At 44.4% G+C, this 57,671-nt stretch carries 58 protein-coding genes, 1 tRNA gene and 1 pseudogene (1 of these 60 running past the window's edge); 26 read left to right on the top strand and 34 right to left on the bottom strand.

What is annotated here, in order from left to right:
- Together dapE and prmB are read left to right on the top strand one after the other, a co-directional pair.
- Positions 1-244, top strand: the 3' portion of a protein-coding gene (dapE, locus tag ICN42_RS11000; protein WP_216254701.1) for a succinyl-diaminopimelate desuccinylase. Its footprint begins 908 nt before the window's first position; 244 of the gene's 1,152 nt are visible here — the last part of the coding sequence; its start codon lies off the left edge, out of view; the stop codon is at positions 242-244.
- Positions 245-282: 38 nt separating this feature from the next.
- Positions 283-1,179: a 50S ribosomal protein L3 N(5)-glutamine methyltransferase gene (gene prmB, locus ICN42_RS10995; protein WP_216254698.1), complete on the top strand. Its 897-nt coding sequence runs from the start codon at positions 283-285 to the stop codon at positions 1,177-1,179.
- Between the two features lie 13 nt (positions 1,180-1,192).
- On the opposite strand, the gene radA is transcribed toward prmB, so the two are convergent.
- From radA to ICN42_RS10980, 3 genes are read right to left on the bottom strand one after another with little or no spacing between them, the layout of a single operon-like run.
- Positions 1,193-2,557, bottom strand: a complete 1,365-nt coding sequence (gene radA / locus ICN42_RS10990) for a DNA repair protein RadA (RefSeq protein ID WP_216254694.1) — start codon at positions 2,555-2,557, stop codon at positions 1,193-1,195.
- Positions 2,558-2,615: 58 nt separating this feature from the next.
- The gene (locus tag ICN42_RS10985) at positions 2,616-3,125 is read right to left on the bottom strand and encodes a hypothetical protein (protein WP_216254691.1); all 510 of its coding nucleotides are present in this window, start codon (positions 3,123-3,125) and stop codon (positions 2,616-2,618) included.
- A complete protein-coding gene (locus tag ICN42_RS10980; RefSeq protein WP_255539376.1) occupies positions 3,122-4,963 on the bottom strand; it encodes a potassium transporter Kup in 1,842 nt (613 codons plus the stop codon). Before ICN42_RS10980 ends, ICN42_RS10985 begins: the two co-directional genes overlap by 4 nt.
- A gap of 258 nt (positions 4,964-5,221) precedes the next feature.
- Here ICN42_RS10980 and ICN42_RS10975 point away from each other — a divergent pair.
- Positions 5,222-5,298 (top strand) — tRNA-Met (locus ICN42_RS10975).
- A 278-nt stretch (positions 5,299-5,576) separates the two neighbouring features.
- The gene (locus ICN42_RS10970; protein WP_216254686.1) at positions 5,577-6,389 is read left to right on the top strand and encodes an NYN domain-containing protein; all 813 of its coding nucleotides are present in this window, start codon (positions 5,577-5,579) and stop codon (positions 6,387-6,389) included.
- Positions 6,390-6,559: 170 nt separating this feature from the next.
- Here ICN42_RS10970 and ICN42_RS10965 read toward each other — a convergent pair whose 3' ends face one another.
- The 5 genes from ICN42_RS10965 to ICN42_RS10945 form a co-directional block, all read right to left on the bottom strand.
- The gene (locus tag ICN42_RS10965; protein WP_216254683.1) at positions 6,560-8,692 is read right to left on the bottom strand and encodes a DUF262 domain-containing protein; all 2,133 of its coding nucleotides are present in this window, start codon (positions 8,690-8,692) and stop codon (positions 6,560-6,562) included.
- 100 nt (positions 8,693-8,792) lie between these two features.
- Positions 8,793-11,537 (bottom strand): phospholipase D-like domain-containing anti-phage protein, encoded by a 2,745-nt coding sequence (locus ICN42_RS10960; protein ID WP_216254681.1) that lies wholly within the window; start codon positions 11,535-11,537, stop codon positions 8,793-8,795.
- A 2-nt stretch (positions 11,538-11,539) separates the two neighbouring features.
- The gene (locus ICN42_RS10955; protein WP_216254678.1) at positions 11,540-14,347 is read right to left on the bottom strand and encodes an anti-phage-associated DUF1156 domain-containing protein; all 2,808 of its coding nucleotides are present in this window, start codon (positions 14,345-14,347) and stop codon (positions 11,540-11,542) included.
- Between the two features lie 10 nt (positions 14,348-14,357).
- The gene (locus ICN42_RS10950; RefSeq protein WP_216254674.1) at positions 14,358-14,954 is read right to left on the bottom strand and encodes an anti-phage-associated DUF3780 domain-containing protein; all 597 of its coding nucleotides are present in this window, start codon (positions 14,952-14,954) and stop codon (positions 14,358-14,360) included.
- Entirely contained in the window at positions 14,954-18,070 is a 3,117-nt protein-coding gene (locus ICN42_RS10945; protein WP_216254672.1) for an anti-phage-associated DUF499 domain-containing protein, read from the bottom strand. The genes ICN42_RS10950 and ICN42_RS10945 overlap by 1 nt, the downstream gene beginning before the upstream one ends.
- Positions 18,071-18,413: 343 nt before the next feature.
- Here ICN42_RS10945 and ICN42_RS10940 point away from each other — a divergent pair, with 343 nt between their 5' ends.
- Both ICN42_RS10940 and ICN42_RS10935 read left to right on the top strand, forming a co-directional pair.
- Positions 18,414-18,818, top strand: coding sequence for a helix-turn-helix domain-containing protein (locus ICN42_RS10940; protein ID WP_216254670.1), 405 nt, complete (start codon positions 18,414-18,416; stop codon positions 18,816-18,818).
- Positions 18,818-21,142, top strand: a complete 2,325-nt coding sequence (locus ICN42_RS10935; RefSeq protein ID WP_216254668.1) for a VIT domain-containing protein — start codon at positions 18,818-18,820, stop codon at positions 21,140-21,142. The genes ICN42_RS10940 and ICN42_RS10935 overlap by 1 nt, the downstream gene beginning before the upstream one ends.
- A gap of 275 nt (positions 21,143-21,417) precedes the next feature.
- Here ICN42_RS10935 and ICN42_RS10930 read toward each other — a convergent pair whose 3' ends face one another.
- Positions 21,418-21,918, bottom strand: coding sequence for a hypothetical protein (locus tag ICN42_RS10930; RefSeq protein WP_041484899.1), 501 nt, complete (start codon positions 21,916-21,918; stop codon positions 21,418-21,420).
- Between the two features lie 362 nt (positions 21,919-22,280).
- Positions 22,281-22,658 (bottom strand): hypothetical protein, encoded by a 378-nt coding sequence (locus ICN42_RS10925; protein WP_051040256.1) that lies wholly within the window; start codon positions 22,656-22,658, stop codon positions 22,281-22,283.
- A 144-nt stretch (positions 22,659-22,802) separates the two neighbouring features.
- On the opposite strand from ICN42_RS10925, the gene ICN42_RS10920 reads away from it, so the two are divergent.
- From ICN42_RS10920 to ICN42_RS10910, 3 genes are all read left to right on the top strand, one after another.
- The gene (locus ICN42_RS10920) at positions 22,803-22,973 is read left to right on the top strand and encodes a hypothetical protein (protein ID WP_015421452.1); all 171 of its coding nucleotides are present in this window, start codon (positions 22,803-22,805) and stop codon (positions 22,971-22,973) included.
- Positions 22,974-23,096: 123 nt separating this feature from the next.
- Entirely contained in the window at positions 23,097-24,065 is a 969-nt protein-coding gene (locus ICN42_RS10915; protein ID WP_216254666.1) for a YafY family protein, read from the top strand.
- Between the two features lie 248 nt (positions 24,066-24,313).
- Positions 24,314-24,622, top strand: coding sequence for a hypothetical protein (locus ICN42_RS10910; RefSeq protein WP_216254664.1), 309 nt, complete (start codon positions 24,314-24,316; stop codon positions 24,620-24,622).
- A 78-nt stretch (positions 24,623-24,700) separates the two neighbouring features.
- Here the strand turns inward: ICN42_RS10910 and ICN42_RS10905 are convergent, their stop codons facing one another.
- Positions 24,701-24,907 carry a hypothetical protein gene (locus ICN42_RS10905; protein ID WP_216254662.1) on the bottom strand — a complete coding sequence of 69 codons (207 nt, stop codon included), beginning with the start codon at positions 24,905-24,907 and terminating at the stop codon, positions 24,701-24,703.
- Positions 24,908-24,956: 49 nt separating this feature from the next.
- On the opposite strand from ICN42_RS10905, the gene ICN42_RS11980 reads away from it, so the two are divergent.
- Positions 24,957-25,091: a hypothetical protein gene (locus ICN42_RS11980; protein ID WP_255539367.1), complete on the top strand. Its 135-nt coding sequence runs from the start codon at positions 24,957-24,959 to the stop codon at positions 25,089-25,091.
- A gap of 43 nt (positions 25,092-25,134) precedes the next feature.
- Here the strand turns inward: ICN42_RS11980 and ICN42_RS10900 are convergent, their stop codons facing one another.
- Together ICN42_RS10900 and ICN42_RS10895 are read right to left on the bottom strand one after the other, a co-directional pair.
- The gene (locus tag ICN42_RS10900; protein ID WP_216254660.1) at positions 25,135-25,620 is read right to left on the bottom strand and encodes a DUF3293 domain-containing protein; all 486 of its coding nucleotides are present in this window, start codon (positions 25,618-25,620) and stop codon (positions 25,135-25,137) included.
- A 297-nt stretch (positions 25,621-25,917) separates the two neighbouring features.
- Entirely contained in the window at positions 25,918-26,898 is a 981-nt protein-coding gene (locus ICN42_RS10895; protein WP_216254657.1) for a YafY family protein, read from the bottom strand.
- Positions 26,899-27,024: 126 nt separating this feature from the next.
- Here ICN42_RS10895 and ICN42_RS10890 point away from each other — a divergent pair, with 126 nt between their 5' ends.
- The 10 genes from ICN42_RS10890 (at position 27,025) to ICN42_RS10845 (ending at position 32,031) form a co-directional block, all read left to right on the top strand.
- On the top strand, positions 27,025-27,714 hold the full coding sequence (locus tag ICN42_RS10890; RefSeq protein WP_015421457.1) for an outer membrane beta-barrel protein: 690 nt from the start codon (positions 27,025-27,027) through the stop codon (positions 27,712-27,714).
- A 60-nt stretch (positions 27,715-27,774) separates the two neighbouring features.
- Positions 27,775-28,197, top strand: coding sequence for an outer membrane protein assembly factor BamE (gene bamE / locus ICN42_RS10885; protein ID WP_216254654.1), 423 nt, complete (start codon positions 27,775-27,777; stop codon positions 28,195-28,197).
- A 12-nt stretch (positions 28,198-28,209) separates the two neighbouring features.
- Entirely contained in the window at positions 28,210-28,812 is a 603-nt protein-coding gene (locus tag ICN42_RS10880; RefSeq protein ID WP_015421459.1) for a hypothetical protein, read from the top strand.
- The gene (locus tag ICN42_RS10875; protein ID WP_255539366.1) at positions 28,802-29,251 is read left to right on the top strand and encodes a hypothetical protein; all 450 of its coding nucleotides are present in this window, start codon (positions 28,802-28,804) and stop codon (positions 29,249-29,251) included. The genes ICN42_RS10880 and ICN42_RS10875 overlap by 11 nt, the downstream gene beginning before the upstream one ends.
- Positions 29,252-29,381: 130 nt before the next feature.
- Entirely contained in the window at positions 29,382-29,585 is a 204-nt protein-coding gene (locus ICN42_RS10870; RefSeq protein WP_015421461.1) for a sigma factor-like helix-turn-helix DNA-binding protein, read from the top strand.
- Between the two features lie 58 nt (positions 29,586-29,643).
- Positions 29,644-29,916 carry a hypothetical protein gene (locus tag ICN42_RS10865; RefSeq protein WP_083893714.1) on the top strand — a complete coding sequence of 91 codons (273 nt, stop codon included), beginning with the start codon at positions 29,644-29,646 and terminating at the stop codon, positions 29,914-29,916.
- 18 nt (positions 29,917-29,934) lie between these two features.
- Positions 29,935-30,183: a hypothetical protein gene (locus ICN42_RS10860; RefSeq protein WP_216254651.1), complete on the top strand. Its 249-nt coding sequence runs from the start codon at positions 29,935-29,937 to the stop codon at positions 30,181-30,183.
- 43 nt (positions 30,184-30,226) lie between these two features.
- The gene (locus ICN42_RS10855) at positions 30,227-30,685 is read left to right on the top strand and encodes a DUF1810 domain-containing protein (protein ID WP_216254649.1); all 459 of its coding nucleotides are present in this window, start codon (positions 30,227-30,229) and stop codon (positions 30,683-30,685) included.
- Positions 30,686-30,894: 209 nt separating this feature from the next.
- On the top strand, positions 30,895-31,476 hold the full coding sequence (locus ICN42_RS10850; protein WP_216254646.1) for a hypothetical protein: 582 nt from the start codon (positions 30,895-30,897) through the stop codon (positions 31,474-31,476).
- 12 nt (positions 31,477-31,488) lie between these two features.
- A complete protein-coding gene (locus tag ICN42_RS10845; protein WP_216254643.1) occupies positions 31,489-32,031 on the top strand; it encodes a hypothetical protein in 543 nt (180 codons plus the stop codon).
- 408 nt (positions 32,032-32,439) lie between these two features.
- Here the strand turns inward: ICN42_RS10845 and ICN42_RS10840 are convergent, their stop codons facing one another.
- The 11 genes from ICN42_RS10840 to ICN42_RS10790 all read right to left on the bottom strand — a co-directional run bounded on the left by ICN42_RS10840 (position 32,440) and on the right by ICN42_RS10790 (position 41,868).
- Positions 32,440-36,351 carry an ATP-binding protein gene (locus ICN42_RS10840; protein WP_255539365.1) on the bottom strand — a complete coding sequence of 1,304 codons (3,912 nt, stop codon included), beginning with the start codon at positions 36,349-36,351 and terminating at the stop codon, positions 32,440-32,442.
- Positions 36,352-36,465: 114 nt separating this feature from the next.
- Complete coding sequence (locus ICN42_RS10835) at positions 36,466-36,966, bottom strand: hypothetical protein (RefSeq protein ID WP_216254637.1); 501 nt, start codon at positions 36,964-36,966, stop codon at positions 36,466-36,468.
- Entirely contained in the window at positions 36,963-37,175 is a 213-nt protein-coding gene (locus ICN42_RS10830) for a hypothetical protein (RefSeq protein ID WP_216254634.1), read from the bottom strand. Before ICN42_RS10830 ends, ICN42_RS10835 begins: the two co-directional genes overlap by 4 nt.
- 137 nt (positions 37,176-37,312) lie before the next feature.
- Entirely contained in the window at positions 37,313-37,756 is a 444-nt protein-coding gene (locus tag ICN42_RS10825; RefSeq protein ID WP_216254631.1) for a hypothetical protein, read from the bottom strand.
- 26 nt (positions 37,757-37,782) lie between these two features.
- On the bottom strand, positions 37,783-38,406 hold the full coding sequence (locus tag ICN42_RS10820) for a hypothetical protein (protein ID WP_216254627.1): 624 nt from the start codon (positions 38,404-38,406) through the stop codon (positions 37,783-37,785).
- Between the two features lie 58 nt (positions 38,407-38,464).
- Entirely contained in the window at positions 38,465-38,728 is a 264-nt protein-coding gene (locus tag ICN42_RS10815; protein ID WP_216254624.1) for a hypothetical protein, read from the bottom strand.
- Positions 38,729-38,860: 132 nt separating this feature from the next.
- Positions 38,861-39,556 (bottom strand): hypothetical protein, encoded by a 696-nt coding sequence (locus ICN42_RS10810; RefSeq protein ID WP_216254622.1) that lies wholly within the window; start codon positions 39,554-39,556, stop codon positions 38,861-38,863.
- Between the two features lie 6 nt (positions 39,557-39,562).
- Complete coding sequence (locus ICN42_RS10805; protein WP_370626035.1) at positions 39,563-39,847, bottom strand: HigA family addiction module antitoxin; 285 nt, start codon at positions 39,845-39,847, stop codon at positions 39,563-39,565.
- Positions 39,840-40,136, bottom strand: coding sequence for an addiction module antidote protein (locus tag ICN42_RS10800; RefSeq protein WP_216254618.1), 297 nt, complete (start codon positions 40,134-40,136; stop codon positions 39,840-39,842). The genes ICN42_RS10805 and ICN42_RS10800 overlap by 8 nt, the downstream gene beginning before the upstream one ends.
- Positions 40,133-40,456, bottom strand: coding sequence for a type II toxin-antitoxin system RelE/ParE family toxin (locus tag ICN42_RS10795; RefSeq protein ID WP_255539364.1), 324 nt, complete (start codon positions 40,454-40,456; stop codon positions 40,133-40,135). Before ICN42_RS10795 ends, ICN42_RS10800 begins: the two co-directional genes overlap by 4 nt.
- A gap of 26 nt (positions 40,457-40,482) precedes the next feature.
- Entirely contained in the window at positions 40,483-41,868 is a 1,386-nt protein-coding gene (locus tag ICN42_RS10790) for an integrase family protein (RefSeq protein ID WP_216254615.1), read from the bottom strand.
- A gap of 386 nt (positions 41,869-42,254) precedes the next feature.
- Between ICN42_RS10790 and ICN42_RS10785 the strand changes: the two genes are divergently transcribed.
- Both ICN42_RS10785 and ICN42_RS10780 read left to right on the top strand, forming a co-directional pair.
- A complete protein-coding gene (locus ICN42_RS10785; protein WP_216254611.1) occupies positions 42,255-43,223 on the top strand; it encodes a tripartite tricarboxylate transporter substrate binding protein BugE in 969 nt (322 codons plus the stop codon).
- A gap of 49 nt (positions 43,224-43,272) precedes the next feature.
- Entirely contained in the window at positions 43,273-43,767 is a 495-nt protein-coding gene (locus tag ICN42_RS10780; protein WP_216254608.1) for an acyl-CoA thioesterase, read from the top strand.
- Here the strand turns inward: ICN42_RS10780 and ICN42_RS10775 are convergent.
- From ICN42_RS10775 to ICN42_RS10755, 5 genes are read right to left on the bottom strand one after another with little or no spacing between them, the layout of a single operon-like run.
- Complete coding sequence (locus ICN42_RS10775; RefSeq protein ID WP_216254605.1) at positions 43,764-43,976, bottom strand: hypothetical protein; 213 nt, start codon at positions 43,974-43,976, stop codon at positions 43,764-43,766. The genes ICN42_RS10780 and ICN42_RS10775 overlap by 4 nt on opposite strands.
- A 14-nt stretch (positions 43,977-43,990) precedes the next feature.
- Positions 43,991-45,208, bottom strand: a complete 1,218-nt coding sequence (locus ICN42_RS10770; RefSeq protein ID WP_216254602.1) for a polyhydroxyalkanoate depolymerase — start codon at positions 45,206-45,208, stop codon at positions 43,991-43,993.
- Positions 45,208-45,546, bottom strand: a complete 339-nt coding sequence (locus tag ICN42_RS10765) for a hypothetical protein (protein ID WP_216254599.1) — start codon at positions 45,544-45,546, stop codon at positions 45,208-45,210. Before ICN42_RS10765 ends, ICN42_RS10770 begins: the two co-directional genes overlap by 1 nt.
- A complete protein-coding gene (locus ICN42_RS10760) occupies positions 45,537-45,974 on the bottom strand; it encodes a cupin domain-containing protein (RefSeq protein WP_216254596.1) in 438 nt (145 codons plus the stop codon). The genes ICN42_RS10765 and ICN42_RS10760 overlap by 10 nt, the downstream gene beginning before the upstream one ends.
- Before the next feature lie 2 nt (positions 45,975-45,976).
- Positions 45,977-46,636 carry a glutathione S-transferase family protein gene (locus ICN42_RS10755; protein ID WP_216254595.1) on the bottom strand — a complete coding sequence of 220 codons (660 nt, stop codon included), beginning with the start codon at positions 46,634-46,636 and terminating at the stop codon, positions 45,977-45,979.
- Between the two features lie 172 nt (positions 46,637-46,808).
- Here ICN42_RS10755 and ICN42_RS10750 point away from each other — a divergent pair, with 172 nt between their 5' ends.
- From ICN42_RS10750 to ICN42_RS10740, 3 genes are read left to right on the top strand one after another with little or no spacing between them, the layout of a single operon-like run.
- The gene (locus ICN42_RS10750; protein ID WP_216254593.1) at positions 46,809-50,204 is read left to right on the top strand and encodes a DUF2126 domain-containing protein; all 3,396 of its coding nucleotides are present in this window, start codon (positions 46,809-46,811) and stop codon (positions 50,202-50,204) included.
- 11 nt (positions 50,205-50,215) lie between these two features.
- Positions 50,216-52,819 (top strand): circularly permuted type 2 ATP-grasp protein, encoded by a 2,604-nt coding sequence (locus tag ICN42_RS10745; protein ID WP_216254592.1) that lies wholly within the window; start codon positions 50,216-50,218, stop codon positions 52,817-52,819.
- Positions 52,820-52,828: 9 nt separating this feature from the next.
- Positions 52,829-53,752, top strand: coding sequence for a transglutaminase family protein (locus ICN42_RS10740; protein ID WP_216254590.1), 924 nt, complete (start codon positions 52,829-52,831; stop codon positions 53,750-53,752).
- On the opposite strand, the gene ICN42_RS10735 is transcribed toward ICN42_RS10740, so the two are convergent.
- Positions 53,739-54,077 carry a P-II family nitrogen regulator gene (locus ICN42_RS10735; protein ID WP_216254588.1) on the bottom strand — a complete coding sequence of 113 codons (339 nt, stop codon included), beginning with the start codon at positions 54,075-54,077 and terminating at the stop codon, positions 53,739-53,741. The two genes, ICN42_RS10740 and ICN42_RS10735, sit on opposite strands and share 14 nt — an antisense overlap.
- 253 nt (positions 54,078-54,330) lie before the next feature.
- On the opposite strand from ICN42_RS10735, the gene ICN42_RS10730 reads away from it, so the two are divergent.
- Entirely contained in the window at positions 54,331-54,549 is a 219-nt protein-coding gene (locus tag ICN42_RS10730) for a hypothetical protein (protein WP_216254586.1), read from the top strand.
- 48 nt (positions 54,550-54,597) lie between these two features.
- On the opposite strand, the gene ICN42_RS10725 is transcribed toward ICN42_RS10730, so the two are convergent.
- The 4 genes and pseudogenes from ICN42_RS10725 to ICN42_RS10710 all read right to left on the bottom strand — a co-directional run.
- Positions 54,598-55,257, bottom strand: a complete 660-nt coding sequence (locus ICN42_RS10725; protein ID WP_216254585.1) for a DUF6803 family protein — start codon at positions 55,255-55,257, stop codon at positions 54,598-54,600.
- A gap of 58 nt (positions 55,258-55,315) precedes the next feature.
- Positions 55,316-55,657 (bottom strand): hypothetical protein, encoded by a 342-nt coding sequence (locus tag ICN42_RS10720; RefSeq protein ID WP_216254581.1) that lies wholly within the window; start codon positions 55,655-55,657, stop codon positions 55,316-55,318.
- Between the two features lie 16 nt (positions 55,658-55,673).
- Entirely contained in the window at positions 55,674-57,392 is a 1,719-nt protein-coding gene (locus tag ICN42_RS10715) for a DNA internalization-related competence protein ComEC/Rec2 (protein WP_255539363.1), read from the bottom strand.
- A gap of 164 nt (positions 57,393-57,556) precedes the next feature.
- A pseudogene (locus ICN42_RS10710) lies at positions 57,557-57,671 on the bottom strand (IS30 family transposase); the annotation flags it as partial.

Here is a 57,671-nt window from a genome sequence, read left to right as displayed (position 1 = left end):
TGGTGATGGCGCCCTTGCTGGCGCGCTACGCAAGGCTATCAAAGCCGAAACCCATATCGATACAGAACTCTCCACCACTGGCGGCACAAGTGATGGCCGCTTCATTGCGAAGATTTGCAATGAGGTAGTTGAGTTTGGCCCACTCAATGCAACAAGTCACAAAATTGATGAGTGCGTGATTGTGGATGATGTTGTGCCACTAAAAAATATCTATCGCAAAACACTCGAGCATCTTATTGCTTAAGACTACTTAGTCAATCACCTACCTCTTAAAAATTCCTAATGGACCCCGCGCCTCAGCAATCTTTTACGCTTGATCAATGTATTGATCAAATTGCACAACGACTAGAGCTTGCGGATTTGCATTATGGCCATGGTGCCATTGATGCCCAAAGCGAGGCTTTGTGGATTGCCAGCAAACAACTTGATCTCAGCCCTACAGATGCACTTGATCACTTAGAGCAAGTGATGAGCGCCGAGCAAATTAGCAAAGCATTTGAGGTTGCTGATACCCGCATTTCTTCACGTAAGCCCCTGGCTTATATCTTGGGCGAAGCATGGTTGATGGGTGTGCCATTTTTCTCCAGCGAGCAAAGTATTGTTCCTCGCTCTTGGATTGCCGAGTTAATCGTAGATGGCTCATTAGAGACTTGGTTGCCTGCAGATGGCAAAGCACTAGATCTTTGTACTGGCAATGGATCCTTAGCGATTTTGCTAGCCTTAGCCTGCCCTGATATTCATGTGAGTGCTTGTGACATTAGCTTGCCTGCGTTAGCAGTAGCCTCTCGCAATCTCGATCGCCATGGCCTTACCTCACAGGTCGAGCTATTTGAGGGTGATCTCTGGAATGCGCTACCAGAGCCCCATGAAGATAATCTCTTTGATCTCATCATTTGTAACCCACCTTACGTCAACGCTAATTCCATGAATACCCTCCCCGCCGAATATCATGCGGAGCCTGTATTAGCCTTGGCTGGTGGCAATGACGGCATGGATCTCATCCGCAAGATTATTGCTGGCGCCCCTGACTACCTCTCTGAGCGCGGCGCTATTCTGATTGAGATTGGCAATGAGTATGAAAACTTTAAAAAAGCGTTTCCGCAGATCCCAGTAATTTGGATGGAAGTATCTGCGGGCGATGAGCAGGTCCTGCTGATTCAGGCAGAAGACTTGCGCTAAGTCAGCGCTTGATTTAACTGAGCTCTGCAGCTGCAGAGATAGCTTGATCAATACGCTCTACTGGTATCACCCTCAATCCTGGAATCTTCGTCTTAGGCATATTGGCCTTTGGAATAATCGCTATAGTAAAGCCGAGTTTGGCCGCCTCCTTGAGGCGCTCCTGACCACGTGGGCATGGACGAATCTCTCCAGCCAAACCAACCTCACCAAATACGATCAGCTCTTTAGGCAAGGCCTTATTACGAATTGAGGATTGAATAGCAAGTAGTACCGCTAAGTCAGCTGCCGGCTCAGAAATCTTGACACCACCCACTGCATTCAAGAAAACATCTTGATCAAAGCAAGCTATACCAGCATGGCGATGGAGCACCGCCAAGAGCATGGCTAAACGCGCCTGCTCCAAGCCCACTGCAAGGCGTCGTGGATTAGGAATATGCGCGGTATCCACCAGTGCCTGAATTTCCACCAAGAGCGGGCGGCTACCTTCTTGTGTAACCAATACGCAAGCGCCTGGCACCATCTCTGCATGCTGAGACAGAAAGATCGCGGATGGATTTGCAACCCCACGCAAACCTTTTTCTGTCATGGCAAACACGCCCAACTCATTGACTGCGCCAAAACGGTTTTTAATCGAGCGCACCAATCTAAATGAAGAGTGGGTATCACCTTCAAAGTACAGAACGGTATCTACGATATGCTCGAGTACACGAGGACCGGCCAAGTGACCATCTTTAGTTACGTGACCCACCATCAAGACGCAGATGCCACTAGATTTAGCAGCTCTCGTGAGTTGCGCGGCACACTCTCGCACTTGCGCAACAGATCCTGGAGCAGAACTCAGCACCTCTGAATACAAGGTCTGAATGGAATCCACTACCAAGACCTGCGGCCTTATCGTATCCATGATGGATAACAGCTTTTCCAACTGAATCTCGGCCAGTACCTCTAGCTGAGGAGCATCCAATGCAATCCGTTTGGCTCGTAAGGCAATTTGCGCAGCAGATTCTTCGCCGCTACTGTAGAGAACGTTCATACCGGCGGCACTCATTTCAGCAAGTGCTTGCAGCAACAAGGTAGATTTACCAATACCAGGATCACCACCCAACAGAACTACGCCACCAGGAACCAAGCCACCACCTAACACTCGGTCAAACTCCTCTACGCCCGTACTAAAACGCGGAAGATCTTCAGCTGAAATAGCGGAGAGCTTTTGACGGGGAAGTGATTGTGCCAAACCTTGAAAACGTGTATTCGAGCTCACCTCAGGCAAGCCCTCTTCTAATGTATTCCATGCCTGGCATGAAGGGCACTGTCCTTGCCATTTGGCAGAGGTTCCACCGCATGACTGACAGATATAGATTGTTTTAATCTTGGCCAAAGTAATACCTAATAAAAGAGTAAATAAGTTAAAAGCGGGTAAAGCAGTAAAAAATCAATTAATCGAGCTGTGTGCCCGCTTTGTTTTCTTGAGCACGCTTAGGTGCATCTTTGCGACGCTGCTCTACATCAGCCGCACGAGCAGCTGCTGCTTTTTGCTTTTCTTCAAATTCTTTTTGATTAGCCGAGCGCTCAGCAGCCTTTTCAGCTGAGGCGCGTTCGGCAATCTTAGCAGCATCGCGCTGATCTTTAATGCTGGCGCGCAACTTGCGCTGCACCTCATGCAAGTCTACTTCTTGCGCCTGAATCGGATCGATCTCTTTACGGTACTCGGCGCGAGACTGACTCAAACACCGATTGACCCAGTATTTTTGATAACACTCGGAATTGGTTTTGCCCCAACGGTATTTAGCCCAGTCACGCTGTAACTCTAACTCTTGCTCAATCTTATCAAATTGCTCTAACTGAGCCTCTTCTGCAGGGGTGGCGAGAACCATACTGCTAAGGGAGCAAACCAGCAGAAACGCCCCCAATGAAAGTAGTGAGCGAAAGGTAATCGGCTTTCTCAAATCTCTACCTTTGCACCAAGTTCAACCAAACGATTAGCGGGGATCTTAAAGAAGTCAGATTGGCGTCCAGCGTTCTGATACATCCAGCAGAACAGACGCTCACGCCATAAAGCCATTCCAGGCGCGTCAGTAGCAACGATAGTGTCGCGAGACAAAAAGAAGGAGGTATCCATCAGGTTAAATTTAAGTCCGGATGATTTCTCAATCAACTCAATGATCGTGCCCATATCTGGCGTCTCATTAAATCCATATACAGCTCTGACTACATAAATATTATTTCCCAAATCTCGCAAAGTAATGCGCTCTTCATCCTTCACATAAGGCACATCCCAAATACTGACCTTGAGGAAAAAAACCCGTTCATGGAGCACGTGATTGTGTTTTAGGTTATGCAGAAAAGAAACGGGCAAGTAGTCAACATGGGCAGTCAAAAAGATGGCCGTACCCTCTACACGATGGGGAGGGTTCTTCATCAAAACATCAACAAATCCTTTGAGCTCAATACCCTCCTCTACGGCACGTAGTCGCAATAATCTACGTCCTTGATACCAAGTCATCAACAAAAGGAAGCAGGCTGCCCCCAACAGCAATGGAAACCAACCGCCCTCCATAATCTTTAATAGGTTGGCAGTTAAGAAGGCTAAATCAACAATCAAAAAAGCGCTGATCACTAAAGTTACCAACAAGGTATTCCAGCGCCATACAATCCGCATGACGATGGCAGCCAAAAATGTCGTAACAATCATCGTAGTGGTAACGGCAATTCCGTAAGCGGCGGCTAAATTCTCAGATTTTTTGAATGCCAAGACCACTGCAATCACTAAAATCAACAAAGTCCAATTCACCAATGGCATATAGATCTGTCCAATTTCTCGATCGGATGTGTGGCGAATTTTCATACGTGGAACAAAACCTAGCAAAATTGCCTGGCTAGTCATGGAAAAGGCGCCCGAGATTACAGCTTGAGAGGCGATTACAGTAGCCAAAGTTGCCAAAATAACTAGGGGCAATACAAAACCTTCTGGCACCATTAAAAAGAATGGATTGGTGATGTTCTCAGGGTGACTCAAGAACATAGCCCCCTGGCCAAAGTAATTCAAAATTAAACAGGGCATCACAATAAAGAACCAGCCCAAGCGAATTGGTTTAGCGCCGAAGTGCCCCATATCCGCATAGAGCGCTTCTGCGCCTGTTAACACCAAGAACACCGCACCCAAAACAATAAAGCCTTGCAATGCATGTTCATTCATAAACTGGATGGCATAGAGCGGATTAACCGCAGCAAAAATAGCTGGGTTACCAACCACCTGATAAGCACCCATTAAACCGATGACCACGAACCAAATTAACATGACTGGGCCAAACAGATTACCCACTACTGCAGTACCTGTTTTCTGAATTACAAATAGTCCCACCAAAATAACAATAGTCGCGGGAATGATGTAGCGCGTGAAATCATGTGATATCACCTCCATACCTTCAACGGCTGACAGGACCGAGATTGCGGGAGTAATGATGGCGTCACCATAAAACATGCAGGCGCCAAAGACTCCGGCCATGATGATGCCGAGGGATCGCTTTGAGCCTGACGGCGCTGTACGTAATGCCAGAGCCATTAAAGCAAGGATGCCGCCTTCGCCGTGGTTATTGGCACGCATCACAAACATCACATACTTAAGAGACACCACAATTGCGAATGCCCAAAAGACCATCGAAATGACGCCATAAACAGCTTCAGGCGAAAAGGGAATGCCATGCTCAGGACTAAAGCACTCTTTAAGGGCATACAAAGGGCTAGTTCCAATGTCACCAAAGACAACGCCAATTGCCGCAAGCATGAGTGAAAATGAAGCGCCCTTTGAATGCCCTCCCTCTTGCCGAGAAATCTCAACCGGCCTCAATAAAGAGGATTGCGAAAACTCTGGGTTACTAACTGACATTAATGGGCCTCATCACAATGTTGCGTGGCAATATGTTACTCCTTATGCAGGCTGACTCAGGGGTGATATTTACCCCTCAAAATCGCTTATTTGAACTCCATTTAGAGGCATAGCTCGACAGGAGCCCTTAAAAAATGGTAGAATTTCAGCTTCAGACGCGGGGTGGAGCAGTCTGGCAGCTCGTCGGGCTCATAACCCGAAGGTCGTAGGTTCAAATCCTGCCCCCGCAACCAGTATTTATAAGGCTTTCAGGTCAATCGACTTGAAAGCCTTTTTGGTTTATTTGGCTCTCGTAGACGTATCGTAGACAAATAATGAAAAAGCAGTAATTAAGGGGGATTCCCTTACATTACCCATCATCACTAGCCAAAAGTGTAAAAAGATGTTTTACAATCTAATCTACTATTTTTGGCGCCCAAAAGCGTCCAAATAATCTCGGCGCCCAAAAGCGTCCCTACCGAAAGGGCTCAGTTAAATGAGCCCTTTCCACTTTCTACGGAATGGAAGTTGCATGCGTACTGTTGCTGTGTTTATGGATGCTGGCTATTTTTGGGCTCAAGTACATAAAATTGTCATTGGAGATAGAACCAACAGAAACAATATATTCATTGACTATCCGATACTTAGAACAACTCTTCTTGAAATAGTTAATGAGAATTTCTCCACCTCAGAGTTGCTAAGGGTCTACTGGTATGACGGCCCAAGCATCTCCGACTCCTCTGCCGAGCATAGAAATATTCAAGAGCTTGATGACTTTAAGTTAAGACTGGGCACAAGAAATAGCATGGGACAGCAAAAGGGTGTGGATGGCCTAATAATTGCCGACATAATCAGTCTCACTCAAACAAAAGCCATTACAGATGCCCTTCTTATAAGCGGGGATGCCGATATAACTCCAGGTGTTGTGGCAGCTCAATCACTAGGGCTAAGGGTTCATCAATTGTCGATTGGCGGCTTAACCTCGACTTCACCCTTTCTGTTGGCAGAGGTTGACCGAGGGTACGTATGGGACGAAAAGAAGATACTTTCATTTGCAAAATCGCAAGCTCGAGCAGCTGAGTCTCCAAAACCAAAGGTCGGCGATGGCAAGCCCAACCCTTTAGGAAAGCCAGCAGCAACCGCAAACTTTCAGCAGATTGCGGCGGAATTCAAAAATGGGGTAGAAATATCAACTGGCATAGTTGTCCAAGAAAAATCACCGCTACCCCCAGAGGTAGACGGAAAGCTTCTTGGCTTTGGTAGAAAAAAAATTGGAAGGAGCTTAGAGGAGCATGAAAAAAGAGGGCTACGAGCTGCGTTTAAGGCCCTTTTCAAACCAAAATAGTAATTTAACCCGCTTCAGCGGGTTTTTATTGCCTACTTTGCCAGCTTCCAATACCTGGTCTTACAGAATGCGCACTTGAAGTACTCCAACTCTTTACCGTTTTCAATTGCCGAATATCGTGGCATTTAATGCAAATGAAGCAATTACAGCATCGAGCATCTCTCTACAACCTAACTAAAGTGATCTTTTAAATAAACACTCATCTCAGATGGGGGTAGCTCTAGAGAAGAATTTCCGCTACGAACAAAAAACTTCTCAGCTGACTGACCATTCTTATCCTTCAGGTTCACAATGACAGGTGTTTTATTGGATAAAACCTCAATCTGGCAGACCTCTTTTTCACCAACCTCATGAAATTGAACTGAAACTTTTGTGGAAACTAACGCCGCGCCAAATTGTTGATTTAATAAATTACGCAGGTGAAGCTCAAACTTGTCGCGGTCACCACCTCCTAATGAGTGATAGTCAGACTCTAGCCCCAATATACTGCCGTCATCAGATACACCTACTAATAAAGTGCCACCGTTAGAGTTAGTAAAAGCTGCAATGGTCTTGGTAATAACCTCTTCTAGCCTTTTGTTGATGGTTCCTTCATTTAAATCCCAACGCAGGGTTGACTTAAATTCAAGCTCATCACTTTCACCTTCAGCAATCAAATCCTCTAGCGTAACCGGAATTACAGAATCTTCAGTCGCAGTAATATTCTCTAGAAAATGATTTAATTGCCTCGCAAGTAATTTACGTCGCTCCTCAAGAAACTCTTCATAGCGTTCGATTTCCCAAAGACTCTCATCTTCTGGAATGCACTGTAAGGCTAATGCCCTAGGAAACCTTTCCTTCACCCCCGCCAGGTAATCAATTGCATTAGTATCGGATTTTGAACGATTAGCAACCTGGGTAAGAATGGCTCGATTAGTTAACTCTTGAGCTAGCGCATATTTAACGCGATTGCCCTCCCCATACCCGGCTGCCTTTAGCTTGGAATAAGGAAAAATATGGTCGCGCTCAAGTTGATATTTTTCGCCCATATTGCGTCTAAGAGTCATTCCGGTGGTTAAACAAACTGCACCCTGACTCTTAAAGTACCAACGCATCATGCTAAATAGCGGATGTCTTATTCCATGACCAACAAACTCCGCAGGCAGTATTTCGAGCCTATTATCTTCTGCGATAGTTTGCAAGAGTCCGTCGAAAGGCTGTGGTGATTCACACACGATTCGAAGATCGCGATCAAGCTTTTGTGGCAATTGACTAACATAACGAGTGCGAACCTGGGAGTAGAAGAACCACTTCACCAATTTTCGGATTTCAACTTCAGATAAAGGAAGTCCTTTTTTATCAAAGCAGTACACAATGATTGGAATCAAGGCGTAAGGGGAATTGATTTCATCGGTATGGTCAATATATGCATTAGTGCGCATTAGATTAACTACATAATCCAACACCTTGGTATCAAGTAGATTCCAGGCTTCACGTAACTTTTCGCCATTGTCAGAATCATGAAGCTTCTTCATATCTGACCCCAGGTGATACAAGCATCCCAAGAGTGCATACACAATAAAATCTAATGAAAAAACATATCCTTCCGAATGGAGTTGATCAAGTTTTGCTTTGAACTTATCTCGCGCTTGCGGCCAATACCCAGAAATTTGCGCCAAGGCTAACTCAGCATCTGTAAGCGCTACACCGCTAGCATTCACTTTATAGAAGATTTCAATGGCCTCTCTTACGCTAGCCTTAATAGGTATAGTTTGTTCAGGAAACTCGCGGGACAAGATGTTTTCAATTGTTCGCGCATTATCATCAATGATGTTTTCACGTTCACGTGATACCCGCTCCCCGCGATCCGCTAGTTGATTAACAATATCTCTTGATCGAATTCTTCTTTGGAAAATATCTGTAATATTTTGCCAAAGTGGATTATTGTCCATCTTCGATTTCATGTGATATGAAAGCTCAAGAGTCTCGAGGTTTACATGCAAACCCCGTGTGTCATTTGTTATTTCAGCAGCCGTGTAGTACGGTGGAAATTTGCCATTAATCAACATATAAAGCGTTGTTACGCGTTGCTGACCATCCAATAGAAGGCGCACAGCCCCCTGTGTTTCACTATATATATGAGGGCCCTTAAGTTCTGGTGGCTTATTGGTCTCCCACGTTAGCATTGTCCCCGTTGGATATTCTTTTATTAATGAATCGATTAGCTGCTTGGCATCCTCGCGCTTCCATACATACTCGCGCTGAAAAGCTGGGACAAAAAGCTGATTCTCGTCAATCTTTTCGAGAATGGTTGAAATCTTCATAGAAAATCCTTGCTCATATTTTTTGTTTTAAATACTTCACAACTGAATTCCAGTCTCGGAATTGATCTTTATTTTAGGAAGACTTTAGAAATAGCCAAAGCTAGCATAATTTTTTACCCCAAGGAGTACTCATTACTGATTCAATATCCTTACGCGAGAGTACTCGTGCACACTCCTCCCATTTATCCTCTGTTTTTACAGTCTTTCCCCATGTTTCCTCAAAAATATTAGTAACCTGGTTTCTCATATGCAAATGAGTGTCCGCAAGCTCTTCAAATTTTTCAAAATCTTCGATCCAGTCATCATCAATACAATCTGGAATTCCGCCAAAAATATCAAATCTATCCTTCATTCTTTCTGAAATTTTTCTATAAACATCTTCATCACGTGTCCCGTGATAAGTGAGATTTAGCATATCCACAGATTTTCTTGCTTGGCCAAATCGCTTAATACGGCCAAGGCGCTGCTCTAGCTTTGAGGGATTCCAGGGCAGATCAATATTAATCAAGGTACCAAGAGTTTGAAGATTCAACCCTTCACAGGCAGCATCAGTTGCAACCACAAGCTCAACATCCCTTGTCTTAACTAATTTTTTAATTACGTCACGTTCTACATGAACAAAATCGCTTCCCTTATACATTCCGCTCTTTCCAGCTCCAGCATAAACAGCGACATTTTTATCGGGAAAGTCTTTAGCCAGCTCAGATGCCACCCACTTGGCAGTATCGTAGTACTGAGAAAATATGATGCACCCTAAATCTGCCCAAGGTTTTCCATCACTTTGGAAATCTTTTAAAAACCACCTAACTGCTTGCAACTTGGGATCATGAGCCTCAGGTCTTGAAAGCTCACTCTTGATAACCTCAAGATAATCAAGCTCTTTTTCAGTCAAGGTTTCTAGAACCTTCTTTTCCTCGTCATAATCGTCTTCATCATCAATGCTACCAATTTGCTTATCTAGCATTCTTTGGACGGTGGATCTTCCAGATTCGAACGAAGAGCATATTCGTTGCAAGAATATTGACCTAAGTAGTTTCGCCCCCTTGGTTCTTTTGCTTAACTCATTAACGAAACCGTTAGCAGCCTCATAAGCGATTTCAAATGGTCTAGTAGTAATTAAACCAATTCCATCAAACTGAACGCCCCTATAGGTGCCAGGTATTGCATTAGGTTGCGGATGTACATTTACAGCTATCTTTTCAAGCAATCCTGCATCTTCTAGCGATTTCCTGCGACGAAGCACTACATGCCTAACAAATGGATTATTCCTTTTAAAGAAATCTGTACCTAAGATTGGGGCTAAATCAAAACTTCTGGTTTGCATTTGTAGCTGACTCGGCAAAGCATCTGTATAAAAAGTTTTTTCACCAACCCCTAAATCCATTCGAATATTCTTAAACAATGATTTTGCCGTCAAATCTAACATTGGCGTTTTATCCGATGGAAGAGGAGCACTTAACAATTGCCATGCATCAGATTCATCTGAGATTTGGCGATTGCCCGTTATTAAGGGGTGAACCTTTTCTACATCTTGCCATTTGGACGCATATTCCCGGCCCATGACAAAGTCTGCACCTTGATTTAAAACACCCATTAAATCCCAAAGCTCACTTACTGAAGTTTGGATTGGGGTTGCAGTACCAAGCAATACGTGCCGCGCATTAGCTGCCGCAATCTTCATAAATGCTAGCAAATTATTAGGTTCTATATCTTTACCTAATCCACCTCTCATACGAGCTTTATGGGCTTCATCAAGAATTAAAGTTCCATACTTTAGCTTTGAAAGAATTTGCACCTCTTCCGATTGATGAATAATGAGTCCAGTAGAAACAATTGCCACCTGAAATGGGCATCTAGCTATATCTTCTGAACCACGCGTAGGGATAGTTCTACCCTCTGGATCAACCCAATACTTTTGGCTTGATACCCATACCCCACTAGGAATTCCTAGTCGATCCCTTAATTCTGTCTGCCATTGCAAAGTGAGAGTTGCAGGACAAAGTATAAGGACCGGCCCATCACCCAATAATGCCGCAACCAAGGCTGATGTAGCCATGGCTAAAGTTTTTCCCAATCCAACCTCATCTGCAATTAAGAGACGCGCCTTACCGTAAGTATCTCTATGCTGCAAAAAAGTTGTTACAAATGAACGCTGCCAGGGTTGTAGTTGCTCCCCGCCTCGGTATATAGGCGCCTCAACCATTACGGCAGCAGGCAAATCCTCGGGCAGGACATTATCAAAAGTTACTTCTTTACGACCGCCAATACGCTTAACCTCAGTAATAATTGCGTCAGGCAGGTCCTCGCCCATAGCCCACAATTTCTCAAACTCCTGCTCCACCCAATCACAACCTTCTTTCGAGCGGTCCTCCCAAAGAATTTCATGATTCTTAGCAAATGCTGATCTACTCTCATTGATTGAACCTAGAAAACTTGTTCTACTGCCATTCGCCTGTTCAATTACCCCAGCCTTTCCATGAAGAAATACAACATCCTTAGGGACGACTTTAATTTTTACTTTTCCGGAAACAAGTAGCTGGTAAAGCTTCTTATACCTATCCCTATGCATAAGGGATTCAACCTCGGGGGAAAGCTCATTCCAACGCTCTTTCAAGGCTGTATCTCGAGCTGCCTTGGACACCTTTAAATCCGCAGGATCTAAATCGGAATTGCATACGATACGCACATCTTCTATTGACTCAATTTCTTCACCAACCAGCTCCAATATGGACGATCTAAAGTAGCCGGCAATTCTTTTATACGATCTTGCATTGCGTAGCTTATCGGCCAAAAAAACATGGTCAAGTCGATCCCTTAGAGATGAAAATCGACTGATGTCAGGCATGATTAAACGCGCTCATTTCTGATCAAATCCCTGAGAATCCTTGCGCTCTGACTTTCAAGCTCACGAATTCCGGAAGTCTTTTTATTAATATAGTCTGCTATAGCAATTAACAAATCACGTTTTCGATAAAAATCAGGTATCAGCTCTTTCAATTGATGCAAAACATCATCAGAACTTATTTTATTTTCTGCCAACAAATGAATTCCATACAAAAGCGATCTAAGTTTTGTAGTACCAAACTCATCCCCAGAGCCCATGCCTCGCTTACCAAAATCTTCAGCCGTCTTTAGTTGCGCCTTATTTGCCTTGCTTTCACCAATTAGCATTGAAAAATCCTCAACCTTAAAAGCCTTAGCAAAGTTTTGATAATTAGAGAGCGTATAAATGCCGCGACTTTCCATGTCTAGCATTTTCAAATAGAATCTTTCAACCCCAGACAATACATCCCAAATTTCTTTATTTAAACCTTGGGGCACCAAATATTGATTTGCAATGTCAACTGCAAACTCAATGAGATCATCAACAAGAGTTACCTGTCCTTTTATCCTGGGCCTCAATGATTCTTTGGCCATGTCAACGCCATCAATAACTGAATATTTAGTTAAGACGCGAAGTGCCGCTGCGTATCCAGCCATTTGAATATCAGCATCTTCAAATAAATTCTCATCTCTATACAAATCTTTTATATTGCTATTCAAGCCAGTCAATAGCTCAACTTGATTTTCCACCTCATCCTTTAACTCATAAGCCAATTCATCCCTAAACGAATCGAGTTGGTCAGCCCTCTTCCGGAGAATTAATAAAATTGTGCCCTTTACATACTGACCATCTCTTAAGGCCGACTCGGTTTCAGTCACGATATACCATGCAGCCGAAACCTTGAGCCCTGATGCCCATACAATGTTAGCCATGTCTGCCCAAATACTAGTGTTCTGATGGGTAAACATCACTACCTGCAAGCCATTATCTGGCATACATTCTGCCATCCGCTTGTAAGCAAAAACCATAGATAGTTTGAAATCATGGTCCTCACCCTTAATAGCTAGTGCCCGGCGACTATCCCATACCCAACTAGAAAATTCTTTTGGCGGATTCTTTCTTAACCAAGAAATAAAAAATTCAAGTATCTCCTCATACTTAACAGCATCACCATAAGGTGGATCAGTAATAAATATATCGGCCGAAGATGAAAATTTGGATACCTCTCCACACTGTATCTCCAAGGTGGAATTATTTTTGTTTAATGGCGAAAACTTATACGATCTCTCGATATAAGGTTTGAGATAAATAAATCCCCTGCACCCATAGTTATATAAGGTATTTAAGGCCTGATTATCAAAAACACCTTTAACTCCAGTGCGCCCACCTGCGGAGTTATCCCACCGAGAAAGCCTTGCATTCAGCTGGACTATGTTGGGAATTTGAATAAAGCTATATAAGCTTTCATTCTTTCTTAACAAAGCGCCCATCAATAATTGTCTTGGGTTAAATAGATGATGCCAATACGTCCACCCACGCTCTCGAATAGGCTGATCTGTATTATGGCCAGGCTCAATCTTCATGTCAGGTACAAAGCCTTTGGCTTGCCAATCAGACAAATTGGACTGCACGTAATCAATAACTATCTGCTCTCTATCCAAGTCCGCCTTAGTTACAGCTCTAAATTCAAAATCCAATAACCTGCCATTTGCCTTGGCCTTAACCCATTGGATGCAATAAAGTCTTTCCTGGTAAATATCAGTTTTTTTGGGGACAATATCCTGTTTTTCCCACAGCCTTAAGTTATTCCTGGCGCCACTATCCTTAGACTTTTGATCCCCTCTAATAGTAGAAATCTTAGTTTTAAATTCCCTTACCCCAACTTTATGAATCAAAGAATCCCCTACTAAAGTTCCGACCTTAGATGACTCAACCTCTTGATCAGTTACTCCAGACAAGATACTAATGTCATATCTTTTATTTTTATGATCCGGAATTAGTTTGGCTATTACGTTGTAATCTTTGCTAACTATTAGGGTCGGTAGTAAAGGAACTCGCCATCCTGACTCTGGGCAAATTACTTCGATACAATACAAAAAAGCCTTTGTCGACCACCCAGATCCATCAACCTCAATCTGAAGCCTGTCAATTTCGCTAAAAACAGCCTCTGAAATTTCTCTCTGTTGTTTGGCAATTTCTAACTGCTTAGCCCCATCTGCACCAACTATATTAAAACTAGCCCATGTAAGTAAACAGGCAATAGGATTTATATCGCTCGCAATTACATCGCAACCCAATTGAGCGGCAGCAAATGGAATTTGCCCCGAACCTGAGAAAGTATCCGAAACCACCGGACGTCTACCAAACCGCATTAAGCCCAGCTGCTCCACCAATACAGGAAAATCTCTAGCATTGGTACCTAAATGTTGGTTGACTCTATCCCAAATATGATCGTGGACTGAGTCCGTTAGCTCTTCAACTCTTTTCGCCTTTGATGCTATATTTTTATATGGAAGCTTAGGGAGCTCTTGATTCACTTTTAGATTTAACCTTAATCGCAAGGACTCGTCGTCCATGCCCATAAGCAATTCAAAAATTTCCAAATCTTTCTTTAAATTTTTAGTTGCTGGCAATAGAGAGGCTAAAACGCATGCTCTACTCAAAACTAAGGGTTTTCTACCCTTCCAGTATGAGCCGAGTCCAGTAAGAGTCTGACCAGACCCACCCATTCTCTCCTTGTAAACATCAATGGAAAGTCTTTGAACAGGGAAGACATACTCAATTAAAGAAGGAGCATCTTTTAAGCTAAAGGGAGTTACTTGATGTGTCATATTTTTCTTATTAATCAAATAAACCGGGAGTACGCGACTCCTCGAAAATACTTGTTTTCCTTGGTCTTTTTAAGGTGGGCTCCCCATCAGAAAGGGCAAGATGCAACGCTTTTCTCCATCCACGCATAGCGTCCTCAGCCTGACCACCTTCGGCCACTGTCATTGCATATAACCACCAGCGCTCTTCAGGGCGTAATGAAGACCACTTCCTACAAATAACTTCAATCTCGTCAGAAGAGTTTGTATGTTCTATTGCCCATAACAGAATACAAAGCTCTTTTCCAAGCATACGATCTAGGAAATTTTCATCAGGCTTCCATGTTGATGGGGAAACCTGTTTGGCCCTTAGTCGAGCATTAAAATCTTTTCTTGATGTATCTGCAGCAAGAGTCCACTTAGATCGCGGAAGTCTTACTCTAAGGTCAAAGTCGGGATTTCCATTAATGCCTGCTAAATAGCCGTAGTCTTCCATAACTAAAACATCACCCGATCTTCCGACCGGAATATTGACTTTAAATATATGCGCTCCGAACGCTTCTGGCGCTCCAAATCCTACAAATTTAATGGCTGACTGCTTATTACTCTTTCTCAACAGCTCATCACTCATCAAGCCTCCTTCCAATCACCATCGGAATAGCTCATTCCAACAGCATTAGCAAGATCAACTAAATCTTGTCCAGACTTAAAGTGCGCTGACTTAAATTGAAATAGCAGGGTTGCCTCTGGTAAAAATTTCTCAAACAAAGTTTTCATAATTTCATTAACTCGCTCAGCCTTAATCAACTGCCCAGTAATTGCAAATTGAGCCGACTCTTGACCCTGTTGAGTCATAATTCTGAATTCTTCAAACTCTATGTCTCGTTCAATAGCTTTATTCAAGCAAATATATACAGTGTCTCTTGTATTAAGCTGCAACATTTTCGAGGCAGGATAAATAATAGGCCTTGAAAGTGGTGGCTCGTTTTTTGGAGCGCCTGGAGCATCTTCTATACCCGATGGAATCTGAAATTGCTGCTTTTCTTCCAGCCCCAAATCTTCGGCGAATACAAGCAACATGGTCGGCCTATCATCGATTTGGAATGGCTCTGCATAAACTTGACCGTTTCTCGGCTCCGACCCATCAAGCGTATATTTTATTAAGTTCGCTCTAGGCAAAACATTAATTCTTACTTTACGTTTAGATCCTTTAATGGGCGAAACATCAAATTGAATTTTGAGTTTGTTTTTCCAAATATATGGCTTACCTTTTTCAGTTCTTCCGGACATATCAATCGCCAAAAAAGCAACGGATAAGGCCTTAGTAATTAAGCGAGAAGGATCATCGAGTTTGGGACTCTCCTCGGAAACCTCCCCATCTTCGCAATAATGAATATGAGTTGTTTCAGGGTTTGCATTTACAACTGAAATGGATAAGGTGGTTTCACCGCTATCATTCATTGCCCCAGTTTGGGTAACCAATACTCCAGATGTTTTAGGTTTAGGTTTTTTACTTATCCAACCGTTTTGCAAATCCTCCCAAAGGCCTTCATTAACTGCTCTTAATTTAATTTTGTCCAAGTCTCCCGGGACAAGAAAATACATGGAGCAATCCGACTGGATCTTGTCTTTGACATCATTCCATGCAACCTCATCTTGATTTCCAAATAATCGTTCAATTCGAGTTCTAATACCGCTAAATTTAGCTGGATCGGTCCAATCCAAATAGAGCTTTATTGGGTTGCGGGTCAAGGTAGCCTCTATCTGCGCCTCACCATCAGTGGTTGAACCAACCTGCTCCAAAGGCATTGCCTCCAACTTAGGGTCAGACCCTTGGCGCTGACGAGGCACTAACAATCTATCAAATAAGGATTTAATCACGCCGCTGAAATGCAATTCATACTTGCCTTTCAGATCCTCAAATTCCTCCCATTGAGGATCGCCACGCTTAACTTTTCCCGCAGCCGCTGCTTGCTCTGCTGCATATACTTGTCTGGCTGCTTCGTAAAGCTTTCCAACTTCAAATGACTTCTCTCCTGACAAAACCAGGAGATTATTCTTTCTTTGCATCACTTCAAATAGCTTTGTAATTTCTTCTGGTGGTAACTTAGAGTCAGGGGTGATGATTGCCAATACTCGTCCGCTCTGAACGTCCGCTTGAATTTCATCAATACGCGGCAAGGCCAGCACCTTTTGATACGCGCGTCTTGTTCTTGGCTCAAAACTACTACGTAATCTATTGGCTACAAGTTCGTGAACTTTTGGCTCTGGCGCCTTTTCGGCTAAGCCAGTAAGCATTTTTGTTAAGTTTTCAAGCTTATCAAAATAGATTCTACCTTCGGCTGATTTATGCAGATACCAACATGAAGTTGTTAAGGATTCAATTGCGACCTGAAAGAAGCTCAGATCAGCATTTGGTGTTGCTAAACACTCTAAAGCCTCCGAATTAGTTAATCCTTTGATTGGGTTGACTGCAGTCGACAGGCTTGAAATCAATACAAGGTTTGCAACCTGTGTCGCAGCGTCATTTCCATTGTTAGCATCAATAGTTTGCGCATGCGCACCACCGTCATCAGAATAAATATCCTTCGCTATTGCATCATCCAATCGAGAGATAGAAGTAACTTTTTCCCTTACATCATCAATTGACAAATCAAAGTGTTGCGGACCTATTAGTAATACATCATTAGTCTTTCTATCCCAAACAGATTTAAGCAATCTTGACGCCAACTCCATTAGCCCACGGGTTTGTTGAAACTCTTTATTTTCCTTAAATAAGGCAAATAAATGCTTCATTTGAGGGTGGAATGGGTAGGTTTGCGAGACCTCCAAAGTAATTTGCTCGGGAGTTTTTTGCGTATCAATTGTTTTCGATTTTTGGGCCTGCTCTACTGACTTTCCAAAGCTTTCAGCAATATGGTTAATCTCAGACTCTGATGGCAGCTTTGCAAAAAGTCGCTTTTTTAAAATTGCATAAGTTTCATCGCCGGATAAATCGACCGGGGTAATGTTCACCTCTACGCGACCCAATTCTTTTCGTGCAGAGTCCAGTGCCCTGTCAATAATCTGCGTACCGTCAGCATGACTTGCCTCAAGGTCTGATACGACTATGCAAATATCTTTCCTGCCAATCGCGGCAGAGAGCATATTTGCAAAAGCCCTTCCTGCAACGTCTGCCACCGTTCCATCGCCAAGTACTTGTGTTCTGTAATACCCAAAGTAGGTTGGCATTTCATCCAGCAGAATTAATGCTGGCCCCTCAAGACTGTCAAATAGCTTATGCCAATCTTCCTCCCCAGGAGCATGAGTACCCTCTTTAAATACCCCCTTTTTTCCTAACTGATCAGCAACTCGACCCCAAAAAAAATCGTTTGGCTGCTCCCGGCCATTAAAAAAGGCAACTTTTGCACTATCAAACTTATATCGACTGTTAGCCTCAGGAAAATATTCCTCCCTCAACGAAGGGTGTCGAGCTAAAAAAGCCATTGTCTTAATTAAATGCGTCTTACCACCACCCATTGCCTGCTTTAATCTAAATACAGGCCTCCCCCCACCGCTTCCAGAGAGCCTTTTAAAACCCTCATTAACTAACTCTTTCATACCTTTTGTTAGGTATGAGTGCTTCAAAAATTTATCCCCAGCCTTTAAATCGAGAGTGTCTTCATCAATTCTCTCTATTCCATCGCTTATGCGTATCTCTAAAGCGCCTTCATTTAACTCACATACATCTTTAATGGTAGGAAGCATTGTTAATTCTCTTGTTTAAATTTTTGACTGCATTACTCAACCGATACTCTTTTGCAGCCAAGTTTCCCGTATTGGGTTCGACTTTTACCCAAACCTATACCCAACCCCCACCTACAAAATCGATTGATTTTGAACTTGTCGGTAATTGTTTCTAAAAATTGGATACTTTTTACAGTATAGATCTTACGATCCCCCTTAATAACATACAGATTAAGGACTTACGATCATTTCATGAGCCTCCACTGCACCCACTTGAACAGTTTAATAACATCCCTTTTGGGAAATTTGGCTAAATTTTTATTATTACAGTTTATTTTAACAGTATTAGTGTTAATATATTACCATGGAAGACAAAAAATATACTTTTGAAGAGCTCTGTACCCTAACCGGCGTCAGTTCACGAACCCTGCGGTATTACATCCAAATTGGCCTAGTTGATAAACCAATAGGACAAACCCGGGGGGCTCACTATTTGAGCCTTCACATTGAGAAGATCCTTCGTATCAAGCAATTAACTGAAGCGGGTATTTCGCTTGAGCGAATACGTGAAGTGCTCTCTGGCTCGCCAATGCCACTGCCTGAGCGAACCAAAAAGCCGGGAGATATTTCGGTGCGCACTCACCTATGGGTAGGAGAAGGCATTGAACTGGAAGTCTCGGCTGAAACAGCAGGTTTGAGCCCTGAGAAATTACGCCAATTTTTAAAGGGCGTGATGCAGGCATATGAACAAGTCAAAAAGGATGCGTAATGATTGTTTTTGAAAAGGTAAAAAACGTATTTTCTAGTAATAAGAAGTTAGTCCTGCAGTCAGTCTCAGCAACTGGTGTAGCTAATGGTTTATTGCTCGATATGACCATACGCCAGCACTATAAAAACAACACCAACAAAACACTGGAGGTTGTTTACTCATTCCCCATGGCCTGGGGCGCGACATTTATGGGAATGCAGGCAGAGATTGACGGCCAACGCTTGGTCGGCACGGTGATTGAAAAAGCGAAAGCAACCGAACAGTACGAAAAAGCGATAGCTGATGGCGATGCCCCCATCATGATTGAAAAGAATTCTGACGGTCTATATACCGCTAATCTAGGCAACCTTAAACCCAATGAAGATGTGGTCATTGAATACAGCTATTCGCAACTGCTCAAGTATGAGCAGGGCTCGATGCGCATCAGCATTCCTACGGTCATCGCTCCGCGCTATGGCGACGCTAAAAAAGGGGGCATTGAAGATCACCAAAGCGCTGAATCTAATTTCTTGTCTGAATACCCATTCACCCTATCTCTGAAATTAACCGGTGGCCTAGAAAAAGCCACCGTTGAATGCCCATCACATCAAGTGCAGGTGGCCAAACAAGATGAAGGCTTATTAGTCTCGATTGAACGTGAAGCTTTTTTAGATCGCGACTTCATCCTCAATTTAACTGACTTGCAAAACCAATCCTTTTACATTGTCACGCCAGATAAACAACTCGGACCTGATGGCTGCACTGTCTTAGCAAGCTTTTGCCCACCAACCATCGACAATCAAAAAGAGAGCTCACTAGAGCTGAAGATTTTGGTTGATTGCTCAGGCTCCATGGAGGGTGATAGCATCCAATCGGCAAAACGCGCCCTACATCATGTATTGAGCCACTTAACTGCAGAAGATCGATTTAGCTACTCTAAGTTTGGTGACCATACCAACCACCTATTTTCTAAAGTTAAGCCAGCCGACCAATTTCATATCTCTGCCGCCTCTTTATTGATAGAGAACACAAATGCCGATATGGGTGGCACTGAAGTAGAAGCGGCATTGCAATCGACTTTCGATCTAATGGGTGCCCAAGGTATGGCAGATGTTCTTCTCATTACCGATGGTGAAGTTTGGAGCACCAACGAAACTATTGCCGCAGCGAAGGAAAGTGGGCATCGCATCTTTGCTGTAGGCGTAGGCTCGGCGCCAGCAGATACCCTCTTAAAAGAATTGGCTGAAATGTCAGGCGGCGCATGTGAGCTAATCTCGCCCAAAGAAGATATTGAGAAAGCGATCGTGCGCATGTTCCACCGGATTCGCCAGCCTAGAGCATGCAATATTGAAATTGACTGGGGTCACCCAGAACAACCAGAATGGACTGTTGGTACCAATACCGCCATCTTTAGTGAGAATACAACTCATGTATTTGCTGGGTTTAAATCCACCCCATCAAAGCCAGCCTTGCTAAGTTACCAATTAGGCAATAGCTCACAACGCACAGGCATTGGGGCTTCTCAGATCACACACTCCAAATCTCATAACCTACCTCGTTTGGCAGCGGCGCAAAGAATCAAAACTGCGCCCGAAGGAGATCAAATTGCTTTGGCCCTTAGCTATCAACTCATTACAGAGAAGACCAATTGTTTATTGGTTCATATTCGCGCCGAAGACCAAAAGGCAACTGAATTTCCGGAGCTGATGACCATAGCGCAGATGCAAGCGGCTGGATGGGGCGGCGCGGGTTCAGTCCTAGATGGATCACCTCATATTCTATTTAGCAAGAGCAAATCATTTACCTCCAAATGCGCTACGCTTAATCTCTCTAGCGCCACCTATGCTTCGTATGACATGCCAAGGGTATTTAGATCAAGCCCAATCACAGGGGATTCACCCATCCCATTACAAGAATCTATAGGTGGAGATCCAGATTATTACGACATCCCGGCATTCCTCAGAAAGCAGGCAACCGAGTCAGAACAGGCTGCTCCAAAAATCAAGTACCTTGATCCTACTGATATTATTGAGATAGCTAATACCGTTATTTTAAGCAAAGCACTTTTTGCTGACTTTGTTAAAACGATGGACCAGTCCTTATTTGATGTTGAGGTATCAGAGGTATTTAATAGTTGCTTGAAGTTTTTATCTCAAGAGCAATTGTGGACTACCGTTCTAGCGTGGTTACTCCTCCATCTAGAAGAGTCTGGTAATTGGAGTGAGAATACTAAGAGTGTTATTCAAGAACTTACCAATGAGATGGATGCTATTGAGTTAGGTAAAGCATTGCGAGTTTTCAATACCAAGATGAACAATATTGGTATGCATGAATGGCTCTCTTAACTTTAATGAAAAATCAATTTGTTGTTAATTGTGGTGGTTGTGTGGCAGTAGATTGCTTGTTGTTAATAGTTAGTGCGGCCTAGGGGATTTGGTATGAGTGCCCCAAAGCCGGAGAGATACTCTCTTTCATGAAAAAACCATATCAGCTTGCGTGTTCTTTTGTTCCCTCTCGTTTGGGACCTCCTTTAGGGCAGGAGCAAGCGGACAGCCGGGAAAGACCGGCATTTCATTTTTTAATAAGGAAAAAGAATGGAAGCTCCAATAAAATTAATCCGTCAGCCTGTCTTAAATACATCCCTTAACTTTAAGAGCTGATCTTGCATTTTTCCAGGCAATTTAGGCCGAACTGCTTTAACCTTTTTATCCTCGCTTTTACCTCTTTCAGAATTAGGCTCTCTTTTACTTTTGAAATTTTTTCCTGATCTATGATTCGATGGGTTTTGCTGTATTACTCGAGCCACGACCTTTGGGGGAGGGGATGACCCACCTAAAACAGATTCCATCAGTTCAGATTGATATTTTTTTACGATAAATTCAAGCAGGTAACTCTCAGAGTCAGGTTTAAATGTTAGCAATCTAATTTCTGAGTCAGTTTCTTTGATAAAAAAAGGGAAATCGGTGGTTATTCCCTCCAATCTTGTGAAGAAGCTTCGCTTTTGATCATTTATATAACCGACTATTTCTGAGATACGTTTTTTTAAATCTACTTTGAATAAACCCTCAACCAAGAAAGGCTTCCACTGGCTATTTACATAATATTGAGTAGAGAAGTCCATGGATTGAGGCCTTACAAAATTATTGGCTGGAATTGATTTATTTGGACTAGTGGTACATGGATGCTTGGGCCATGGCGGCCCTAATTCGTCGAAAAAAACACGTCCATTACTGGGGGATCTATAAAAAAATACAGGATTTCCGCACTCTGGACATTTGGCGTTTGGAATTGTGCAGCTAACCAAGAACTCGTTGTAAGTTTTGAATTTAGGTTGCATTACATGCAGGGAGACATTACCTAAAGACCTTCTTCCAGAATGTCCTTCACCTCCCCATCCACAGGTGCAGTCAATGGAGTGATTCCATGCATTACACATTTAATATCAACCTCGTTTATTGATAAATAATTGCACTAATATTCACGCTACCTTAGCATACCTGCCACTTCACCCGTCTCAGTTCCCTTAAGAAATACGGACCTGGTTCTCTTATCAGATTCAAGCCAATCACACTTCATGGTGGGTCCCCCAAACATACCTTCGTAAACACAGACATCCTGCCAGCATTTTTTGCTATCTTCCTCGCGATAACACTCAAAACCCATCTCCTGCCAACTTTCGACCAAAGACGAAATATCTCTTGGATTCATTGCGCCATTTCGAAATAAATACTGGTCATACCAAACGCGGCCACCAATAAGATGCTCATGATCTCTTAAGCACTGCTCCCACCCTCCGGGATATTTATCCCTAATAATATGAATAGGAACAATAAAGTCGATAAATTCTGTAGCTATGGCCATACTTTCTCCTAAATTTATTATCTGCTACGCACATACGAATTGATATAAGCTTTACGTGCAGTGACATCGCTAACGATTAGCATACCGGCATGCTGATGAATCAATGCCAGAGGTTCTTGAATCATTGCCTTGTGGGGGTTATAAATGTTTCCATTCCCGTCCCTAAGTCTGAATTTTGGCAACCCTAAAATTCTGGCACTATCCACAAATACCGCCACTGCCAGTGGTCTAGAAATTAGCAAACTTGATTTACCACTCGGCGAAACCTGTAATGGCAGCATTGTGATTAATACGAGTGCGCTGGTTAGCATTTGATTCCCTTCTGTATTTAATAGTTATTTCATTTTCTTGAGCCGCTAGCTCAAAAAATGAGCTATAAAGGTCTTAAAGTGATAAAAACAAAAATGTGGACTATTTGATATTTATATTGGGATTGATATGAGTAGTGTGGAGCGGCTGCACCGTATTAAGTACATGATCCAGGTTCGCAAATGCGTACCTCGTCAAGATTTTCTTGATGAACTCGAAATCTCTCCCGCGACCTTTAAACGCGACTTGGAATATCTGCGTGATCGCATGAATGCCTCGATCATCTATGACCGATCAGAGGGTGGTTATAAGTTTGAACAAGCTAGCGTATCTGAGAAGATCGAATTACCAGGACTGTGGTTTTCTGAAAAGGAAGCCACCGCCCTAGCACTCATGCAACATCTACTCTCATCCCAGGATAAGGGCGGTCTTATTGGCCCCCATATCGAGCCCTTGATGTCAATCATTGACGGGATCTTAGGCCAATCATCTGCCACCTCCAAAGAGTTGCGTAAACGTATTAAGGTTTTTGGGATGGCCTCACGAAAAAGCTCAATTGAAAACTTTGAAGAAATTGGTAGCGCACTACTTAAACGTGAACGTCTATATATTACGTATTACTCCAAGGGTACCAATCAAACAACAGAGCGCGAGATCTCCCCTCAGCGTCTCATTCATTATCGTGATAACTGGTACTTAGATGCCTATTGCCATCTACGTAATGAACTGCGTAGCTTTGCAGTTGATGGGGTTAAAACAGCCGCATTAACTAACAAAAAAGCGGATGATATTTCCGAGAAAGAGCTTCATGAAAACTTTGCCGAAAGTTACGGCATCTTCTCAGGAAAGGCAACCCAAAGGGCGAAGCTGCGGTTTTCCCCTGAGCGAGCCCGCTGGGTATCTGGAGAGCAGTGGCATGGGCAACAAACTGGCAAATTTGACGACAAAGGCTTTTATATCCTAGAGTTTGATTACAACCAAGATCCTGAGCTAGTCATGGATATATTGAAGCATGGCTCTGAAGTTGAGGTATTAGCTCCGGCAAGCCTTAAAACCAAGGTGCTTAACGAGCTCAAAAAGACGCTGTCCGCATATTAGGTCGCATCAACTCCTTTTCCTTTGTCCAAGTATCAGTCACCCTAATGGGTAATTAATAAAAAGATGCCTGGGCTTGCTTAAGTATCTGATCGCGATACTTCTATAGCGCTAAGGCCAAAATCCTACTAAAAATTGCCGGCCTTCAATTTTTACACTCTTCTGGATATTTTTTATTGCGCCGGTGGACTGGCTCATTTTTTGAGCTCTTGATACCTTAGGATGAACTCATTAATACCTAGGAGATAATAATGAGATGGATGATCACCATTGCGCTAATTGGATTTGCAACCAATATTGTTGCCCAGACAACTAATTGGAATAGTAGTCCACTCAATTATCAAAACAGCGAACTCAATTACAACAATAGCCCTTTGAATTATCAGAACAGTCCACTCAACTACCAAAACAGTCCATTAAATTACAACTCAACCAATGGGGTTTACAACAACACTGGCAATCGGATTGGTTATGAAGTTCAATCACCCCAGGGCGTGACCAATATCTTTGATAACAACGGCAATCGGATTGGCTACTCGCCAAGCCAAACATCAAAATAGATAATGAGTAACACGCTTAGTTAGGATAAATCTGGCTTATGTAAGCCTAACGCCAACTCACAGTGGCTGACAAAGTCATTAAATAAATAATGATGCTCGGGTATTTTGAGCCTTGTTTGAACGGATTAGATCTTTGCTACATGCATTAACTGCATACGAAAATAAAGCCTCGCTTACATAAAAGAAAGTGCCAATCCAAAATACTTGAGCAAACCACCCGTTTGATGTTTCTGAGAATGCATATAGACTCAAAAGCATCAGTAAAACGCCGCAAATTTTAATCATCACAATCTCCTTTGATTTAATGATTAAAGATTAAAGACTCACTAGCTCAATGAATGAGCTAGTAATTTTTAATAGCATTTTTACCTATTTTGGAGTGATGCCTGACCCAAAGAAGCGCTTGATCGAGCTCATACACAGTCTTGATAGGCGCAATTATCGCTACTGCTTGCTCCATCACGGCTAGGAAAACCTTTGTATGCCCGCGCTAATCAGTTTGAAGACTCTATCTAACTCAGTACCAACGCCCATCGCCGATCCATCCGGTCTAGCCAATGAGTTAGCTCCTCGTCTGGAACTGCCATCACCCAAGCGAGCTCGGCTAAAGGCATCTGTGAAGCACCGACTCTCAATTGAGTTGGTAGCGTTTTAATCCATTCTTGAGCTGCGTGTTTGGAAGGAACTTCAATCGGATAGCGCAAGCGTAAGTTAGGCATAGCATCACTATTACCGATCCATACGAAACCATTTTGCTTATAACGATCGGCCAGCATTTCTGCATCTTGTATTGAAATTCCTAAAGCGAACAAACTAGGCTCTCCCGGCCAATGCCCATTCGAATCATTTCCTTGAGCAAATATGATCGAGACATGCAAGGCGCGCAAATCAGCAATGAGCTCACGTTGCGCAGCTTCGTTTTCACCTTCACCTAATTCCTGACTATAGGGATTAAATGCAGTCAAAAAGGCCGCTGTGGTGACCGACTCATCGGTCATGAGCTTGGCCAAACGCTTATTGAATTGACCAATTTTTAATGTGATTAACTAACCTGGAAGGTCAATGAGGTAGTCCGCCTGCCGGTAAGCCTTAACTAATTGCGATGAAATAGTTCGCGCATGCGTGTTATTCATGTCACCCTCCTCTTTAGCCAATTAAACAACTGTCAGGGCTTGGCAATTCGGAATAACTCCGCCCTTACCCTCTCCATATTAATACGACCTAATAGAATTCAAATTCCGAGTCTATTTTTAAGCACTAAAGTTGTAGTGACAACCAATTAAAATGGTGTGTTACTAGTTTTGATAAATGGTGACCGCCCTCACTAGGACATCAAACACATGATTTCTTAAGTCTGGAGGATCGACCACCTCAACATCAGCGCCTTGGCGCAAAATATCTAGCGTCAACTCCCTCTCATCACTATAAGGAATTTCCAATAGGTAAGAGCCATCCTCCATCACTTCGCCACGCTGCTTAGGGTGCCATAGCTCTTTAGAAACCCACCGCGCTCTAAAGGGCGTAAATTTGAGCTTTGCAATTTGATATTTTTTGCCAGCAAAGATTCCATAAGAAGATTCCAATTCGGATACCAAAACATTCTCATCAACCGATACAGCAGACTTCTCCAATCCCTTAACTGTCTCGATAGCGTCTAGCGAGAATGTTCTCAGGTCATCCCGATCATGACAAAAAGCATCTAAATACCAGTTATCACGGTAATACACTAATCGCTGGGGCGATACCTCGCGCTCACTAATACTCTCGTTAAATCTTTGCAGATAGCGAATATGAATTCGCTTTCTTGACAACAGAGCATTAGCAATTAATTCAAAAAAGGCCGGCGATGTTCTGCGTCTAGCTAAACTAACGATCTGAATTCTCTTGGCTACCTCTTTTAGAGAAAAACTACTTTCATCTAGTAACTTTTCTAAGCGACTACGAATAGGATTGACCTGCGCAGTCACCGTGCCATTGGGTTCAATATTTTTTAACAGCTCAATAACGGATAACCAAGAATGAATCTCAGCGTCATTTAACCAAAGGCCAGGGAGCGCTGTTAAGGACTCTTTTCCATTAGCGCTAATATTGAGGGTATAGCCCTTGAGATCTGCATTCCACTCAATTGGAGCACCTAAACGATCTCGCAAATACTCAAGATCCCGCCTAAACGTCGCCCGAGAAACTTCAAGCACTTTTAAAAATTGTTCAGCGGTAACAACTTGGCGCTCTCCCAACAATTTCTGAATCTTATAAAACCGTTCCGTTCTATCCATTGATTCGCCTTGCGCCCTCGTTATGAAATTTATTTAGATTTATTTCATTTTGAGTAGTCACAGTCTCATGGGGTGAGCCTGGCTCAAGTCAAAAATCAATTCTCTTTAATTTTTATAAGGATTGATATGAAAAGGCTGGGTATATATACAGTAGTAGCTGGATTATTGTCAGTTGGTTCCATTGCCACTGCAAATGCACAATCTAAATTTGAAGGCGCCTATGGCCAACTCGGCATTGGTTATGAAAACATCACGCCAACATTTAACTCTAGCGGATTAAATATTGTGGGCGTAGGAACTGCTCCGATTAGCACAAACGTTTCAAGCCAAGGTAGCGTAATGGGCGTTGTCACTATTGGCTATATGGCCCCCATAACCAAAGACTTTTTGCTTGGAATCGGCGCTGAATACAACCCATTTAATTCACAGTCTGGCAATTACAACTATGGCGTAGGCAATGTGAGAGTAAATGGAACATACCAGTCCCAAAACCAATACAACATTTTCCTTTCACCAGCAACTCCAGTTGGTACAGATGGTTTGCTTTACGGAAAAGTTGGCTACACGGGTACCTCTGTAAAAGCTACCGAAGGTGGCACTTCAAATACCCAAAATCTTACAGGCTACTCGCTTGGACTTGGGTATAAGCAAATCATACAAGGCGGCTTATATGGGTTCGGTGAGTTGAACTACATGAGCTATAGCAATAACACCAACTCGTACAGTGGTGTTGCAGGTGGTTACGCTTATAACTACTCGATGACTTCTAGCGCAAATGTATTTAACGCGGTTGTTGGTATTGGTTACAAGTTTTAAGCAATAAGTTAAAGGGGATGCACATCCCCTTTTTTCTTTCTCATTTTTGAAATTGGTCCCATGAAAAAATCGCTCTTCATCACCCTCTTGTCCGGCCTTGCATTAATTACTCTATCTGGGTGCTATCCAACATCCCTAGTAGATCAACAAAAGGATATGAACGCTGCCAAAGGGGAAGGCGATAGCCTCTCCATTGCCAAGGTTCAAAAAGAAATCAAGGTGGGTATGAGTTCATCTGATGTGGTCTCTGTGCTGGGCTCACCCAATATGGTTACCACCGACGAAAAGCGACGTGAATCTTGGGTGTATGACAAGGTCTCTACAGAAGGTATGGCCTCTACCTCGGCAGGACGTGGCTTTTTGTGGTTTCCATCGGATCGCAATGCTACCGCCAGCAGAACTCAAAAGACTTTAACGATTGTTATCAAGTTTGATGAAAAAGGTATGGTTAGAGACTTTGCCTACAACACCTCTAAATTTTAAAGAGTGAACCCAATGAAAAAAATTATTGGCTGCCTTACTCTGCTGGCCTTACTAGTGGGTTGCGCCCAACCCATCCCCCCAGAAGCTCTACAATTTTCGCCAGATACCCTGGCAAATAGACAGCTGCAATCTCGTAAATATGACATCAAGAGCGAGAAAGAACTTCTCTCTGCTTCGAATAATGTTTTGCAAGATATGGGGTTTAACCTAGATGAATCCAATATGCCTCTAGGTGTGATTGTTGCCTCCAAAAATAGAGATGCGACTGATGGTGGGCAGATTGCCGGGGCTATTCTGATGGCAGCTCTCTTTGGTGTACAAACGAACTACGATAAAGAGCAAAAAATCAGGGCTTCTCTTGTCACCAAACCGGCCTCTACCAACAACCCCATAAAAGTTGATGTCACGACAAAATCTGGCAAACAGGTCAAATTCGATCAACCCGTTGAAGCCACTACTAGTGGCTTTGTTGTTCGCGTAACCTTCCAAAGACTAGTTTGGAATCAAAAAGGTGTGCTCTCCAAAATTGAAGGAATCAATGATCAAGAAATCTATCGAGAATTCTTCGACAAACTATCAAAATCCATCTTCCTACAGGCACAAAATGTTGAATAAGCAATCTATGATCAAAGTTGCAATGTTAGTGGCCGTAACTAGCACCATCCTCTTGACTGGCTGTCAGACTATGAAAGAGCGCGTTCTTGACTCTTCGGCTGATGGACAAACCTCAGTTGAACTCAGATCAATTCAGACGCGGGCCTTTGACACCAACGATAAACCTAAAACTATGCGCTCAACTATTGCCACACTACAAGACCTCGGCTTTGTAATTGATAAGGCAGACTTAGACTTAGGTAGCGTCTCTGCGACTAAGTTAAGCGGCTACGCCCTACGTATGACCGTATCCGTGCGTCCTGGCGCATCTGGAAAAAATATGATCGTTCGGGCTAACGCTCAATACAACAATATGCCTGTAACTGATCCAAAGCCCTATCAAGACTTCTTTGTATCGCTACAAAAATCGATGTTCCTCACTGCAAACAACGTAGATTAAGAGCGCATCTTTCGCTTAAGCCACCTGCGGGTGGTTTTTTTGTATACCAACTTAAAGTATTTCATATGGTGAAAACCAAATGTGTCATGCTAGATATAGCAAGTATTTTTTATATCCCTAGGGGCACTTGATGACCAACAAAACCCACACATTCAGCAATAGACTCATTACAAGTAATACGCCAAGCGTGGCTAATTACACTCTTCAAGAAATTGCTGACATGATGGGATTAACAAAAGAGCGCGTTCGGCAAATAGAAGCCAGGGCCCTTAATAAATTTAAGCAGCGCCTTAGCGCACTTGGGTACAACCAGGCAAACCTACTGGACTATTAGTCTAAAAAATTGTCCTCACAAGCAAAAATCTAGCGAACCTTAAATACGAAAACAGATCATGAATACGCAAAACCCATATCAGTTCATCATCGTAGAAAGCTTTATCCCCTCCAACACAAGTGGACGGCATGGTCCAGTCCATGTTCGACCAATTGAAGGTCAACCCTATCCAACATCTCTGTTCGTTGAATGCTCTAGGGACCTTGTCACAAAATATCCAGTAGGGACACAATTTAAGATTAGGGTTAAGCTTACCGATCGAGAAGGAACCCCATATCTTTACTCCTATTTTGGCTGGAAGTACGAAGTGCTATTGCAACCCAAAATCTAAACTGACGAAGGAAGCACAATGTCGATAAACAAACCCATATTTCGATGCCCCTCTTGCAGAACTCAAATCACCGCACAACTGCCAACCATGTGTCCAAAATGTAATCTTGGCATTCCTGAAGAAAAGGGGGCGATTTATCGCGATCCGCGCACCCCAAGAGGCGGATTTACTGGCAAAGAGGTGATGGATAGAAATGGCATGCCTTTAAATGCATATGTAGATCGCATGAAAAATCTGGATACTCCTAATGTTGATCATTCAATCTGATACATCCACTGCCCTGGCGTCCCATCCCGAGAATTAGAACTCGATGATTATTCCAAATCAACCTCAAAATGAGGACTCGTTACAACGATTCGTTGATGCTCAAAATGAATGCTATGGACAGGTGCTCAAAGAGCTCTCGCAGGGCAAGAAAACGTCGCACTGGATTTGGTTTATTTTTCCCCAAATTCGTGGGCTGGGTTTTAGCGAATTTTCCCAATATTTTGGAATAGATGGGTCAATAGAGGCCAAGTCATACTGGAAAAACCCACTACTTAAAAAACGCTATGAAGAATGCCTGCAACTTATCCTAGATGCGAATGACAGTTCGTTAAATATCCTGGGTCGAACTGACGCCCAAAAATTACAATCCTCAATTACTCTTTTTTTATCCATTGCTCCAAATTCTGAATTGCTTCACTTCGCCCTAGAGCAATTATTCGCAGGAGAAGTGGATAAGAAATCAGTGCAAATATTGGCCAATTTAAATCAGCAACCTGACTAGCGGCTATAGCCACTAAGCCCTTTTTTGGTCAAAAGTAGTTCCCCTTCTACCCTAGCCCCAATTACCCCCTATTTTTTGAGTCTTGTTTATTTTTACAGTTATATTTACACAATTAGTGTTAATATAACTGTATTCAGAACTTAGGCTTAATTCCGACAATATTTACTAGGTAACGGCAATGGGATCTGGACTCAAATTAAGGGATCACCATGAAATCTATTCAGTGGCTATTGTTAATTACGTGCGGACTAACCTCAACCGCGGCCTTATCTCAAAATGACTTATGCGACTACTACCAACCTCAGTGCGCTACTAAATTTGATCAATTTAGCAAAGCAGCAAAGCAATTAGATCTCCAGGTAAAAAACAAAGAGCTATCCAATCTTGAAGCAGCACAAAAAGTAGTCGCATTATCAGACTCACTTTATCCAAAAGATGTATTGTTTGCGAGTATCAATAAGCAAAATCTCGTGATAGCTCAGTTTGCTGAGCGCTACCACCTCTCAGAGAGCCAAATCCGTGAACTTGATAACTCCGCAACGGATACGTTTCGTCAAGCCCTATTAGAGCGATTTGCCGTCATGAAAGCGGCACAAGAAGTAGGTCAGTTTTATAGTCAATATCAAGCACCGCAGCAATATCAACCACCCCAACAAAATCCAGCCAATAATGCTGCAATAGCGACTTTGCTTAATGGTATTGGCAAGGCTTTTACTAACTCATTTGGGCAATCCATCACGCCGCCACCCCGCATCTGCAATTACTACGGTGGCACGAGTTACTGTTTTTAGGAGATCCCTACTGTGAATCCAGAGACAAAACACACGGTATATCTTTCCTTTTGGAGAAGCCTTAAGGGTGGAGTTTGCACCTCTTACCGATCTGATGCCGCCATCATTGAAAATGAAGGCTGGCCTGAAATCACTAGCGCACTCTCCATTGAGGGGCTAATGTTTAAGCCTACGGTACAAGACTACTATCTGCTCAGACGCCGACCCATCATCCATAAATTGTTTACAAACCACACCACCAATCTGCGTATTTATGGATCATCAAATTCTATATTTGAAATAGAGGATGAGGACTCCAGAATATTTCGCTTTGATCATGCCGGGAAGCAATTTGAGACAAGCATTATTTGGTCGATTGATGATTCATGCACACTTTCCAGCATTCTTCATGATGTTCGTAGTGCAAACTTTGTCACTGCTTCTATTGAGCTTCTATGCAGTGATAGTTTCTTTGATTTATCTGATCCAAAGTTTGTAGAGGTCGATGAAGAGGGGCAGCCTGAGGTTCATCAACACGAAATTAATATCAGGCGGATTGACTTAATTTTTGAATAACCGTTGTTGATCGGCGTTTTTTTACTAGCGCGATACCTCTACGGTAAAATTTCCCAATTCTCACCAAAAGTGGGAATAGCCCTCGTAAACGGCTGGAGCGAGTCTTACTTCAATGTAAGCTTTCCAGATTGCCCTGCGGGGGCTTCTTCAAAAGGATGCTGTCATTAAAGTTTCATCGCAGCGCGAACACGCACTTCCAACCAAAAGTAATCCCTCTTATTTTCACTCAATAAGAGTTGCTAAAAGTAGGTTGGTGATAGTGGTCACTCTAATCAAAGGAAGCTGACGACATATCAATTCACCTAAGAGCAGTCATTAATTTCTACCCACCCCCTGTAGCCCGACCGAAGCGACCACTCAAGAAAGCTTGATGTGGGAGTACTTCGTCCGAAACTAGGGTTTCCAGAACTAAACGCAGTTGCACTGGATGATCTTCGAGTCCTTGGCAGACCATTGAGAAAATGAACGATGAATGTGGCCATGAGCTTGATATATCCGTTGTCTAGCAGAATTACGGATCAGGTCATGACCATCCATTTTGTTTAACCAATCTCGCTCCCCCCAGTTGCACCAAGCCAGAATTTGGCGTGTGTCCGTCAGGTAACGACGAAGGAGATCAGCGCGAATGTATAAGAGGCCAAATCGATTTCCACCCCACCCATCCCCAGCCTCTCGATAGATAGTTCCTAGATTACCCATCGAATCATAGAAATCGATCTCACGATTCTTGCTCGCCAAATCAAGGTGCTGGATCAAGCTTGGCGCGGGAAGATCAAAGCCTGAGAATTCGTTATACGATGAATGGTACGATTCCCAACCAAAATGAATGAATGGGAGCTCCAGGGGAACGCCTGGGATGAGGATTGTCTTGATGGGTGGGTTGATTAGGCCCATCAAGAGATCGTCCGTTTCACCTCTTTCATCACTCATAGACCCGACTCTTCCATGGGCGCTTGAAGTTTTTTCTTTGAAATATTCGGGCACATATTGGTCAAAGGCCCGCACGATTTGTCGATGGTACCGACCGTTCTGCTGATAAAGAGTCTGTACGTAGTTTTGACGGCGCCCTGCCTCTCCAGCGTAGAGATAGTACTCTGTAGCTCCTTCGGGGATCTCATTATTCCCGGGGTAATTCAAAGCAAGGAATTTATCCCTGAGGCTACTAACATCCTTGCGTGCGACAAACACCCCGCGCAAGAAAGCAAAAATCTCTCGATCACAAATCTCTTGGACACCGCGGATGAAGCCCCCCAAGAGCACCCAATCACCTAGATTATTGTTAATTTCGGGAACAACAAGCAATGATTCCCATTGTGGAGTAAAACCACTCTCCACCCAGGATTCAGTGTTAATGTTGGAATTGCCAAATAGATCTGGGATTGGCGGTGTCCAGTCTGGCGGACGCTTTGGAAAACTTGGGTCAACTCCGCAATCAGAAGTTCTCTCTCCAAGATGCCAATCCGGCAGCTTTCTAGCGGCCTCGCGCTCACCCCACATTTCAAAATAAGCAATCCAGGAATACTTCTTCCCATAGCGATCCACCTTCGTTTGATCAGATGCATTCCATGACGTATTGCCGATTCCAATGTCAATCTCTTTGAACTGCTCTACTCGATACCCTAGGTCAAATATACGCCGTTCTATCTTCGCTCGAACTTGAACATAGTCTGTGTTTTTATCGTCATAGTTCGCCCGATTTGGGATTAAGCGCCCAAGCGTGTAATTTTCAAAGTCCATGCGCATGGCATGACCAATCGATTCTTTCACGACTGGATCAGGCGTACCATCACTTGCGAATGTCGAGGGTGTATTTGGAAAAGGCGCGGTAAGATAGCGGCTCGCAGTTTTAGGTAGGATGACACAATTCGCGCGCTGAGCAATCTCGATGATGCCGAGCACATAGTCTCGCATCAATGTATGGTGGGTTGCATAGCATGCACCTCGCACAAACATCTTTTGGTAAATAGTTTTTGCAAAATCGCCAAGTATTGGTCGAAAAGTCGTCCTCATCTCCGAGTCCACCAAAGACAAGGTCGTCCCATACGCAGCGGCCAACATACGTTCCGGCACATAAGGATCATTGAATCCAAGGCTCATCACGACGTGAGTAAAAAGCACTTCAGGAAACTTTTCACCAATCAACACAAGCGCCTTTGTCGCCAAGTCGCGGTCACCGCGAACGACCGTCGTAAGAACCAAGGAAAGCAATACAACGAGTTGCGTCGCAGAGCTATGCGTCATGTTTGCTGCATTGAGCCTCTCTGCCCAAGTTAATAGTCGGTGAATCGTTGGGGATGCGTACCGACGCCGTAGGTATTCCGACCACTTAAGATCGCGGTCCGGCATTGAATAAGCCGCCAAAAAATCGTACAAACGACGAGCGTGATAGGGGTGCTTTGGCTTCGTCGAAACAGCAGCCAACGCGTCAACCATTTGCTCCCATATCCGCCGCGACCTCGTATTTAGATATTGATTAATGATGATCCGCGTACCCTGAGTACATGCCGCAGGATCTCGCCAAAAGATTCCTTCAATGAATGGGCCAAAATAAGCATTTAAGTTCTGAGCCCGTACGGGCAATACGAAAAAAAGTTCACGTTCTTTACGCGGCAGTCGATTCCCCACGCGCTCTGGAAATTCAGTAATTAGTGCCTGTGCCCATCCTGGCTCCGCATACTCTTGGTGATAACGATTGGACATCCGAAATATCTGCGCGAGCGGAGATTTACCCATGAAACTTCTTTTGATTGTTGAAACCGAAGTCAAATTGAGATGCGTCTTCAACAAATGCCGCGCGATTAAGTGATCACTGAATCGTTGATAGGGAAGTCGATATATGACCCGAGACTTAAGGTCGGAGTCGGTTGAGTACCAAATCACATCCTCCTCGATGAGCCCGCTTGTTCGGAGCGCATCAAGCAATCTCCGCCTCTCTGCTGGTCTTAATGTTGGGTAATTGGCAGCTATGATTCGATCGGCTTCTGATGGACGAATGTAGCCACGAACATTGGCTGCCATACAAGGCGCAAACCCAGTGAGATGTATGTCAATAATCTGATCATTTCCCTTCAGCAATTCCCAGCACCCTTTGCCCCTCAAACCATACTCGCGCTCAATCTGCTTACCAATCCGATTAACGAACGACTCAAGAATATAAGTCATTCCCTTTTGGCCTGAAGCAATACCTGCAAATCCCTGCGCCAACTTTTTTCCCGTAAGATCCTGAAGGGATTGGCAAATCAACTTCAGCGTGAGTGGCCGTGAAAATTCTCTGTCGAGCAACGGCACTTCAGTCAGCGGCAGATTGTAATGCCGAAAAAATGCTGCCTGCGCGTCAAACTCTTGATCATCGAAACCGATGTGCGTGATCTTGTGAAATTTCTCTAAGCCTTTCCGCTCAATGGCTATAGGTTCAAACGGCGTCCGGCACGTGATGATCAAGCCAATGTTCGGCCGGTCAGCAACAAGCAATTGGATTTTGGCAACCGCTTCTCGCCATTCATGACGTCGACCCTCGTTTACACCGTCGATGATAATGATCGCGCGCTCTGCAGTCTCTTTTGCTAATTCTTCAAGCCGATCAAACACTGTAGCTACCGTACTCCCAGCTTCAATCTGAGCACAGATTTCTGAAACAACGCTGCCTTGGAAGTTCTTTGCCAGAACAAGGACAGTAGCTTGGCTGCGATCAATTCGGTCTTGCGTAAAATCGCACATCAGATGTGTCTTGCCCGTACCCCACTCACCACTTACCAGGATCTGCGGATCAAACAAAACTTTGAAAGCCGGATTCTGGATATGCTCTTTCTCGTCACGAACGATGTTTAAACACCTGCCGATGGCACTCATGTTGCCGTGGATAGTATTCCGCGCAGAAGAGTAGCTACCGCCTCCATCGGCAGACTGCAGCTTAGCCTCCTCTGCACGCCAGTGCGCCATATCAGCCGATAACCTAGATTCAAGATCAGAAAATCGATCCGACCATTCTTCTCCCGCCCTCGCATCGCGTGCACGCAGGCGGACCATTAGAGATGGTAAGGATACGCGCGCATCCTTCATTGCTAGCTCAATTAATTCGCGATGTTGACTGCAGTGTCCAGCAAAATCCCAAGCCACGCAAAACTCATCCAAGATTAGCTGGAATCTTGATTGAGCTCTGGATCCACAGGCCACGTTCTCGATCGCAGTGAAGAGTGATTCAATTCTTAGGTTGGGTGCTTGAGGATCTATCCCAGGCGAGTATCTCTGCCCGGCTTGCCGAATCTGGCCTTTGCTGAAACCAGTCAGTGCTGCCAAGAACGATTTGTGAGCGGGTGACATAGCCAAACTTTAACGTAGAACGGCTCGCACAACTAGTTTGATTTTGTTCAGCAGGCAAAGCATCCCGCAACCCAACCGGCGCCACCGAGCGGTAGCGAACGGAACGCGAAAAAATCATTCTCCAACAGCCAAAAAAGTCTCAAGCGCTGCGATTACCCTTGTCTTATATTCTAAGTCAAGACCGGCCGTTCTATCCGCATCCTCTGCAATATTGACCCTCTTCAGCACTGTCTTATAGTCAATTCCATGCGCCTCGCAAACCTCTTTTAACGCTTCAAAATGGGCGGCAATGATTTTCTTCCACCCTGTCAGCAATTCCACATAACCGTCTCTTTTCTTGATGTCGCCTGTAATATGGTGATACGCCATTCCAAGCACATCACCAGCATATAAAAATTCTAGTCGCCAATAATCATTGGCCCATAAGTAGCCCATGAGATGGAGATGCTCCAAAGCATCTATGAACTGAACATCCATCATGGAGTACGTCTTCCAAGGAATTGCTGCTTTAATTCGCAGCGACTCTAATTCATTATCGGCATGGGCGTAGGCTGCTGCTGCAAGCTCTCTACTAGTCATCCCATCATAAGCTGCGCTTAATGGTCTTTGATTCATTTTTTGACCTTTCTCATCTTGTTTACCTGATCAATTACCTCCACCCGGCGCTGCAGCTCACAAGTCTCATGAGCTTTACGCACCATATCTAAGACATAGGCCAAGCGTGTACCGTCCTGCGTGTCAATACGCCCCATCCGCATATCTCTATAAACCCTGGCCATCTCCATGCGTATGGTTTCAGCATCATTGAGCCTAATCTTGCTCATACTATTTAAGGGGGTGGGGTCTAGCAGTTCGCCGCCTGCCAGATGGCTTTGCGGTTGATCTTCCGACCCACATCCTTCCCCAGAATTCAGCTTTTGGTTGGTCGCGCCCAAGGGCACTATTAGGGCCTCCCTCACACCTAAACCTCCAATAATGAGGGTTGAGTATTTGTATGGCCTACTGCACCCCCTTCAATAGCCTGCATGTCCGCGATAGCAGCTTCGCCATCATTCCCCACATCACAACCAGCAATACGGCAAACTGTTTGCACCTTCTCGTAAAGCGTTTTAGCACTGATTAGATGACATAAGTCCAAATGCTTATCATCAGAAAGCTCCCCCCAATGCTCATGGATAGCATCTGCGAGCTCAACCAATTCAGTACGCATTACTTGGCCCATCCGGGCTGTGTGGTTAACTTCAATCAGATTCATTTGTTCAGCCAATATTTTTATATGAAGTTTATTGAGCTTGATCAGATTTGCTTCCCCACTATTCACAGATGATTGCTCGAGATGAACCTCATCCAAGTCATGATCAATGAAATAGGCTAGTTCGTAAATCTTAGTTAATTGCTGAGTCATTTTTATTCCCTATAAGGTAATTGAATTTAGTTGTTGCGCAGATTGTCAAGTTCCATCTGATTCAAACGCTTTTGATTTAACGCCATCCAATTCATTGGATAAGTTTTCCCACTCTTCAATGGGTTGTTTAGCTGTATATATGGCATATCTAAGTAGCTCCCAATAATTGGGGATGCATGAGATGAAATTTCTGTATTCCGAGTATTCCCATTCACCCCTTTAGATGGCCTGGGTTTAGTCTTTTTTGATGGGCATTCCCATTTTTGAGCTTGCTCCCTCCCAATTTTCGACCCCTCATTTTTTTTCAAAGCAGGACTCCAATTGCGATAAGCATGACTCACAAATTGATTCAAGAATTGCCCATCAGACCTATTAATAGGTTTCCAAGTAATTGCAAATAAGCTACATACGCCGCTAAGACTTCCTCCTCGCCGAGTTTGATAGATAAAACCATGTGCTATCAACTCCTTTATTGCCTTGGTCATAGTGTTTTTAGATAGACCCCTATTAATGGCAGTTTTGGCTGATATGTATATAGATCCGTTATTGTTGCCTCTATAAAAATGAAGCGCCTCAACAAGCATGGCTCTGGCTGAGTAGCTCAAATCCTTATAGGCAGCACTATTTAGAACTTCTGAGGGTATCTGCACGAATGGCTCAATCTGCTTCTGAGGATGTGACTGAGCGACACCCCTACGGTGTCTATCTTCAGCCATGGGACACCTCCGCATACCCGCTGGCTTGATATTCCGCAATCTCTTTTCTAATGTGGCTGCGTGATTCCACCCCTAACAATTCACCATTCAAGAGCCTGGCAATTTCAGAGATGGGCCACAATAGGCGCCCGCCAATTTTTACAGGTTTGATGCCATAACAATGCCCTGTTAAGCAGTAGTTTTTCCTAACGGTTTTTGGTGAACATTTAGCCGATTTCGCAAATACTTCTGTTGTTGCTAAGTCTGGTAATTGCATGATGATTGACTCCTTTATATCCCGACGAATTTCGGTACATAGTCAATTTATGCAATACGATGCCCTACGGATAGATGGTCTCTGCAGAGACCATCAGTGTCTCTGCAGAGACACTGTGAGTTTTAAACAACATTATTTAGCTGCTTTTCTCTTCGGCTTACCTTCCGGGTAAAGAAGCCATTCGTAAATAGTTTGCTCAATATTGTTGCTCTTGAATTTGAAATTAACATCACCCCTCTTGGCAAAGTCAATTAGCAGCCCTTTTAGACTAATCATGGCTTGATTTTTACTTTTAAAGTTACCTAATTTATATAGTCTATTGGCCTCATTACGCATTTTTATTGTCGGCTCATGGCGCACTTTTCTTGCATCTCTCAAACTCGCGCCCCTTGCCTCTGCGAAATCCTCTTGAAGATACTCATCAAAGATGCAGTAACTGGCCACCCCAAGCAACCGAAATGAATCTAGGAGATGAGATATATCAGCCTGATTCATATCGCTACCCAGAATCTTGGCTTTCTCAACTCTTCCACTTAGGGAGTACAAGGCTTCTCGCGCTGACACATAGGCACCAAGTAATTGGCGTTCTTCAGGAGATTCGTAGGCTTTTTTCAAAGCAGCCCAATTATCCGAATCTCGTAGATTTGACTTACAACCTTCTACATCAATCTTTACCCCAAGCCTTTTAGCTGCGCTTTTATATAGATTTATTGCCTCATCTAACGCATCGTCTAGCTTATCCTGGATTAGTGATGTATTTAGAGAAGAATTATTTCCATTGCTTGTGCCGGGCAGATTCTTCTCACGACTCTTATGTTGTTTTTTCATAAGACGTTAAGCCTCTTTACCGTTGACCGCCAAACGCTTAATCTTCGGAATGCCGCTCTTCTTGGCCTGCGACAAATCCCATTGCAGCTGCATACCAAGCCACAAGTCCGGTGAAGTACCAAGCCATGCGGATAGCCTGAGCGCCATGTCCGCAGATATTCCCGCTTTTCCATTCAATATCTTGGAAAAGATAGAGCGTGAGACTTTCAATTGCTCAGCCGCATCTGTTACCGTTAAATTCTCAGGCACCCATTCCCGCAACACTTCGCTAGGGTGAGATGGATTACGCATGAAGCTCAGCTACACTCAACCGTAAACCAATGGAATGCAAGATTCTATTCATGGTGTCTAGCGTAGGGTTACCGCCCTCAGCCAATGACTTAAACAATGTTTTTTCTCCCAATGACGCGCAACGGGCTACCTCTGCCATGCCATGCGCTTTAGCCACTTGGCGCAATGCCACCAATAGCGCTCCTTGATCTTCTAACTCCATGACGGCATCCAAATACGCTACCGCCTCTTTTGGGTCAGTTAGCGAAAGAGTTAGACTGTCCTCATAGCTTTTATCTCGTTTGCTCATGGCTTACCTCGTTTTTTCCAGTCTTCCAAATACTCAATAGCTTGCTTAATAGCTCGGTCCTGGTCGCTCTTATCGCTGCCGCATAGCAATAGAACAATCTCATCGCCTTGCCTACTTAAATACACCCGGTAGCCCGGCCCGTAATCAAGTTTTAATTCCTGAACTCCTGCGCGTAATGCTTTGCAGTCTCCAAAGTTTCCGGCTTCAACTCTAGCCAGCCGAGCGCGAATCTTTGCCCTTGCTTGAACGTCCTTTAAGCCATGAAGCCAATCCTCAAAAGGCGCCTTGCCTTGCATGTCGGTGTATATTCTGATTTTCATTATAGTATCTTTTGGAATACCGTCAATTAATTTGTGCCGCCAACCACTTTAAGCAATTGCGCCCCCTCTTGAGGCTTAAATTCAATACCGGCCTGCTCTAATATCCAAGCTTCATACTTGGTATGCCAAATCCCCAATAACTCTAAGGGGCGTGATTTATAGTGTTTCTCTGCCGTTGCGCTGGGCTTATGCCCCATAATTTCGGCAACAATCCCCACGGGCATTTCTACCCACTCAGCTAATGAAGCGAAAGTGCGCCTTAATCCGTGAATTGTGACGGGCGGAGACTTCTCTCCGTTAGCATCAACACTTATGAGCCCCGCAAGTTCTTGGACGCGATAGTGCGATACGCTAGGGTCGGCGTATCTACCTTCTTTTGAAGTGGGACTACTAAAAACCCACTCATTGCGCCTTGGTAGGCTCTCAATTAGGCTTTTTAGATACGGAGTGAGTGGAATTTTTCTACCCTCCTCGACCACTTTATCCTTGAGCCATATTGCGCCCCATTGAAAATCAACATCAACCCATTTCAAATTTGCCATTTCTTCCCGTCGCGCACCCGTCAGAATTACCGCTTGCAGGTAGGCTTTAGCAACTTTGCTATTTAGGGAATTAACCGCCTTAAACCATGGCTTTAACTGGGCTCGGTCCAATACATCAAAACGCTTGCTTTTACGACTTGGCACTTCATCGCGCAGCTCTTTACTCTCTACTGCATTGACATCAATAATCCGCGCAAACTCAGGCCGAATTGCACACCAACGCCAAAAAGCTCTAAACATTTCGAAACCTTGGCGAGCATTATTTGCTCTAGTTGAGGCTTCTAATTTTTGCCAATCTTTTAGAACGTCGGCATTAATGTCAGCCATACGCATAGACATGAGAGGATATAAAACACCTGCCTTAGTTTTTTCTTTACTGCGCTTTCTTACCTCGCCGCCCGCCTGAGATAAATTCTCATGGTCTTTGAGGTGCCTGGCACCCCACTTCTTGCCGCGCTCTATATGAGGGCGCGTCATCTTATCTTTTTGATACTCAAGATATTCATTCCAAACCTCACTAACCAAAAGCTCTTTGCTCTTTTCTTCGGCCCTCTTTGCCTGTGCTTGTTTTTCTTTGGCTTTAACAAGCTCTCTAGGGTCTATACCTTGATCGGTTAATGCTTTAAGGCGTGTTGCCTCTGCTTGAGCTTGGTTGATTGTGTAGGTACGCGTATCACCTATGGTCAGTCGCGTGGGGGATAGGGCTCCACCTATTCTTGATTCAAAGATGTAGGTCTTTTTCCCTGTTGCCGTAACTCTAAGCCCCAAAGAAGGAGTTTTAGCATCCCAATAGAAGCTTTGTTGCTTGCCTTTTTCGCATTCAAAGCCATCTACCCTCCCGGCTGTGAAATTCACTTTTTTAGCTATCATCTGAAATCCGTAGACATATCGTAGACAAATAATAGCAAAATATGGAAATATAAATCAACACAAAAAATATAGAAAAAATCTTAAATCATTGTATTTAAAGGGTTTTATGGTCAATATGGGAATGTAGAGTAATACGGGTAAACCCCATTATATGCGGGCTCATAACCCGAAGGTCGTAGGTTCAAATCCTGCCCCCGCAACCAAATAAGTAGAAGGCTTCTAGGTCAATTGACTCAGAAGCCTTTTTGCTTTTCTGGGCTTTGGAATATCGCTATTACGCCCCATATTAGGGAAAAGATCGCTTTCAACACTTCTGGTCGTCTACTATTCTGCACTTAGGGGTCAATAAATGATCCTGATAAATTACCTATTTCGGAGAATGAGTAATGACATTTGTAAGCAAACTGATCGCAATAGCCTGCGGCTCTTTCATTAGTTTTGGTGCAATCGCCCAAACCTATCCCACTAAGCCAATTAGGATCATCGTTCCATTTGCTCCTGGTGGGAGTACCGACATCATTGCGCGCAGCATGGCTGATCCCCTGGGCAAGCAATTAGGTCAACCTGTCATTGTTGAAAATAAAGCCGGTGGAGGTGGATCAGTGGGTGCACTGGAAGTAATGCGTGCGCCCAAGGATGGTTACACCCTAGGCATTGCGACAGTCTCGACTACTGCATCCAATCCTGCAATTAATGCCAAGATTGGTTACGACCCGATAAAAGACTTCACAGCAATTACCAATATTGCTGCGACACCCAATGTGATTGTGGTGAACCCATCATTCCCTGCCCGTGACTTCAAAACCTTCATGGAGGTTATTAAGAAGAATCCCGGTAAATATTCTTATGCAAGCTCTGGAACTGGCGGGATTGGTCATATGCAAACAGAGCTCTTCAAGAGTTTGTCTGGAACTTTTATCGTACACATCCCCTACCGCGGTGCGGGGCCTGGTTTAGTAGACGTGGTGGCAGGACAAGTGCCCATCATGTTTGATAACTTACCCTCCGCCCTCCCCTTTATTAAAGATGGTCGACTCATTCCAATTGTGATTGCGGCCCCTAAGAGACTGGCCCAATTGCCAAATGTTCCAACATTTGCAGAGGTAGGTTTAGCTCCAGCCAACAGAATGGCTTACTACGGTCTACTAGGTCCAGCAGGCCTTCCTAAAGAGGTGGTGGATAAGATTTATGCGGCAGCTCAAAAAGCAGTTTTAGATCCTGCCGTGAGAAAGCGTATTGAAGATACTGGCTCGATCATTAACGTCAATGGTCCCGAAGCGTTCTCCAAGGAGATCGCTGCAGAGTATGCAACTTATAAAGGCGTTGTTGCCAAGCAGAAATTAGAATTAGAGTAATTTTTCAATAACACTTTTTTTGATACCCATTGCTACAAAAGGTCACCCCTTGAATCTGCCAAACCATCAGCTCACCATGACCATCTTGATGACGCCTGATAAAACGAATTTCTTTGGCAATGTCCATGGGGGTGACGTTCTAAAATTATTAGACCAAGTTGCCTATGCCTGCGCCAGTCGCTATGCCGGTCGGCACGTAGTCACTCTCAGCGTAGATCAGGTGACCTTTCGTCAGCCTATTCATGTGGGTGAGTTACTGACTTTTCTTGCCTCAGTCAACTTCACAGGCAACACATCAATCGAAGTGGGTATCAAGGTCATTGCAGAAGATATCCTCACTCAGGAAACAAGGCACGTTAATAGTTGCTTTTTAACGATGGTTGCGATGGATGAGAATCGTAAGCCAGTTCATGTGCCCGCGTTTCACCCATCAAATCCAGATGAGGTTCGGCGCCAAAAGGCCGCAGAACTCAGGAGAGAAATGCGTCGTCAATTTGAAGAAAAATTTACTCAAATCCGAAAAAGCGAAGCAGTCTCCAATTAAGTCAGCAGGATATCGCCCTCTTCCATTCTTTCCCACCAAATAAACGGCAATAGGTAAAGAGGTTCCCCACTAGACTGCAAAATTTCTAATGCGCCATCGTTGGTTTTATTTGCAGAATATTTTCCCGGCGTCAAAGAGCTACAACCTTTATCAGTGCCATCATCGCAACGCTTTCTGGCGATGATTTTTCTAGTGACGAATATTTGCATACCTTCTCCTATCTTCACAAAGATGATTGAATAACATTACGTACTACAGGATAAATCTGGGTATCCCAACGTTTGCCGTTGAACACGCCATAATGGCCAACACCAGCCTGTAAATGATGAGATTTCATGTACCCAGGTAAGCCGCTACAAAGATCTTGGGCTGCTAACGTTTGTCCTATGCCACAAATATCATCACGCTCGCCTTCTACTGTCAGCAGAAAGGTTTTTTTAATCGCTTTCGGGTTCACTAAGCGACCTTGATAAATCAATCTGCCATTCGGTAAATCGCAATCCTGGAATACCTTGCGAATCGTCTCTAGATAGAATGGCCCCGATAAATCCATGATGGCAAAGTACTCTTCATAAAAATCATGAATCACATCAGCTTTTTCGTTATCGCCGTTGACGCGATACTCGTAAAGTTTTTTAAATGAATCGGCATGGCGCTCGGGATTCATGCTCATAAATGCCATCAACTGTAGAAATCCAGGATATACCCGACGCCCCACTCCACCAAATTGATCGGGAATAATGCCAATCAATTTTTCCTCAAACCATGACATAGGCTTACTGGTAGCTAACTCATTCACTTTTGTGGGGCTCTGATTTACATCGATCGGACCAGCCATCAGAATGAGGCTGGCGGGGATGCAGGGATTAGCATCCTCCGACATGATGGCAGTTGCCGCCAAGCAGGCTACCGTTGGCTGGCAAACGGCCATCAGATGGGTACCAGGGCCAATATATTGCAAGAATTGAATGATGTGCTCGATATAGGAGTCAAAATCAAATTCACCACAACTCAATGGAATATCCCGAATATTCAACCAATCGGTGACATAAACTTCGTGGTCCTTGAGCAGCGTTTTAATTGTGCCCGCAAGTAAAGTCGCAAAGTGCCCTGACATCGGAGCTACCAATAGAATCTTCGGCTGACCCTCTATCCCATCCTTTTTGAAACGTATCAAGTTGCAAAAATGGGTTGAATGCAAAATCTCCTCAGAAACTACCTTACTCTCGCCCAAGGAATCTACCACCTCTTTAATCTTAAAGTCCGGCCGAGTATGCGTAAATCCTAATAATGAAATTTGCTCATAGTGTGCAGCTAATCTCTGCATAGGGTTGAGAGTGAAATTTCCAAACCAATTGTTTGACACGCGCTCAGAAGCACTCGCAAATAAGCGAATTGGATTATGCAGATTTGCAAACGTTTGATAGGCGCGATACATCATTAACTAGACCTACTTTCTATATGGCGAAATGCACGCTCGTAATCCTTTAGTGAAGGATCAAAAACACGACTAAGAGAAACATCGTTGGCGATAATGGCTGCTGTCTGTGCTGAACGCGCAGCGACGATGGAAAGGTGCACGAACCCTGCAACATGGAATTCTTTTAGAAGATCAGGTGGATTACCCTCCTCAACTCCAATTTCCCCAGACTCAATCCTTTGATAGAGTTCGCGATAATGCTCACGCATACCATCAAGCTCCTGAGCGAGACTCATGATTCTCTGAAACAGAACCGCAAAATCTGAAGCTAGTGGATTAATCGTTTTTACTACTTCCATGTCGTTACTCCGGGCACTTCCGCCGGACCAATGGCCACTGGCACAGAACCAAAATCTGCAGGCCCAACAATCTCCATGTACTCCATATCTGGAGAGTAGTCATAAAGGTAGTGAACAATCCCGGGCATTTGATGCACCACATCTCCCGCCTCTACTAAGGTTGGTTTGTCCTCATACATAAAGCGCGCCCAACCCTTGGTCATCACCACAATCTGAAACTCGGCAACGTGATAGTGCCAGCCAGTGCCATTAACGGGCGGCTTATTAGCCTTGACTAAATGCGCAATCACTTTGCCATTAGTGGCCTTAGCCACGCCAAGATCACGATAAAGAAAAAAATCTCTTAAGCCTCCTGGAAGAAACTGGGTATCGCCAGGCTTTACATGGGAAAACTGGGTGTTACTTTTAAATTCAGCAGGTGTTTTCATGATTAAAACTCCACTTCAAGTTCTTCAATGTCATCGGGTTCTTCAAGGGCGTCCATCACCCACTCCTTCATCTCCGGTAAAGCCATGATGTGCTTGCAATAGCTTTCGCAAGCCTTATCTAACTCAACGTTGTATGTCAGGAATCTCGTCACTACTGGTGCAAACATGGCATCAGCTAGCGTAGGCTCTTTTCCGAAAAGAAAAGGTCCGCCATAAGTAGAGAGGCAATCTTGCCAAATCACTAAAATACGATTGATATCAATCTGTGCTTTAGACCACACCTTGAATGAATCAAATTTCGCCTTAATATTCATGGGTAAGGAAGCTCTGAGCGCGGAAAATCCTGAGTGCATTTCTCCACAGATCGAGCGACAGTACGCTCTAGCGACCGGATCTGTTGGAAGGAGATGGGCCTTTGGCTTTAACTCGTTGAGATACTCGCCAATTGCGAGGGTGTCCCAGACCTTGCAACCATCATGATCCAATCGAGGCACCAAAATAGAAGGTGATAGCAAAAGTAATTCGGCGCGGTTATCAACATCATCTGGCGCAACCTGAACCTCTTGAAACGCAAGGCCAGACAGTTTCAGCATGAGCCAACCGCGTAAGGACCAGGATGAATAATTTTTGCTACTAATCGTCAGAGTGGTTTGCTTGGGCATATCAACTTTCGGTAAGGGTGCAACTACAACTTATTCCCCTCAGATATCAGTCAAACTAAAAAATGCTCTTTTTTTGACCTCTTTTACCCAATGTTGGGCGTAAGCTGATTTTTGGCACTAATTATGTGCACTGCAATAATTCTGCATATTGGTGCACACATAGACTTTCAACATGTCTATCCATGCCGCCCTCCATCACGTCACCGAATATCAATATGACCGTCCAGTCAAACTGGGTCCTCAGGTCGTTCGCCTGAGACCGGCCCCTCACTGCCGCAGCCATATTCTTTCTTACTCTCTCAAAGTGGAGCCTGAAGGGCACTTTGTTAATTGGCAACAGGATCCATTCTCGAACTACCAAGCCAGATTGGTTTTTCCAGAGGCGACAACGCGCTTTAAGGTCACCGTAGATCTGGTGACTGAAATGGCGGTGTATAACCCATTTGATTTCTTTCTCGAGCCAGATGCTGAAAATTTTCCATTTACCTACAGCTCGGATCTTAAAAAAGAATTGCGCCCCTATCTCGGAAGAATGCGCAATGCAACACTAAATAAATATTTCAAGACAATTGATCGTAGCGAAATGCGTACGATTGATTTTTTAGTCAAGATTAATCAAAAAGTACAAAGCGACATTGGCTATCTCATTCGTATGGAGCCTGGAGTACAGACTCCTGATGAAACGCTTGATTTACGAAGTGGCTCCTGTCGTGACTCCGCGTGGCTGATGGTCAACTTACTGCGTCTCTGCGGTCTGGCGGCACGCTTTGTATCTGGCTACCTCATTCAATTAAAGCCTGACGTTAAATCTTTAGATGGGCCCAGCGGCACCGAAGTCGACTTCACTGATCTTCATGCTTGGTGTGAAGTGTATTTACCAGGGGCCGGTTGGATTGGTATTGATCCAACCTCAGGACTAATGGCTGGCGAAGGTCATATTCCAGTTGCATGTACCCCAGAACCATCTGGAGCGGCACCCATCGAAGGTGGTGTTGATCAGTGTGAGGTTGAGTTCGAGCACACCATGGAAGTGACCCGAATTTATGAATCTCCCCGTGTCACCAAGCCGTATACAGAAGAACAGTGGGGCGAGATTCTGAAGCTTGGGGAGCAGGTGGATGAAGAGCTCGTGGCTGGTGATGTGCGCCTCACAATGGGCGGTGAACCAACCTTTGTATCCGTCAACGGACGTGATGAGCGCGAGTGGAATATCGATGCCCTGGGTCCAACAAAACGAGCTTATGCAACAGATTTAGTTGGAAAGTTACGGGCCGAATATGGTGATGGCGGCTTCTTGCATTTTGGTCAGGGTAAATGGTACCCGGGAGAACAATTGCCACGTTGGGCTCTCTCGATTTACTGGAGGGCCGATGGCACGCCAATCTGGAAAAACCCCAAACTCTTCGCTGATGAGTCCCATCCCATTACTTACACCAGCAAAGATGCCGATCGCTTTATTCATACGCTTACGAAAAATTTGGGGTTACCAGATCGCTTTATCGAACCCGCCTATGAGGATACCTTCTACTACCTCTGGCGAGAATCCAAGCTTCCGGTAAATGTTGATCCATTCAAATCTAATCTCGATGATGAAATGGAGCGCACCCGCTTAAAGCGAGTCTTCACTCAAAAACTGGATTCAGTTATCGGCTATGTATTACCAATTGAAGCGGGTAAGGGTCACGGCTATCTTGATACTCAATGGAAGACTGGCGCCTGGATCTATCGTGATGATCGACTATTACTGCTTCCCGGCGATTCACCAATGGGTTATCGACTCCCATTAGATTCACTGCCCTGGACAAGCAAGGCTGACTATCCCTACCTTATAGAGGAAGACCCCTTTGCGCCAAAACCACCGCTAGCTTCATTTACACCCATTCAGCAACAATTCCGTATTTTAGGTAAAGATAACTCCGCCACTCGCTCTAGCGTGTGGAGCCAGTCTGAAGAAGTTCGCACACCTGTACGTCAAGAATCGGCGGCGTGGATAACCAGAACAGCTCTATGTGTAGAAACACGTGATCCGATGCGATCGAATGGGCCTGCGGCAGAAAACGCCCATGGCGGCAAGAATGGTGCGCTCTATATATTTATGCCACCCTTAGCGCGCTTAGAGGATTACCTCAACCTGGTACAAGCAGTGGAAGCAACGGCCGAAGAGTTGCAATTTCAAATTGTGATGGAGGGCTACCCTCCTCCACGCGATCCTCGTTTGAAACTTTTACAGGTAACACCAGATCCCGGCGTGATCGAAGTCAATATTCATCCCGCACACAACTGGAAAGAATTAGTAGCGCATACCGAGTTTCTTTACAACGCCGCTTTTGAATCTCGACTCTCCGCTGAGAAATTCATGACCGACGGTCGACACACTGGCACTGGTGGTGGAAATCACTTTGTGATGGGTGGCGCCACTCCGATCGATAGCCCCTTCTTAAGACGCCCAGAATTACTGGCTAGCTTAATTTTGTATTGGCACAATCATCCTAGCTTGAGCTACCTGTTTAGCGGCATGTTTATTGGCCCTACAAGCCAAGCACCTCGTGTCGACGAGGCGCGGAACGACCAACTCTACGAATTAGAAATAGCGCTTGAACAGATTCATAAGAACCGTGAAAAGTTTGGGACAAGTATGCCGCCATGGATTGTGGATCGAACCCTCAGAAATATCTTGATCGATGTCACTGGAAATACCCATCGGAGTGAGTTCTGCATCGATAAGATGTATTCACCTGATAGTCAAACCGGACGATTAGGCTTGCTTGAGTTACGCGCCTTTGAGATGCCACCACACGCCCAAATGAGTATTGTTCAGCAACTCCTCATTCGAGCGCTGATTGCTCGCTTTTGGGACCAGCCTTACTTAGCGCCAGCAACACGCTGGGGCACAGAACTTCATGATCGATGCCTACTGCCCACCTTCATTAAGATGGATTTTGCGGACATTATTGAAGAGATGCAGAGTTTAGGTTATGACTTTAAAGCCGAATGGTTTGCGCCGCACCTAGAGTTCCGCTTCCCACTAATTGGCCAAGTACAAACAATGGGTGCAGAAATTACGTTACGTAATGCACTCGAGCCTTGGCACGTCATGGGTGAGGAGAATGCATCCGGTGCCACAGCTCGTTATGTAGACTCCTCAATCGAGCGCCTAGAAGTTCGCATTACAGGTTTAAACCAGAGTCGCTATGCCATCACCTGCAATGGTGAGCCATTGCCATTGCAACCCACCGGCATTGCTGGAGAATATATCGCGGGCGTCCGTTATAAAGCCTGGAATCCGCCATCGAGCCTTCATCCCAGTATTGGCGTTCATGCCCCCCTCACATTTGATGTAATTGATACCTGGATGAAACGTTCTGTTGGAGGCTGTCAATACCATGTTGCCCACCCAGGCGGCCTCAATTACGACACCTTTCCAATTAATGCTTATGAAGCCGAGAGCCGCAGACTGTCACGCTTTTTCCGGATGGGCCACACCCCGGGGAAAGTCGAAGGAATTCAGGCCAACATTAATCTAGCGGTTAGCCAGGAATTTCCGTTCACACTGGATATGCGCCGGTGAGACAATAAACCGTGGATTCTCATCAAGCCAACCCTTCCAACAACGAATACTCCTCCCTTACCGAAGAAGTCAGTCAACTCGCGCCTTTAGCAAAGAGCGGGCATTTTGATGAGCTACATCAAAATGACTCTCAGCTAGCTGGGCATTGGAAAACATTCTTTGATCAACTAGAGCCAACAGGGTTAGCGGACTTAGATCAGAAAACTCAGGAACTCAATCGACAGATTCGAGAAAATGGCATTACTTATAACGTCTACGCAGATGAGTATGGTCCTCAACGTCCTTGGTCCGTAGATTTGTTTCCATTGATTATTGATGCGCCTGCTTGGCAGGAAATTGAATGTGGCGTTCTGCAAAGAGCGCGCCTGCTTGAAGCAATGATGTCGGACATTTACGGTGAGCAAAATTTACTCAAGGAGGGACTAATTCCGCCCGCCCTGGTTCACGGTCACCCAGGATATCTTAGGTCGATGCATGGCGTTCAACCCCGCGGTAATAAGCATCTTCACATCATTGCATTTGATTTAGCACGCGCACCCGATGGTAACTGGTCTGTACTTTCTCAAAGAACCCAGGCTGCATCCGGACTGGGTTATTTATTAGAAAATCGTAATTTAATCGCTAGGCAGTTTTCCAAAGCCTATGAATCAATGCAGATTGCGCCTTTGGCCAACGCTTATCGAGACTTGATTGATTCTCTCAAATCCCAAAGCCCCGCCGGATCAACTGCCCATATCGCCCTTCTGACTCCTGGCCCTTATAACGAAACCTACTTTGAACACGCTTATCTCGCACGCTATTTGGGCCTGACCTTAGTCGAAGGTAGTGACCTTACTGTGAGAGATCAGCACTTATTTCTAAAAACAGTGAGAGGGCTTGAGCCAGTTCACGTTTTACTCAAACGATTAGATGATGAGTTTTTAGATCCTCTTGAACTTCGCTCTGATTCCACGCTCGGTGTTCCAGGACTGCTACAAGCAATTCGGGCTGGCAATGTGATTCTGGCAAATGCACCTGGCTCAGCATTTCTAGAGTCCCCAGCATTACTTGGATTTCTTCCTGGAATCAGTGAACGACTCTTAAATGAAAAAATTCAGTTGCCCGCTATGGATACTTGGTGGTGTGGAGAAAGGGCAGCTCTAGAGGCGGCGATCCCACACTTAGAAACAAGTGCTATTAAACCAACCTATCCGCATGCACCCGGTCATACAAGCTATGACTCCTGCCTTGGTGGAGGTCTTAGCAAGTCTCAACTCGATGAGTGGATTGGCAGAATTACGCGTCAGCCTGAAGATTACACAGTCCAGACTTATATTCCCCTAGCTCAAATGCCCGTTTGGCTAAATGCCTTTAATCTCAATGATGCCTCGTTAATCGCTCCCCATTCTTATATGTTGAGGGTATTCGCACTTAGCCATGGCGGCCAAGGTTGGCAAGTTTTACCAGGTGGCTTAGCACGAATCGCTGCCTCAGACTCTGGGATTGCCTCGATGCAACGCGGTGGAAGCAGCGCAGATGTCTGGGTGCAAGCCACCAAGCAAAGCCTTACAGAGACTTTACCTCCCCAGCAACTAGCTAAGACTTCAGTACAAAAAAAACGTCTAGTGACGAGTCGAGCCGCTGAAAACCTATATTGGTTTGGAAGATACACTGAGCGCAGTGAAAATAGCTTGCGATTAGCCAAGCTTTATTTAGAAAGCATCAACAGCGAATATGTCCCCTCCAAACAATTATGGCATTGGCTAGAGACGCTCTGCTCTCAGTACGGCTTAGTACCAGAAGGAGTTCCGAGTAATGTGGATCACAGCGAAAATCGCCATCGTATCTTTGAAAGAACATTGATAGATTGTCTAGATAAAAATGATCACGTAACTAGCGTTGGGTATAACCTCCGCGCTATGAAACGCACTGCTTCCAATATACGAGAGCGCTTATCAACAGAGCAATGGAGCACCATTAATTACTGTATTGAAAACTTTCAATCAGCCTGTCATAAGGCAACGGCATATCAAGACTTCTCACCCTCCCTTGCAATTGAGGGATTAAATCGCGCCAATAGCGCGCTAGCCGCGATTACTGGCGCACAAACCGACCGCATGACGCGCGATGATGGCTGGCAGCTCCTGTCCATTGGTCGCCACATCGAACGGCTTGCGTTTCTAACCTCAGTCCTAGACTTAGCAGTGACTTCCGGTTTGCTCAATAACCCTAGCGCAGATAGCTCAGGCTATATGGCACTATTAGCGCTTTTTGATAGCACTATCACCTTCCATGCACAGCACCAACAAAGTCGGGAGCTAGAGCCCCTGATCGAGCTACTAGTGCTAGACGATGAAAATCCCCGCTCTCTGGCCTGGGTGAGCAAAGCCTTAAGAGCTAGACTGTCGAAATTGGCAGGTACGGAACGCAACCAACCAGATGAGCTCACTCGTAGCGTGACCAATCTACAGAATTACTCATTAGAAACTTTGTGCATTCGAGATGGATCTGGAGCACTCATCAATCTCAGAAATTGCTTTAGCAATTGCTCTCATTCCGCTTGGAGTGTTTCCGATGATATTAGCGCCCGTTACTTTAATTTGATACATGAAATTGATTACCGAGTGCAAACTTAAATCCTAGCCATGCGTTTAGAGATCATCCACGACACTACCTACCAATACGATCCGAACGTAGAGATTGCCCAACATTTAACGCATCTAAAGCCTGCTAATACAAGAACTCAGGAGCTTATTCAAGCGGAGCTTTGCATTGATCCAAGGCCTGCTTGGCAAGAGGAGCATAGCGATATCTACGGCAATACTTGCACTTATTTTTCCCTAGAGACGCGCCATAGATCGCTGGTAATTTCTGCAAAATCTGAAATTCAAACCAGAAAATCATCATTTACTTATTTTGATGCCCACAAGAGTCCTTCATGGGAAACGGTTCGTGAATACTTTCGCTACCACTCTGGCACCCATTGGGATCCAGCCTCAGAGTTTTTATTTGCCTCAGAATATATTATCCCCAGCGCCGAGTTTGCAGAATTTGCGCGCGCCAACTTTACAGCCCATCGCCCTATTCTCGATGCTGCTATTGATTTAATGCGTCGTATCTACAGCGAGTTTCATTACGTCAGTAAAAGTACAGATGTGAATACCCCAGCCATTGAGGCACTCAAAAATCGGGAAGGGGTTTGCCAGGATTTTGCGCACATTCTAATTACGACAATGCGTAGTATTGGACTGCCAGCAAAATACATCAGCGGCTATATCTTGACAAATCCGCCACCTGGGCAGGCCCGCCTTATCGGTGGCGATGCCTCTCATGCCTGGGCGTCTGTTTATATACCCATGATTGATAGCAAGGGTAATTTAGGTCCTGGTGCGTGGTGTGATTTAGACCCTACTAATAATCGCTGGGGCTTTGATTCGCCAGGTGAGGACTATGTCCATCTTGCATATGGACGTGACTACGGGGATGTTTCGCCAATTCGAGGCGTCATTCATGGTGGCGCAGATCATATTTTGGATGTAGCTGTCACAGTAAGGCCTATAGAGCTGTAGCGCCTGACTCACCTGTTCTAACACGAATTACCTCCTGTAGTGGGCTCACAAAAATCTTGCCATCGCCAATTTTTCCAGTAAATGCAGCTCTTGAAATTATCTGAACCGCATCATCCAATTGCTCATCGCTAACAGCAACTTGGATTTTGAGCTTCAAAAGAAAATCAATCACGTATTCAGCACCCCGATAAAGCTCAGTATGGCCATTTTGGCGACCAAATCCTCGAACATCATACGAAGTCATACCATTAATTCCTATATGAGCGAGGCCCTCATGAACTTCATCCAACTTAAAGGGCTTAATAATTGCAGTGATTAGTTTCATAGCCAGCCATCAAAAATGATTACTGCGTTGCACAAAATTACTTATAAATTCATTAGACATTTTTTTAATTACATTCAAAAAAATATTTGCACTAAGACTGTGCATATAGGGTGAAGGATGATCCGCACCCCAATCCTTGTCGATGCAGCATGCAATGCCTCCGGAACCCAAAATGAACCCAAGTTGGTGCAGATAGCCTTATAAAGAGTGCAGTGACTAATTTAGTACTAATTTTTAGTATTTAAGATACTGCATGCGTATTGAAATTACCAAAGGCTTAGTACTTAGCGCCTACACCACAACCAGAAATAATCTCACCGAGATCTTGTTTCCAGCAGGAGAGTATTTAGCAAATCTAACGCCAGAAGGGAAAATTGAAATACTCAATGCAGGCGCAAGTAAGGCTCAATTTTCATTCTCTCAGTTTAGGGAAAAACTGTCTTTAGGTGAGTTTGTCCTGATTGAAGCTTAGCAATAAAAAAACCGCCCGAAGGCGGTTTAGTCTAAAAGCTGATTTAAATTAATGGGTATGGCCTGAATTACCCATTGGCATATTTCCACCAGTCATAGGCATTTGCTTTTGCATTTGCTTCATTTGCTCAGGAGTCATATCACCCATCATCTGCTGGTGCATTTGCATCATCTGCGAGTGCATTGCTGGGTCACATTGCTCATACCCAGCACCACCAGTCATTTGATGGACGTCGGAACCCTTATAGCCAAGCAAGGATGGGTCGAGCATGCCGGTAATCATGGCAATGTGCCCAAACACCAAAAACAATGCGACGCAAATCGCATGTATCTTGAGTTTGCCCATTTGATCCAAGGCTTTGTTTACAAAACCAAACTCTTGAAGGGCAATCCAAATTAAAGGTAAGCCCCCAATCAAATAACTACCTACCGCAATCACATCAATGACTGTGCGCCACTCATGATTCTTGGTGATGGGCACAACAGCCGTAGTCATCAAATATCCAATAACACCAATAAAGTACAAACCTACCGTGGTGCCCGAGAAGCGATTGAGATGATAGACAAAACCATCAAACTTGCGAGTAAATAGAATGTAGAGCTCGGTAATTGCTAGGGTCTCGGCAAGCACTATTGGTATAGCCATAAAGATCAACAGATTCCAAGGCTGGTTGTCAGCCAATAACTGCATATAGTGAGTCATGTTCATTACGATTCTCCAAAACGGAAATTATTCAAAGGCATCAAAATGCCGCAATCAAAAGTAATTACAAATAATTTTTTGGGGGTTTGTAAATCGACTCAGCAATGATTGAGATAGGCTGTTCAGAATCACTCAGCCAGTAATCTTCAAGCTGCTTGGATACAGAGAATGTTGGTGAGCTAATGATGATAGCAATAACAGCACAGCAATAATGAGTAGCGCTAGCCTTAGAATAAGTACTTGAGTTAGCGCCATCATGATGGCTAGCTTGCGTTGCCTCTTGGCAATTGTCATGGCCAGAAGTCACCACTATACTACTCGCCAAATTTAAATCAACAGGCATCATCGCAGCGTTGATTTGGCTGACAAAGAAGCTGAGAAAAAGTAGCGCGATGAATCTCTTCATGCTTTAAGTTTACGCCTTATTGGGGCTGCCGATGCCACAAGCGCTTGCTATGTAGTCGCCAAAATACTGGCTCACTCTGCTTGAGCTCTGATTTAGATAGAAATTCCCAAACCTGCGCACCGGTAGTGGGAGTTTGATAAAACGGAATGCTCATACCTTGGTATCGAGCGGTGACAGTTGGATGGGGATGTCCATAGCGATTGCGATACCCGTTTTGAGCGAATGCCTCATCCGGTCTTAATGCACTTAAGAGCTCTTGGGATGAAGACGTCTTGCTACCGTGATGCGGCGCCATGAAGATCAAATTCTTATCCATGAGATTCTTGAGGGATGCTTGGGTTAATCGTTCGGTGATATCGGCCTCACCCTGCTTTTCCACATCACCCGTTAGCCAAAATGACGTAGTTTGGTTACGAACTTCCAGTACACAACTAACCTCATTAGGCTTTCTGGGATGTTGATCCTCAAAAATCGTCTGCTCATGCGGATGCCATATATGAAAACTCACCCCATCCCATAGCCATTGTTGCCCAAATCGACAAGGAATGCTGGGCACCTTTCTTTCTTCTAAATTCGCGAGCAATGGATTAGTGCTTGGCAAGGACCCCATCATAGAATCAAATGTGATTTCTTTAAGCAACGTGGCAGCACCTCCAATATGGTCGCTGTCACTGTGACTGATTACCATGCGATCCATGTGGTTAATTCCTCTGCCCCTCAAGTACGGCAAGATAATTCTTTGGCCAGCATTGTCTTTTCCCTGAATAGGTCCAGTGTCGTATAGCAATCTTTTTGTTTTGGTTTCAATCAGGACGGCTGTACCCTGACCAATATCCAGCACCGTCGCTCTAAATTCTCCATTGCTTAAATTAATATTGCTCAGTGGCTGAACAAATAAAGTTGCACACAATGCGAGGCCGGCCACTCTTGGCATCCAACTCTCTTGAATGGCTCCAGGACGAATAGCTATGACAATGCCGATCGTTGACAGGACTAGCGCCCACCATGCAGGCTGACTAGACCAAGCGATCGCCCATCTCCAGCTAGCCATCCAAGTAAGCATGATGGCCAAGTAATCCATCGTGGCATGGGCTGGTATCAACAACCATTTACCAATGAAGTCGGGCAGCAAAGCGCCGGCAATAGCCAGAGGCGTCACGATGTAACTCACCACAGGAATGGCAACAGCATTTGCCAATGGTGAAACTATCGAGACTTGGTAGAACCAATACAAGGTTAATGGCAGAAGTGCGATAGTCACGACTGCCTGAACCCGACAAGCTTCACGCAGTGCTTGAATCACTCTATAGCGCCAATGAAGCTCTAGCTCCCTACCAGTAGGAAGGCCCAGCAAACCATCCGAATCCTGCATCGCATACAAAATTGCTGCAACCGCCCCAAATGAGAGCCAGAACCCTGGCGTGTAAGGCGCCATCGGATCTATTAGTAGTACAAAAAATAGTGCCCACCACCAGATATCAAATGAACGCGGACTTCTACCAGACCATAGTGCAAAAGCAACCACTCCCACCATATACATCGTTCTTTGCGCTGGAATCTGAAATCCTGCCAACCAGGCATAAACAAAAGCCGTCAGAAACCCTGCTGCCGCAGCAAGCTTACCAACTGGAATGAAGAGCGGCAGAGTCTGGCGGCGCCACACAAGGGCGGCAATCATGGCGCCAAATCCAGCAAGCATCGTTACATGTAGCCCAGAAATAGAGATTAAGTGCAACTACTACCTATCATATTGGGTATATTTTTAGCTCAATAGGTACCCGGGGGCTTCTTTTAAAACCAATCCCGACTTTTCAGGTACCACACCCCATCGATCCAGAGGCTCCAACAGGAAGCAAGCTCGGATAATTTTTTTACAAATGTCTGCTTACGACCTTGATTTCAACCCGTCGATGCAACAGATTGGGCAAAACGTTCTGCCGGTGTTTGATAGTTTAGTGTTTTTCTAGGTCGTTCATTGAGTTGTCTTGCCACTGCATTGAGCTTGGCTTGAGAG

This window comes from Polynucleobacter sp. 71A-WALBACH, assembly GCF_018882365.1.
Classification (GTDB): Bacteria; Pseudomonadota; Gammaproteobacteria; order Burkholderiales; family Burkholderiaceae; genus Polynucleobacter.
This window is presented reverse-complemented; position numbering and strand designations above follow the sequence as displayed.

Bases quoted from the DNA above. Each gene is read 5' to 3' on its own strand.
- ICN42_RS10900 (WP_216254660.1), bottom strand. From the start codon at position 25,620: ATGACCGATGAGTCGGTCACCACAGCGGCCTTTTTGACTGCATTTAAT.
- bamE (WP_216254654.1), top strand. From the start codon at position 27,775: ATGAAAAAATCGCTCTTCATCACCCTCTTGTCCGGCCTTGCATTAATT.
- ICN42_RS10930 (WP_041484899.1), bottom strand. From the start codon at position 21,918: ATGGACTTCTCTACTCAATATTATGTAAATAGCCAGTGGAAGCCTTTC.
- ICN42_RS10970 (WP_216254686.1), top strand. From the start codon at position 5,577: ATGCGTACTGTTGCTGTGTTTATGGATGCTGGCTATTTTTGGGCTCAA.
- ICN42_RS10895 (WP_216254657.1), bottom strand. From the start codon at position 26,898: ATGGATAGAACGGAACGGTTTTATAAGATTCAGAAATTGTTGGGAGAG.
- ICN42_RS10765 (WP_216254599.1), bottom strand. From the start codon at position 45,546: ATGGAAGTAGTAAAAACGATTAATCCACTAGCTTCAGATTTTGCGGTT.
- ICN42_RS10805 (WP_370626035.1), bottom strand. From the start codon at position 39,847: ATGCGTAATCCATCTCACCCTAGCGAAGTGTTGCGGGAATGGGTGCCT.
- ICN42_RS10725 (WP_216254585.1), bottom strand. From the start codon at position 55,257: ATGAACATGACTCACTATATGCAGTTATTGGCTGACAACCAGCCTTGG.
- ICN42_RS10730 (WP_216254586.1), top strand. From the start codon at position 54,331: ATGCGTATTGAAATTACCAAAGGCTTAGTACTTAGCGCCTACACCACA.
- ICN42_RS10940 (WP_216254670.1), top strand. From the start codon at position 18,414: ATGGAAGACAAAAAATATACTTTTGAAGAGCTCTGTACCCTAACCGGC.
- ICN42_RS10770 (WP_216254602.1), bottom strand. From the start codon at position 45,208: ATGATGTATCGCGCCTATCAAACGTTTGCAAATCTGCATAATCCAATT.
- ICN42_RS10840 (WP_255539365.1), bottom strand. From the start codon at position 36,351: ATGTCACCCGCTCACAAATCGTTCTTGGCAGCACTGACTGGTTTCAGC.
- prmB (WP_216254698.1), top strand. From the start codon at position 283: ATGGACCCCGCGCCTCAGCAATCTTTTACGCTTGATCAATGTATTGAT.
- ICN42_RS10925 (WP_051040256.1), bottom strand. From the start codon at position 22,658: ATGGCCATAGCTACAGAATTTATCGACTTTATTGTTCCTATTCATATT.
- ICN42_RS11980 (WP_255539367.1), top strand. From the start codon at position 24,957: ATGAATGAGCTAGTAATTTTTAATAGCATTTTTACCTATTTTGGAGTG.
- ICN42_RS10850 (WP_216254646.1), top strand. From the start codon at position 30,895: ATGAAATCTATTCAGTGGCTATTGTTAATTACGTGCGGACTAACCTCA.
- ICN42_RS10945 (WP_216254672.1), bottom strand. From the start codon at position 18,070: ATGCTTCCTACCATTAAAGATGTATGTGAGTTAAATGAAGGCGCTTTA.
- ICN42_RS10890 (WP_015421457.1), top strand. From the start codon at position 27,025: ATGAAAAGGCTGGGTATATATACAGTAGTAGCTGGATTATTGTCAGTT.
- ICN42_RS10880 (WP_015421459.1), top strand. From the start codon at position 28,210: ATGAAAAAAATTATTGGCTGCCTTACTCTGCTGGCCTTACTAGTGGGT.
- ICN42_RS10980 (WP_255539376.1), bottom strand. From the start codon at position 4,963: ATGCTTGCGGCAATTGGCGTTGTCTTTGGTGACATTGGAACTAGCCCT.
- ICN42_RS10750 (WP_216254593.1), top strand. From the start codon at position 46,809: ATGTCTATCCATGCCGCCCTCCATCACGTCACCGAATATCAATATGAC.
- ICN42_RS10795 (WP_255539364.1), bottom strand. From the start codon at position 40,456: ATGAAAATCAGAATATACACCGACATGCAAGGCAAGGCGCCTTTTGAG.
- ICN42_RS10775 (WP_216254605.1), bottom strand. From the start codon at position 43,976: ATGCAAATATTCGTCACTAGAAAAATCATCGCCAGAAAGCGTTGCGAT.
- ICN42_RS10735 (WP_216254588.1), bottom strand. From the start codon at position 54,077: ATGAAACTAATCACTGCAATTATTAAGCCCTTTAAGTTGGATGAAGTT.
- ICN42_RS10860 (WP_216254651.1), top strand. From the start codon at position 29,935: ATGTCGATAAACAAACCCATATTTCGATGCCCCTCTTGCAGAACTCAA.
- ICN42_RS10760 (WP_216254596.1), bottom strand. From the start codon at position 45,974: ATGAAAACACCTGCTGAATTTAAAAGTAACACCCAGTTTTCCCATGTA.
- ICN42_RS10855 (WP_216254649.1), top strand. From the start codon at position 30,227: ATGATTATTCCAAATCAACCTCAAAATGAGGACTCGTTACAACGATTC.
- ICN42_RS10865 (WP_083893714.1), top strand. From the start codon at position 29,644: ATGAATACGCAAAACCCATATCAGTTCATCATCGTAGAAAGCTTTATC.
- ICN42_RS10905 (WP_216254662.1), bottom strand. From the start codon at position 24,907: ATGATTAAAATTTGCGGCGTTTTACTGATGCTTTTGAGTCTATATGCA.
- ICN42_RS10830 (WP_216254634.1), bottom strand. From the start codon at position 37,175: ATGAGCAAGATTAGGCTCAATGATGCTGAAACCATACGCATGGAGATG.
- ICN42_RS10920 (WP_015421452.1), top strand. From the start codon at position 22,803: ATGTTTCCATTCCCGTCCCTAAGTCTGAATTTTGGCAACCCTAAAATT.
- ICN42_RS10755 (WP_216254595.1), bottom strand. From the start codon at position 46,636: ATGCCCAAGCAAACCACTCTGACGATTAGTAGCAAAAATTATTCATCC.
- ICN42_RS10825 (WP_216254631.1), bottom strand. From the start codon at position 37,756: ATGACTCAGCAATTAACTAAGATTTACGAACTAGCCTATTTCATTGAT.
- ICN42_RS10815 (WP_216254624.1), bottom strand. From the start codon at position 38,728: ATGCAATTACCAGACTTAGCAACAACAGAAGTATTTGCGAAATCGGCT.
- ICN42_RS10810 (WP_216254622.1), bottom strand. From the start codon at position 39,556: ATGAAAAAACAACATAAGAGTCGTGAGAAGAATCTGCCCGGCACAAGC.
- ICN42_RS10785 (WP_216254611.1), top strand. From the start codon at position 42,255: ATGACATTTGTAAGCAAACTGATCGCAATAGCCTGCGGCTCTTTCATT.
- ICN42_RS10835 (WP_216254637.1), bottom strand. From the start codon at position 36,966: ATGAATCAAAGACCATTAAGCGCAGCTTATGATGGGATGACTAGTAGA.
- ICN42_RS10950 (WP_216254674.1), bottom strand. From the start codon at position 14,954: ATGAGTGATGAGCTGTTGAGAAAGAGTAATAAGCAGTCAGCCATTAAA.
- ICN42_RS10740 (WP_216254590.1), top strand. From the start codon at position 52,829: ATGCGTTTAGAGATCATCCACGACACTACCTACCAATACGATCCGAAC.
- ICN42_RS10955 (WP_216254678.1), bottom strand. From the start codon at position 14,347: ATGACACATCAAGTAACTCCCTTTAGCTTAAAAGATGCTCCTTCTTTA.
- ICN42_RS10960 (WP_216254681.1), bottom strand. From the start codon at position 11,537: ATGCCTGACATCAGTCGATTTTCATCTCTAAGGGATCGACTTGACCAT.
- ICN42_RS10965 (WP_216254683.1), bottom strand. From the start codon at position 8,692: ATGAAGATTTCAACCATTCTCGAAAAGATTGACGAGAATCAGCTTTTT.
- ICN42_RS10720 (WP_216254581.1), bottom strand. From the start codon at position 55,657: ATGAAGAGATTCATCGCGCTACTTTTTCTCAGCTTCTTTGTCAGCCAA.
- ICN42_RS10800 (WP_216254618.1), bottom strand. From the start codon at position 40,136: ATGAGCAAACGAGATAAAAGCTATGAGGACAGTCTAACTCTTTCGCTA.
- ICN42_RS10875 (WP_255539366.1), top strand. From the start codon at position 28,802: ATGTTGAATAAGCAATCTATGATCAAAGTTGCAATGTTAGTGGCCGTA.
- ICN42_RS10790 (WP_216254615.1), bottom strand. From the start codon at position 41,868: ATGATAGCTAAAAAAGTGAATTTCACAGCCGGGAGGGTAGATGGCTTT.
- ICN42_RS10935 (WP_216254668.1), top strand. From the start codon at position 18,818: ATGATTGTTTTTGAAAAGGTAAAAAACGTATTTTCTAGTAATAAGAAG.
- ICN42_RS10910 (WP_216254664.1), top strand. From the start codon at position 24,314: ATGAGATGGATGATCACCATTGCGCTAATTGGATTTGCAACCAATATT.
- ICN42_RS10870 (WP_015421461.1), top strand. From the start codon at position 29,382: ATGACCAACAAAACCCACACATTCAGCAATAGACTCATTACAAGTAAT.
- ICN42_RS10915 (WP_216254666.1), top strand. From the start codon at position 23,097: ATGAGTAGTGTGGAGCGGCTGCACCGTATTAAGTACATGATCCAGGTT.